The sequence below is a fragment of the Paenibacillus sp. NRS-1781 genome, assembly GCF_050467745.1.
Taxonomy (GTDB): domain Bacteria; phylum Bacillota; class Bacilli; order Paenibacillales; family Paenibacillaceae; genus Paenibacillus; species Paenibacillus terrae_A.
Map to the genome: position 1 here is coordinate 1 of NZ_JBITPI010000061.1, position 57,671 is coordinate 57,671.

A 57,671-nucleotide genomic window follows, 5' to 3' on the forward strand; every position below is an offset into this window, starting at 1 on the left:
GGAGGTCTTGAAGCTACATGAATTTTCCCTACAAACGCTTGAAAAAGCTGTACCAGCTCGTCAGTGGAAACGAACAGGGCTGGTCTTGGACCACCAAAGCGTTGTCTGAGCGGCTGGAGGTCACAGAGCGGACGATCCGCGACGATCTCAAAAAGCTGGGCGGTATTCTGAATGAATATGGAGCACGGCTGGAATCCAAGAGAGGCAGCGGCTATACAATCATGGTCGTTGATCCCGAAAGATACCGTTTTTTCGCTGAGGAAGGTCAGCAAGAAACGGAGGTAAGCGGGCGGCTGCCGGGAGCACCGGAAGAGCGCATACGGTATGAGCTGTTCAAGCTGCTGAATACGGGAGAATACGTGAAGATGGAAGACCTCGCCGACGAGCTGTATATTAGCCGGGCGACCATGAATAATGATTTTAAAATTATTCGGCGGATTCTGGATGATTATGCTCTCACCCTGCGCACCAAGCCGGGATATGGCGTGAAGGTGGTCGGGGAAGAGAAGAGTATCCGTTACTGTCTCGCTGAGTATGCCGATGTACGCGATGAAGAAGGACAACGCAGCGGTATGCCTTTGGAACAGCAACAGCTGTTTCAGGGGCTGGATTTACCGCGAATCCGTGCAATTATTTTGAAGCATCTGCGGCCCAACGGCATCAAGATGGCGGATTTGGCGCTGAAGGACCTGATCACCCATCTGGCGGTTATGGTACTGCGAGTGAAGGAAGGGCATGGATTGGAGCGCTTTGAAAAGGTGGCAGGCGGTCAGCGGGATATTGAGCTGGCTACTACCATTCTGAGTGAGCTGGAAGAGGCTTTTGGCATCACCTGTCCTTTGGGGGAACTGGATTATGTCCTGCTGCACATCGTCAGCAAAAAGATGGCCGAAACCGAGTGGGAGCGTCTCCAGTCTGACCGTCTCTTCCTGGCTGTCCGCGAGATGCTGACATTTGTCTACGAGCGCTTCACCTATGATTTGCGTGAAGATGAACGGCTGTCCCGGGATTTGTTTGTGCATCTGAAACCGATGCTGACCCGGCTGGAGCATGGCATGAACATGCGTAATCCGTTGCTTGGACATATCCGCAAATATTACCCGCTTGCTTATGAAATCACGGTCGGTACGGTAAAAGAACTGCAAAAAGCATTTCCGTATGACATCAACGATAACGAAATCGGTTATTTGGCGCTTCATATCGGAGCCGCCTTGGAACGCAAATACAATATTCCGCATCGGCGTCGTAAAACCGTGTTGCTAGTGTGCGGCTCCGGCTATGGAACCGCCCGGATTTTGGAATCCAGATTGCGTTCGCTGTTCGCCGAGCTGGATGTATCCCGAGTGGTTTCACTTCGGGAATACGAGGAAATGCTTACTGTCGACGAGGATTTGATCGTATCGACCATCCACTTGCAGCAGCGTAAGGATAAGCCGTCGGCGGTGATTAGTCCGATTCCTTCGGAACGGGATATGGAGACGATCACACGGATGGTGCGTGCGAGCGATGAGGAGCAGGAAATTTCACTGCTGCGGTATTTTGACCAAGACTTGTTTATGACCCGATCCGATCGGCCGAAAAAGGATGCTCTGATTGAAGAAATGAGCGGTATTTTGAGGCAAAAGGGAGTTGTGACTGACAAGTTCCTGCCAGCAGTCATGGAGAGGGAGAAGCTGGGATCTACGGCACTGGATCGAGGTATGGCGATTCCCCATCCCTTGGAGCTTAGCTCTAACCGGACGGTCGTAAGCGTGTGTCTGCTGGAAAAGCCGATTCAATGGGATGCCAACCATGAGGTCCATGTTGTATTCCTGCTTTCGATCTGTAAAGAGGATTACGAGCAGGCGATGGGGATTTACGATCTGTTTGTAGAACTGATCCGTCAGGAAGAAACGCTGGAACGATTAAAGCACTGCCATTCCTTTGATGCCTTTATGCTAATAGCCCGTCAGGTGCTTGCGGTAAAGAGCAATGATTTTCATTGAGGGCTGGTCAAACGTCGGGAATCGAACAATCCATAACAGGTGGTCCTATATATAGGGCTGCCTTTTTTCGATATAAATGAACGGTTGTACTCTATTATTAGTCTTAATAGATGAGACCACAACAAGGGAGGTGCGCGTATATGACTGATCGAGAGCTGTTTGAGCTATATAAGGAACAGATATATTATTTTTGTTATTATCTGATGCAAAATCAAGCAGATGCAGAAGATGTTTGCCAGGAAGTGTTTGTCAAAGCACTCTTGGCCGATAGGTCCAAGGTACAAGATCTCAAATCGTGGATTTTACGAATTGCTTCCAATGAGTGCAACAATGTACTTAGAAGGCGGAAAATTGGGCTGATGAAGGAAATACGAACTTTTTTATTGTCACGTCCTCATTCATTTAATCCGGTGGAAGAGAGCTTATATCATCGAGAAACGAAGACAGAGCTACACAAGCTATATAACAAGCTTCCAGATAAAATTCGAATGGTCGTAGTCCTTCGTTATGTAAACGAATTGACTGTGCCGGAGATCTCTAGAGTTATAAATATACCCGAAGGAACAGCTAAATCCAGATTAAATCGGGGGCTTAAACTGCTAAAAAAAATGATGGTATCCCAAGTAAAGGAGATGAGTAGCAGTGAGTCGATATGATGAAAAAGAACAGCACATTCCTCAACCTGACTATGATGCAATGTGGGTAAATATAGAACAGGAAGCAACCAAACGAAAAGCAGCTTTGCAACAGTCACAGGAAGCACCTATGCATCGAGCAAAAATTGTTCCTGCGAGTATCGTATTCTCATGTTTTCTGCTCGTTGCCATCCCTGTATTCGCTGGTGTGGCTATCAATTGGGATAGAATAGGCGGACGTAGTGTAACCATTGCGCTAAATAATGGTATTGGCCAGCGGTATGATCTAAAAGCATCCAGTGCAGGCATTACGATGAATTTGAATGGTGTTGTAACGGATGGCGAAAAAATGAAAATGCTGATCTCTCTGGATCCAGGAACCGATCCAACCAGTTATATTGGGTTTGCTATAGAGAACACGATGGTAACTAGCAATTCTGATACCAAGGAACGAGCACACGGATATTTAAATTACGATCCTCAAAGCCAGAAGCTCCTCGGCATTTATGAAACGGTTGATACTTTAAAGGATCGTAAAAAAGATTACACCTTTGAGGCACGGAATCTAATTTTTTATCGTAACCAGGATATTCTCTTAAAGACGGATCATCAGGCTGGGGATACCCTTGTTACCGGGAGCAAGCAGTATCCTAACATTTATATAGAATCCGTTCGACAAACCAACAGCAAGACTGTTGTCCGTTTTAGAGTTGCTGCGGCACCATCCGATTTAGGACGTGGGAACCCGCATTTGGTAATGAAAGTGGGCGACAAAGAGACAGACGCCATCCCAACCATTCTACCTAGCGACAGCTCAGACTTGCATATTGAGCAGGTATTCAACATGACTGCACAGGATTGGAAAAAGGCAAACCTTCATTTTTGTTACATTGAGGAAGCAAAACGAATTGAAGGTACTTGGAAGTTCGAATTTGAAGCGGATGGAAAAAAAGCAAGTGAAGCGATTTATTCCAAGAAGCTGCATACCAGCGCCGAATTCCAAGAAAATACAGGCACTACCTTAGACCAACTGATTGTTACCCCCTTGGATATTGAAATTCTAGTAACAGAGCGTGATTCACTTAAAAAAGGAAATGTTCATTATAAAACTGCTCAACTGGTTATAGGGGATAAAAAAATTAGCGGAGGATGGAATATTAAAGGAGCTGGTCCTGAAAATTATCAACACTTATATCAATTCGAATCTCCAGAGTGGTATAAGAACTGGTCTGATGTTCCAATGAAACTTATATTGAAAGATGCTGTCATTGAGAAACGTGATACGTCCAAGAATTGGATCACTCTTCATAAACCTAAAGAAGAAAAACAGTTCGCAGAGCTTAATGCGGACGGTTATCAAATTGATTTCACATACTATACAGAGGGAAAAGATTTGATTGTCGAATCGAAATCCGGTTCCCCTGGCTTCAAAGGCGTCAACCAAACAACGATGCGAATTAACGGTAAAGAAGTAGTGCCTGAGATCATTGCGAAGGGGATGATATCCACAGGAGTTAATGTTGACCGTTACAAAGATATTGAATTAGACGGAAAATTGGAACTAAATCCTGGCATCTACAAGTACAGTGATCCTGGACGTGATATTGAAGTTATTTTGAAATAGAAATGGCCCTTCCAGCTTTAGCTTCTCATGAGGAAGCAGTGGAAGGGCTTTTGTTATATTTACTTGTCTATCCGGTGAGCGTGCTTATTTACACCCGTTGTACGGTAAACTCAAACTCCAGCTTCTGATCGGCTGCCATTTGGTATTCCTCGTGTACGGGAGCGCCCCAGCTATCGTCGCCGCCGACACCCATTTGCTTGCCGGCTACAGTAACAACGGTGTAGTAGACGTTGGGCAGCTCATACTGATGGTATGCACTTTCCAGCTCAAATGCTGTGTATGGTGAAATATTGCATTCCACAGGCGCGGTTGCAGGTGCAGTAATGCGAATACCTCGCTGAGAATCGTCGGTCATATCGACACGGCGTACGCCTGTACGGTTACCGGATTCCTGTGGCACGACATAACCGGATACGTTGTCCGCTGCCTCGTTGTGGAATACGCCGAGTCTTGCACCAAAGGCCCGGTCGATATAGTTTTCCTCCGGTCCCATAGCGTACCATTCCAGATGGCGATAGTCTGATGGAACCTTGAAAGAAAGGGCAAAGATCGGCAGATTAGGCAACCCGGATACGCCTTCATAAGTGGATTTCACTTTCAGGCTGCCATCGGCAAAGACGGTATAAGCTACGGTTACCTGTACGTCTGCATGAATGCTTAGTGTATAGCGGAACGTAACGGTTACGTGATCAGTTTGCTCCTCCGTGACTTCAATTCCCACGCATTTGCGTGTTAGACTCGCAGCAAACCAACCGCCCGCTTCAAACCCAAGCGCTACACCTCTGTCATTGTCCGTGGTTGCACGCCAGAACAATGGGGCAGGAGGAATGGCGATCATCTCGCGTCCAGCGTAGCGCAGTGAAGTCAGGCTGCCTGCTCCTTTGGAGAACATGATACTGAAATCTGCACCGTGAACGCCAATGTTTACATCACCATGCACGATGCGAATGCTGCCGGCAGGAACAGTCTGTGGACGGGTATCTTCCACGATGAAAATATGCTGTCCGAAGGCTACTTCATATCCAGCCTCCGCCCAGAGTGTAGCTTCTTTCAAGACCAGAGACGTGTGAATAACATATTCACCGGGCGCATCTACTCCAGCCGTATCTGTCAGCGTCAACGGAATATGAGCTTCTGTCTGTGCGGCTACGCCCACTTGAATCACGTTCCGTGCGATTTCCCGGCCCTCATGCAGCAGGCTGTATACCAGCTCGTAGTCATCCGTTCCCTCGAACAGATTTTCATTGCGAATCGTCACGCCTGTGCGATCCGGGGTCAGCTTCAGATTTTGGTACAGGAATTTGACCTCCTGCATCTTCGGTGAAACCTTCCGATCTGCATAGACGATTCCATCCGTACAGAATCCATAGTCTGTGGCCCGGTCGTCAAAGTCGCCGCCGATTGCGAGGTACTCGCGTCCATAACGATCTTTTTTCATAACCGCCTGATCAATATAATCCCAAATAAAACCGCCCTGATATAGCTCGTATTTATTCTCCAGCTCTGTATATTTGTGCATACCGCCTACGGAATTACCCATCGCATGCATGTACTCACAGCTAATATACGGCTTTTGCGGATTGTCGTTCAAATACTGCTCGATATCTGCGGGCTTGGCGTACATCCGGCTCTCCATATCGCTGGTATCATCGTACGTGCGGTTGTGGAATACGCCTTCGTAGTGCACCAGACGGCTTGGGTCGGTGGCTCGGAAATAATTGGCTACATTCCGCAGCACTTCACCCGCATAGGACTCATTGCCGCAGGACCAGATCAGGATGGACGCATGGTTTTTGTCTCGTTCCAGCATGGAAATGGCGCGGTCCATAACGATATCCTGCCACTCAGGCAGATTGCCGGGAATATTCCACGAAGGCTCGACTGCGCCAAGCTTTTGCCAGGAGCCGTGTGTTTCCAGGTTCATTTCGTCGATCACATACACCCCGTACTCATCACACAGCTCATACCACAGGGTCTGATTCGGATAGTGAGAGGTGCGAACCGCGTTCATATTGTTTTGCTTGAGTGTACGAATATCCCATAGCATATCTTCACGCGAAATCGCACGTCCGGTGCGGGCGTTGAATTCATGACGATTTACGCCCTTGAAGACGATCCGCTTGCCGTTCAGATGCATCACCTTGTTGATCAGTTCAAACTTGCGGAAGCCGATCTTCTGCGGAATGACCTCCACCAGTGTCCCGTCCGGCTCGTGAATTTGGATGAACAAGGTGTACAGGTAAGGCTTTTCGGCGCTCCAGCGCTGGACTTGATCCAGTGTCGCTGACAGCGAAGCCTTGCCATCTGTAAAATCCGCCTTCAAAGAAGCTACAATCTGGCCCGTAGCATCTTTGACATCGACGGCTGCATAGGCTGCTACTTCTTTTTCCAAGGTCAGCTCCAGCTCCAGAAGGCCCTGCGCATACGGGGCGTCCAGATCGGCCTTGGCATGCAGATCACGTACGTGAACAGATGGGATGGTGTACAGATATACCTCTCTGAAAATACCGGAAAAACGCCAGAAATCCTGATCCTCCAGCCATGCTCCTGTACTTCTCTGATATACCTCAACCGCCAGCTTGTTTTCGCCAGCTTGCAGGAACGGTGTCAGTTCAAAATCGGACGGTGTAAAGCTGTCCTCGCTGTACCCGACAAATTGCCCATTCAACCACACATAGAAGGCCGACTCGACGCCCTGAAAGGAAATGAACACAGGCTGACCGTCAGAAGCCATATGCTCCGGCAAAACAAAGCTTTTGATATAGCTTCCGACCGGGTTGTGATCTTCTGGAATATGTGGTGGGCGAACGTCGGACTGTCCGTCCCACGGATACATCGTATTCACGTACTGCATTTGGCCGAAGCCTTGCGTCTGAATATGACCCGGTACCTGGATGTCGCTCCAGCCACCGTATTCAAAATCAGGGGCATGGAACTCAACCGGACGGCTGACCGGGTTCGTAGCATAGTTGAATTTCCAGCTACCGTTCAGGCTATGACGCCAAGCCATATCGGCATGACGCTCCGCTTCCTGAAGTGTAGCGTAATATTTATGATCGGAATAGGCAGGCAGCCGATGTACTGCAAACTTGGTTACGTCGGTTAGCCAATCCAGGCTGGGGGTGTGAATAGTCAAGGCGAACACTCCTTATTTTTAAATTAATATGAAGGGATTTCACAACAGCGAACCCGTTATTTTACCGAGCCTACCATACCCGCTACAAAATGCTTCTGCATCAGGAAAAATACCAGTGCAGTCGGCAAGGTGGACAGGACAATAGCAATCATAATCACACCATAATCTGGTGCATAGCCGGAGCCGAGGTTCGAAATCAACAACGGAATCGTTTGATTTTCCGGCGTTTGCAGCACGATCAGAGGCCAGAGATAGTTATTCCAACTCGACATGAACGTGATGATAGCGGCAGCGGCATAGGTTGTTTTCATCGTAGGCATATACACCCGGAAGAACAGACCCAGCTCGGACAATCCGTCCATGCGACCAGCTTCCAGCAAGTCCTTGGGAAACATCTTGGTGCTTTGACGGAAAAAGAAGATCAGAAACGCCGTAGTCACCGTCGGAATGACGACAGACGAAAGTGTATCAATGCCGATCCAAGGCAGTGTGTTGGAGATACTGCCGAACATCCGATAGAGCGGGATCATGATCGCCGCAAACGGAATCATCATAGACATCAGCAGGATATTGAAGACAATATCCTTGGCTTTACTTCTGTAAATTTCAAAGCCATAGCCTGCCAGGGAGGCAATCAGCATCGCCAGCAGTGTCGTGGAAATCGAGATTTTCGCCGAATTGCTCAGCGCAGTGACGATGTCCACCTTATCCATCAGATGATGGATGTTATCCATCAGGTGGGAGCCGGGCAGAAGCTTACCTTTAGTCACATCGACCGACAGGTTGGTAGAACTGGATAGCATCCACAGGAACGGGAAGATCGAAACGAACGACATAATGATCAGAAAGGCATACGTAAATAATCTTTTCGTTTTCATCATTTTTTCTCACCTGCCACTTTGAACTGGATGATCGACAAGATAATGATCATAATGACGATAGAGTAGGATACGGTCGCCGCATAACCAAAGTCGGATGAATATTTGAAGGACAGGTTGTAGATATATTGCGAAATAGACGATGTAGCGTTCCCCGGCCCACCCTTGGTAATATTCATGATTTCATCAAAGAGCTGGAGTGTACCAATCGTCGATGTAATCGAGGTGAACAGGATAATCGGCTTAAGCAGTGGAACCGTAATGTTGAAAAACTGTCGAATAGGGGAAGCACCGTCAATACGGGCCGCTTCATAGATGGAGCTGTCAATATTCTGGAGACCAGACAAGTAAAAGATCATATTGTAGCCAGTCCAGCGCCATGTGATCGCAATAATAATCGTAACCTTGGCCCAGAAAGGGTCTGTAATCCATTGGATCGGCGTGCCAATCACATGCAGATTCAGCAATAAGGAGTTTACCAGTCCGTCAGCCGAGAACAAATACTTGAACACAACGGAATAGGCTACCAGCGATGTAATACAAGGCAAGAAGATGGCTGTGCGGAAAAAGCCCTTGAATTTAAGATTTTTATCATTGAGCAATACTGAAATGAACAGAGCCAGAATCACCATCAATGGCACCTGGAAAATCAGATAGATAAATGTGTTCTTCACGGCGGTTATAAACATTTTATCTGTGAACAGACGCTTGTAGTTGTCAATGCCGTTGAAGGTCAGATTAGACCCCGTGCCTGTCTTGAAGGACAAGATAAGCGCCTGGATCATCGGGTAGAAATAAAAGGCTGCAATCATGATCACTGCGATGGATATGAACAACCATCCTGTCATACCTGCCTTGAAACGCGATGTCGTCATTTTGGGTGCGGCTGTTTTCATAACCATATCAACTCCCTATGCAGCATTAAAACCTTGAACTCGCAAGCCCAAGGTTTTAAGTGCTTATCGTTTTATTGTTTAGCCTTGGCTAGATGGACTGTCTTATTTAAGCTGTGCTTCTGCTTGTCCTTGAGCATCTTTCAGAACGGTGTCTACATCTTTGCCGTTCAAGTAATTTTGAATTTCAACGGTCATGATGTCCTCAATGGCATAAGTGTGCATGCCATAATTGACTTTTGGAACTTGTTTGGTCCATTCTGCGAATTTCTTGTAGACTTTGTCGCCACCGAAGTACGGATCTGTCTCGTCATAAGCTTTACCGCTGGAAGCTGCGTTTAATGAACCGACAATTCCGATTTTGCTCAGCATATCTTGATATAGATCTTGATCTGAACCGAATGTTTCTTTCAGGAAATCAGCAGCAATATCTTGACCATCTGTATTCAGGACATACCAGGAGCTGCCGCCGAGGCTGGAAGCATTCACGGATTCAGGTACATTTTTCAATTTAGGGAAAGGAACAACGGCCCATTTACCCGATTGCGAAGCTTCTGCTTTGATTGAAGGTGTAATCCAGTTACCTGTTGGTACGGAAGCAACTGCACCGCTATTAAAGGCTGCCAGGAATTGACTCCAGTCGGCATTCATTTTAACAATGTTCGCATCGAACAAGGATTTGTACGTCAAGAGCGCTTCTTTCAGAGCTGTATTACCTGCCAGGTTTGGTGTTTTACCGTCTTCTTTCAGGTACCATGAACCTGCGGATTGGATCATACCACGGATCAGACCGAGGTCGTTTGGATCTTGAGTCAGCATATCTTTACCTGTTTTTTGTTTTACGGCTTTACCGATTTCAATGAATTTGTCCCAATCAATGTTGGTCAGGTCAGCTACTTTGTAGCCAGCTTGTTCCAAATAATCCGTTCTTACATACAGACCCATAACACCGGAGTCGAATGGAACACCGTATTGCTTGCCGTTGTAGCTGGTCGGTCCAATTTTATAATCGGCGAAGTCGGATGCTTTGATCGAGTTGCTCATATCATGGAAGGAATCAGGATAGGCTTGCAGGAAGTTTTGTGCCCGGTAATCCTCAATCAGAACCACGTTAGGCAATCCTTTGTTAGAACCGGAGTTAAGACCGGCATTCATTTTTTGCACGATATCATTTTGAGCATATTCAACAATGTTTACGTTTACATCAGGATGTTTGGCGACGTAGCGATCTTTCGCCAGCTTTAGGGCCGCGATATTGAAGTTCGGGTCCCAAGCCCAGACCGTGATTTCTTTCTTACCGGAATCCGTGGTGGTCGCGGCTTTCTCGGAATTGCTGGAACATGCAGATAGCAAGATCAAGCTTGCGATCAGCAGAAGGAAAGTCATTTTTTTCATTTCGTTCAACCCCTACTCTTTTTTTATAATCATTTAAAATTTATTGAAAGCGGTTACCTTGTTTATGAATCTAGTTTATCATCCTTGCTCTGCGGGCAGTTAGGAATATCTTTATACGGATTTGTCTTATTATTATGATTTATCAAAAAAGGTACCGCTTACATTTGTTCTTTTTTTAGATTTAGGTATTTTTTTTAGATTGAACTAAAGTTGTACACGAAGCGCCACTGCGCGGTCGGATGGTGCTTCCCATCGCTGTTGTATCCAGATTTCTTTATTCAAATTATATAAGGTTGAAATCCGGATACAGCTTATGCTTCCGATGCGAGCTTTCCTATGGAAAGCTTTTAGGCGACCGCTACGCTTGTACAGCACCATTCCGCCCACTCCGTTCTTGTTCCACCTTCTTTGTCTTTAGTTCAGCCTATATTTTTATTAGATAGGAGAGGCGGGTTTTACGATCAATGGCAGTGTCATTTTCACTTTGGTACCCTCGCCTTTTTTGCTGGAGATGGTCACGCCATACTCTTCTCCATAAAGAAGGGTAATGCGGTTGTGTACATTCTGGATGCCGATACCCGTGAACAGTTGGCGCTTGCTTTTAGGATTGGGCAGTCCGTCCTTTGCCGTATGCCCGTCCAAATCCATACCGTCTCCGTCATCGGCCACCTCGCAGATTAATGTATCGTCCGTTTTGGACACCAGTATATAGATGTGACCCGCGGTTTTCTCATTAAATGCATGGAAAAATGAGTTTTCGATAAAAGGCTGAATAATCAGCTTGGGCACATGGTACTCCAGACAATCCGGCGATACAAAATAATTCACCTGTACCCGCTGTCCGTAGCGAACATGGTTAATGAACACATAATTTTGCATGTTGGCCATTTCCTGCTCGATGGTGATCGTTTCGCTCACATTGCTGATTGTATTTTGCAGTAGGGAAATGAGCGCATTGATCGTCTCAGCGGCGGTTTCCTTGTTTCCTTTGAGCACCAGCATTTTGATCGAAGCCAGTGTATTGTACAGAAAATGTGGATTGATCTGCCGTTGCAGTGCAGCCAGCTCTGCATTCCGTTGTCCTTTTTGCGTCTCCAGCAGCTTACGAATATAGTCATTCAGTTCATCCAGCATGTAATTGTAGGCATGACTCAACTGCCTGACCTCATAGCTGCCCGTTACCGGGAGATAGTTATCAAAATTTTTCTCGCGGACAGTCGACATTTGCTTAACCAGCCGAGTCAAAGAACGAATCAAACGCCGGGAAATCAGAAAAACGATCAACAAAGCAATCAACACGATGCCAATGCAGATCAATACAACCGATTTAACGTCAATAATTTGTCCGATTGCGGTTTGTCTATCAATCATGTTAACCAGGTAAAAATCATACGAAGGAATATAGTTGGAAAGGAGGATACTTTCCTTGTTCATCACGTTCGCATTAATGTAATTTAGCCCTTGCTCATTGATTTTTGTCGCATAGCCCAGCAGCTCACGGGAGTGTTGTCCGATCAAGTCCTGACGGTTGCTCGACACAATGAGTCCCGATTTATCCAAAATAAGTACATCATTGCCGTTGCTTGTGAAGTTGTTATAGAAGCGGCGGAATTCGGGCTCGCGAATGGCAATGTAGATCATGCCATACAACGTACCGCTAGTTCGCTCCATGAATGCCCTGGAGGCGATAATATAGGGTGTGGGTTTCTGTCCGGTATTATTCATTTGCTGACGAAGTAAATCAGTATCCAGCTGATACATAAGCCGTGTCGGCTGTGCCGCACTTCGGGCTGTAATCAAATTGTTCCTGAGCTCCTCCGCAGTTACCGGCCAGTAGGACGAGTCGGAATAGAAGCTTCGGCCGTTCATGCCCGTTATGGCGACACTGACATCATAGGCGTCGACATTTGATTTAATTTGCTTCATCTGCTGTGCCATACCGAAGTAGATGCGTGCCGAGTTAATGGAATCGAATTGACCGCCTGTCAGATAGTTTTTGACCGTCCCGTTTTCCGAGGCATGGGTTACGGCATTCACAATCGAGTCATTGAAGGACTCAAAGCTGGACTGAATCTGGCTGAGTACCTTGGCATTCGTAATACTGAATGTCTCGGCAAAGAGTCGTTCAGACATTCGAATCGTCACCAAAGTGGTCAGCAAGGACACCGCGGTGATGCTGACCACCATAACGACAAATATTTTAAAGAACAGACCTTGATATTTGATTTTTTGCATATACCTTTTCATATTCAATCTCTTTTCTGCTGGCAGATATGCGTTTGCTCTCTAATGGAGATACTCCCGGCGGTATTGACTGGGGGAGTAACCCGTCACCTTTTTGAACACTTTGGTAAAATAGCTGGGGTCCGAATAGCCGACGGTGCTGCTAATATCCGAAATGGACATCGTACCCGACCGCAGCAGCTCCGCAGCCTTTTCAACCCGAATTTTGTTCAAATACTCGCTGAAGCCCTCTGTATGATGCGCTGTAAAATAGCTCGACAAATAGGAGGGATTAAAATGAAAATATTGACCGAGTGTCGTCAAATTGAGCGTCTCGGCGTGATGCTCCTCAATATATTCCAGCAGCTTCTTCATGCTCGCACTGCTTCCTTGCTGCGTTTTAGCCAAAATCTGCATATTCGCTTCCTCTAAAAAGGTCTCCAGCAATCGCACAGCTTCATGTACATGAGGTGTATCATTTATGGCTTTGAAATAGGAGTATTTTTCCGCATCCAGCTCTTTCATATCATACCCCTGATTCCCGAGCAAGGTCGTAATGTTAAACACGATGTTTCCGAGAAGAGATTTGAATTCAAAAGCGGTGGAGGTATAGTTGCGGGACATGGCAGCTACATAAGATCTTAAGTCCTGAAAGGCCGTATCAAAATGCTCGCGTTTCATCTCTTCCGTGAACTGCTTTAAGTTAAACGAGCTGTTTACCTGAACAGGCTTGGGAAGCTCGTCTTCCATCAGGAGTGCAGTTCCCGGGAAGTAAAAGCGATAGCTCAGCAGCTTGGGCAGTTCATCCTGATAGACCTCGCTAATCTGATTAAAATCATCAAATAGACGGCTGACCGCCCAGCCCGTCTGTGGTTCGACTTGCTTCGTCTCCTGAGCTACTTCCCTGACTGCAGCCATCCAGGAGTGTAATTCACGTGGATCAAGATTGGCTAAAAAAACAGCCGCATTTGCATCAGACGGCAGTCGCCGCAACACGATTTGTTCACAGGCAGATGTCACTCGATCAGTGAGCCTGGAAAATAGGTCCGAGGCAGGGTGGGACTGGCCTTTCCCCTGTGGTTCCGCCTGTTCCACGCCTATGAGTGCAAAACGGGCATACGGAAATTCCTGTTTCAGCAGCTCCATATCGTATTCAATGCTATAGCCGGAAATGAGCTTTTCTATCACATGATCCATCGTAATTCGATTATCCCCGGCATCTGCTTGATAATGAAAAGACGGTATTTTGCGGGCCGTTCTCTGGAGCACTTGCAGCAGCTCATCCGTATCCAGCTTGGGCTTCAAAATATAGTCAGCAACACCTTGCTGGAAGGTGGATCGCACGTAATTAAACTCACCGTAGCTACTGAGCACAATGACCTCAATATCAGGATAGTTCTGTCTGACAATGCGCGTCAGCTCCTCGCCATCCATGATAGGCATCACGATATCCGTAATGACAATATGCGGGCGCAAAGTTTCAATCAGCCCTAACGCTTCTTTTCCATTAGAAGCCTCGCCTACAATACGAAATCCATACTTCTCCCACGATAAATGATGCTTGATCCCTTGCCGTACCAATATCTCATCATCTACAATCAAAATATTGCATAGCTCTTTCATGGCAGCACTCTCCGTAATTATACCTATTCAAAAAAAGACCTCCATTAAAGCGGACGTCACATCATTTGAGGCACATAATTGATAACGCTTCCAAGTCGACTCGAATATAAAGTATCTAATCTTTACATGCTAACATAAACGACAGGTGTACTCCAAAGATATCTCAAATTAAGCCTTTCTTTTCATATCGGTTGCTGGGCCATTGAATGTTATATGGAGAATAAGCTGTATATATGAAAAAAAGAAACGGAAAAGCAGGTCTGCTTTTCCGTTTCCTTCTATATTTTTAAATCAAACTTCAAACTTAACGATCTTCGATATGGTTTCATGATACCCTTCTAATACATCATGTATGATATCCTTTACACTCTTAATCTCAGTTATTAGTGGCACTATTTGTCCCACCATCACAGCGCCCAACTCATCAACGTCGCCTTCTAGCATTGCTTTTTTTAAAGAGCTTTCAGCAACTTCTTTTAGCTTTACTGCTGCCTCTTTTTTACTGTAATTGTTCTCAATTTCAATTATTTCATCTGAAAGCTTGTTCTTCAATTGTCTACATGGCTCATCTGTAGAATATCCTGTTACCACAGTTTCCATATCACCAGCTTTTAACATGATGTCTTTTACATTTGGATGTACTACCGTTTCTTCTGCACACATAAAAATGGTTCCCATTTCAATACCGTCAGCACCGAGAGCAATAGCTGCTGCCATTCCTCTGCCATCAGCAATACCACCAGAGGCTACTAGAGGTATGGATAAGCAGTCCGCTGCTTGCGGAACAAGAACCGTTGTTGCTTCATAAGTAGTATGTCCGCCACCTTCCCAGCCTTTTACAATAACTGCATCTGCACCAGCTTTCTCCGCAGTAATTGCATCTTGAATGGTGCTGGCTTTTACAATGACTTTTATTCCTAATTCATGCCATATAGAAAAGTATTTTTTGGATAGCTCTAAATCAAGCCCTATTAGCGTATCAGCATAAATAACGGGTGGTTTTTCCTCTGAAGCCACTTTTGTTACATGATCTAATAATTCAGGAGCCATAATTACATTAATTGCAAATGGTTTACTCGTCATATTTCTTGTAGCAATAATCTGGTCTCTTATAAAATCTAAAGGAGCAAAGCCCACTCCTAATACACCAAGACCTCCACTTTCAGAAACGGCTGCAACTAATGGTGCTGTTGAAACCCAAGCCATGGGTCCTTGAATAATTGGTTTTTCAATTCCTAAAGCTTTACATAAAGAATGGTTAGACATAAAATATTCTCCTTTTCATCATTATCATTTTTGGAGTCAGAGTAATCAACGTGCAGACCCACCGAGAAACCTGTTTCCTATAATATTCACAAAATCATCATGAAATTTGACACGCTGATTGTTTTTGATACAAACAGATAGCGTTTTATAATAATATTATAGAAAAGAAAAAGAATAAAAAATATCATCAAGGTTTATATAGAATGTTGTTTAAACAACATTTACGGTGGATTTTGTTGTTTTAATCAGAGCAAAATGGATGAATTGAGGTGTAGCGAATATTGAACAACATAAAAATAAATGACTTGCGTGTTATAAAAACACTTGAAAATATAAAATATGGCTTCTCTTTATGTGTAAGTCAAAAACCCTTTTCATCTGTTTCTGTAAAAGATATCATTACTGCAGCAAGGATTAATCGCTCTACATTCTACAAGTATTATGAGGATAAATACCGATTAAGAGAATCGTTGGTAAAATCGACATTGGAGGAACTTTCGAGCAATGTTGACTTAGCATCTTTTAATCTGGAAAATAATAAAATCAATGAAGCCTTGAATGCTTTAAAAAAACAACTTCAATTTATGTATGATCATAAAGACTGGTATCTTTTATTATGGAATGAGAACCTTGAGTTATATGTCTATGAAGATATGGAACGATTATTTGAAAAAAGAGCCAGGGAATGTTTTCACATAAATAGCATTGAAAAAGAATCTACGAACAAGGAACTTGTAGAAAAGCAAGAATTATTAACTCGTTTGTTTGCATCGTCTGCAATGACAACGGTCAAATGGTGGTATGAACATTCACCAAACATGGCCCCAAAGGAAGTGGCAGATATTATCTTGAATTATATTAAATATGGATCGCAGCGCACCTTTCTGACAGCCCCTTGAACTGTGCGTAGAAAGAGACACAGTTTTGTCAGGGCAATAAAAAATACCATGCATAATGCTGAACGTAGGAGCTGCTTTTAATCTACGGGTTTAAAATAAAACAGCACGTTCACCGTATCTAGGCGGCAAGACGTGCTGGTAAGTCGTTTGTATTAAAGATCCCATTCATCGTTTGGAAGTGATAGTAAACTTCCTCCAAAGAGCGCTTTCTCCCTTTTATACAGTTCCCCACGTCCGATCTCCTGCTAAATATTTTTCAGTCAAAACAGACAGCAGCTGAATGCCAACCTCATTGTGGCCTCCCTCAGGAAGGATCAGGTCCGCGTATTTCTTGGAGGGCTCAATAAATGCTTCATGCATAGGCTTGACCGTGCTCAAATAGTGATCGTGGATCGACTGAATGGTGCGGCCGCGCTCCTCAATATCCCGAAGTACCCGGCGAAGTATACGAACATCCGGGTCGGTGTCGACAAATACCTTGATGTCGAGCAGTTGACGAAGCTTTTCGTCAGATAGTACGTGCAGTCCTTCCAGCATGACAATATGATTCGGCAGAAGCTCTACCGTCTCGTCTGTAGAACGCGCATGGACCGTGAAGTCATACACTGGCGCGTGGGTCGCTTGTCCTTCCTTCAGACAATGAAGATGCTCAATAAGCAATTCGTTGTCAAAGGCAAACGGATGATCATAATTGACCAAAGCACGTTCATCATAACTCAGATGTGAATGGTCTTTATAGTAGTTATCCTGAGATATGAAAGTCACTTTGTTTGATCCCAGACGTTCAACGACAGCGCGTGCTACCGTTGATTTACCGGAACCCGTACCGCCGGCAATACCAATAATAAGCATGGCGTTTCACTTACCCTTCCCTGAATATATCCCGATACAACTCAAGTATTGTAGCACAACATGCACTTTTTTTCATCCATGCAGAGCATTGTATTTCTCCCATTTTCGTATCTTGGCTCTGAATGTTTTAAACGGTGCCACTGAGTTGATGTGAATCCATCTAGCCATGGGCCAGTTCGGATTACTGCCTGTCCACTTGTGAACGCCCTGCGTAAAGAGTTCTTCATGACTTAGCGTGTCAATCCAATCCAGCCACTCTTGCTCTGTCAGCTTGAATAGTTGGCGTAATTCAAGTAAAGAGTGGTGGGTGTAGGTTTTGTAAAAGGATTGGTAAAGCTCGCCTAGCCTATTCCATTTATAATTTGGTGCAGGCATGATGACGGGTTTTCCTTCCTTTTCGCCCTTGTCCCATGACATGACAAGATGAAGCCATCCAAGCTGGTAGGCAATGATTTCTGCGGGGGTTTTGTCTACTTCGGAGATACGGATATCCTTTTGCTTCTCGTCAACCTCCTTGTATTCACTATCTAACAGTAAGTAGGAGGCATGAATCGCCTCTTTTAACTCGGTTTTGGAAGCGTAGTGGTAGCTGGGCATCTAATCACTCCTATAGATTCTATTCTTTCTATTCATTATATCCGTCTCTTTATATGTACCACATTAAACATGACAACCTTATGTCTTATTCAAAAAAATACTTTTTGTGGTTTTATGAAAGGCTATTTGGTATATTCGCGAAAAGGGATGCAAAATTAATAGAGAATTTAAACCAAAAGATAAGTAATTCGACATATTTTAATGTTATTTTATAAGTCTATAATTATTAGTGTATTGCGCTAATGTATATGGTTTGGAAAGGCCTTGTAGCACAAACAGCTGTACAGTTATGTCGGTGGGTTTTTATCAATTTATCTAAAAAAGGAGACTGTTACATGAAGTCGAGTTTGTTGAAAAAATGTGCAAGTGTAATGTTGAGCAGCACGATGGTTCTGTCTTTATCGTTACCGTTACTAGGTCATGCGTATGCGGATGGGAATTTACAGGTAAGTGATGATTTTGAACAAGGGGAAGCTCAAGGCTGGACAGCAGGTTCAGGGAACTGGTCTGTTGTCGCGGACGGGAATGGCTCTACATACCAGCAATCTAGTCGAAGCGAAAGCCATTCTGTTAAAGGTAATGCATCATGGACGAACTATAGCGTACAAGCAGATGTATATGTAGATGATTTTAATGGCTCCAATCGGGTATATGTTGCAGGCAGATACACAGATTCCAACAACTTTTATGCTGCATCTTTGTACAACAAGAAGGGTGGAGCACTTGAAATTCGCAAAAAGGTAAACGGTTCTATGAAGACACTGGCTACCAATAACAAATACAAACTGGATACCAATACCTGGTACAAAGTGAAGCTGGAGCTGTCCGGTTCGGACATTAAGATGTATGTCAATGATCAGCTGGAGCTGACCGCAACAGATTCCAGCCTTGCTTCCGGAGCCATTGGTTTGGTAACCTCCAAGGCGGTTGCCCAGTTCGATAATGTTATCGTATCCGGCGCTTCAACTGAAGCAGATCCAGGTACAACACCTGGGAATCCAACACCAGGTACAGATAAACCAACTCCTGGGGTAGATAAAAACGCAACCTCAAATATTAACTATAATCTGGCCGGTTTCTCCTATGGTAATACAGGTGGCGGGGAAATTAAGGAAACCGATGCCAACTACAAAAAGGTTTACAACGCTGTAGATCTCAACGAGGCACTTAAAAAAGGTACTAAAGTCAAAGTTATTGAGATCATGAATGATCTTGATTTGGGATGGAACGAAATGCCTAATGCTGCCAAGGTCATGCCTTTTAGTGCCAACAACCCTGTGCTGACAAATCCTGTTCTGAAGAAAACAGGTGTGAGCAAAATCTATATAGAAAACTTGAATGGAATCACGATTTTCTCGGCAAATGGCGCTAAAATTAAACATGCTGGCATTGTTATCAAAAGAAGCTCTAATTTGATTTTCCGTAACCTCGAATTTGACGAGCTTTGGGAGTGGGACGAAGCAACCAAAGGGAATTATGACAAGAATGACTGGGATTATATCACGGTTGAAGGCCAAAGCTCCAAAGTATGGATTGACCATTGTACATTCAACAAAGCATATGATGGCTTGGTAGATGTGAAAAAAGGCAGTAACGGAGTTACCATTTCCTGGTCCTTGTTCAAAGGAGATGACCGCAGCTCCAACAGCTGGGTGACCCAACAGGTTAACGCTATGGAAGCAGACAAAGCTTCCTACCCGATGTACGCTTACTTGAGAAGCAGTGCAGTTGGCATGAGTAAAGAAGATATCATTGATATCGCAGCAGGACAAAAGAAAGCGCATCTGGTCGGTGCTACTGAGATGGCCGCTGATAATGCAGATTTGGCAGTAACATTGCACCATAACTACTACAAGGATATTCAAGACCGTATGCCTCGTTTGCGTGCTGGTAATGCCCATGCCTATAACATTGTTATGGACGATGCCGGATTGGTTGGAGCCAAGAAGAGAATTACTTCTGACATGGCTAAAGCAATCGCTGCTAAAGGATACCATTTTGACGTCGTGGGTAATGGCGCGATTTCAACTGAAAATGGCGCGGTATTGCTTGAAAAATCATATTTAATTGATGTATTTTCTCCAGTTCGTAATAATCAAAAGGACCCTAAAAAAGATAACTACACAGGTAAAATCAAAGCAGAAGACGTTATCTTCTCTGACAACGGTAAAGTATTCAGAGGGGGCAGCGAAGATGCGAATAGTCCGTTAGCTCCTTATCCTGTAAAAGGCAAGAGCTTCTCATGGAATGGATTCACAACGTTGCCATACAGCTACACAGCCCAAGATCCTGCAAACCTGGTTGCACAATTGACAGCCAAGGACGGGGCAGGTGCAGGCAAGCTGAACTGGTCGAGTGAAAACTGGCTTAAAACAGCATACAAGGCAGTCGCTTCGAAGGCTACACAAACGGTGGAAGATTCCGAATAAGCATATTGGAAAAATAGCATTGGAATAAGAAGCAGCCAGGACAGAAATACTCTGTTCCTGGCTGCTTCTTTTCGTATACATTTTCACGATGCGTTCGGCAAATACTTAACCAATAACGACATACGAGGACACACCAGCAGGTACCGATCTGACCCGGAACAGCGTTCCGTCGTCTCTAAAGGTACGCAGAATATAAGGATGGTTCGTAGGTGTACGCACTTTGTCGAATCGGACTGTGCCGAAACTGTCGAAATTGGCAGCTTGCACAAAGCTTTCATCTGTACGGCGGAGGACTGCAAAAAATCCCGTTGTAATAAAAGGTACTCCATCATTACGAGCCCAGATGACCGTAAACCGGCTAAAGGTTTGCGTAGGACTCACATTACGATATCTCGTAGCAGGAACTTTTCTGCCCGTAGACTTCAAGGTTTGAGGAGGACGAATGGCCACTACCTATCAACTCCTTTGTTGTGATGTGATAGTAGATGCACACAAAGGAGTTTCGGACCGTGCTATAATCTACTTCTCCAAAAATAGGTTTATAGACCTCATCACGCCCAGTCGCGACGTAGTGTAAAGAGTTCTTTTAACGCATCTGTCGACAGCTCGGTGATCCAGCCCTCGGTGCTGGAAATGATTTGATCACTAAGCTGCTGCTTGCTCTCCAGCATTTCATCAATGCGTTCCTCCAGAGTTCCAAGGGAGATGAACTTGTGCACCTGTACGTCCTTCGTTTGTCCCATCCGGTAGGCGCGGTCTGTGGCCTGATTTTCAACAGCCGGATTCCACCAGCGGTCAAAGTGAAAGACGTGGTTGGCAGCTGTCAGATTTAGGCCCACGCCCCCGGCCTTGAGCGACAAAATAAATACGGACGGCTGCTCGTCTGGTGGTAGTGTGTGAGACTGGAACTGATCAATCATCCGGTCACGGGCGGTTTTGGACGTGCTACCGTTGAGGTAGAGCACCGGCTCTTGCAGCTCTTGAGCGAGCACCTGCTGGAGCATACGTCCCATGCCAATATACTGCGTAAAAATAAGGCAGCGCTCGCCTTCCTCCCGCAGCTCCTTGACCATGGCCAAAATACGCTCCAGCTTGGATGAACGGCTGATCACTGCTTCGAAATCGGGCTGACTATAGCCGGAAGCCGTGGCATCCGGGGCCGCCACCTTGGTTAAGAGCGCAGGATGGTCACAAAGCTGCTTCAACTGGGTAAGGGTAGATAATATAGCACCTTTTCGCTCAATCCCCTCCAGCTTCTGCATCCGTTCCATCAGTTCTTTAACAATTTGGTCATAGAGCGCTCCCTGCTCGGAGGTGAGGTGAATATACGTTTTCATCTCATTTTTCTCGGGCAAATCAAGCTGTATGGCCGGGTCTTTCTTCTTGCGTCGCAGCATGAAGGGCTGAACCAGCTTTTGCAGGTCTATCGTTCGTTGTTCGTTATGTTCCTTCTCGATAGCATTGATGAACCGATTGCTGAAGGAGCGTGCGCTGCCCAGATAACCGGGATTGATAAAATCATAAATCGACCATAGCTCGGATAGCCGATTTTCAATAGGCGTCCCGGTCAGTGCTATTCGATGCCGGGCAGGGAAGCTGCGAACGGCAGTAGATTGCTTGGTTTGCGCATTTTTAATGTTTTGCGCTTCATCCAGGCAAACCGAGTCCCAGGTTATGCTTTGCAGCAGCTCTTGATCCAGAGTTGCTGTTGCAAAGGAGGTCAGGATGACATCGGCATGCTCGACTTCTTCGCGGAACAAGTCTCCCTGATCCCGCTTGCTTCCATAGTGGAGCATGACCTTCAATGAAGGGGCGAATCGGCTAAGTTCCTTCTGCCAGTTGCCCAGTACCGAAGTCGGACAGATCAGCAGCGAGCTGGAGCGGACGCTCGTCTCTGCGGCGATATCCTGTAGATGCAGCAGATAGGCAATAAACTGCACCGTTTTGCCAAGCCCCATATCGTCGGCAAGGCAGGCGCCCAGTCCAAAGCGCCGTAAAAAGGCAAGCCACGCGTATCCGTCCTGCTGATACGTCCGCAGCTCGGCTTGAAGTCTGTCCGACACCTCCAGTGCGGGCCATTCCGACTGCCGCCCAAGCTGACTGATCAGCTTCAGCAGGTGCCCGTTCAGCTCGACCTCCAGCCGGAAGCGTGCCGCATCCTCCGGCTGTTCTCCCGTAGCGTCGCTTTCAGTCTCATCAGCGTTGCCGAGCAGGTGTAGCTGTAGGATGTCCTGAAAGGACAATCCCTGAGTGCTGTCGATCCCGGCCATGGCCCGGCGGATTTGCGCCAGCAGCGCGGGATCGAGCGCGATCCATTGCCCGCGGAAGCGCACCAGCCGCTCGTTGCGGGCCACCAACTCGGCGAACTCGGACTCGCTCAGATCGGCATCGCCAATGGCAACACGCCAGTCGAACTGGACAATCGAGTCCAGTCCGAACAGCGAGCTGCCCTTCGTGCGCTCGCCCCCGCCTTCGCCGGGGCGAACCTTGGCCCGCAGCTTCGGCTTCTTGCGGGTGGCTGCTTCCCACCAAGCGGGCAGCAGCACCTGCCAACCGCCTTCCAGCAAGCGATGGCTGTCGGTCGTCAGGAATTGCCACGCCGCCTCGTCGGAGAGCGGGCGATCCAGCACGTCATCGCGGCTGCCTGTGCGCTGCCCGGCGGGCAAAATCGCGGTCAAGCGCTCCAGCCACCCGGCTGAGCGCTCACGCACATGGGCCGTCCACGCATCAGGCCACGGGCCGGACGCATGCCCATCATCGGCGAGCTGTGCAGGCACCAGCAGCGCCGGGTCCTGCTTGTCCTGCAACACAAGCTTGAGCCGCCACGACGACTCGTCGTTCTCTGGCTCTGGCTCCAGCAGTTGCAGGAGCGGGCGGAAGGGCGCGGTATCGGCCTTCCAGCCGATAGCGATAAGCCATGCCCGCGCATCCAGACCTGCCGCGGCCGGGCGGTTGTGTGCGAAGAGAATTGGATATTCTCTTCGCACATCGGCGGCTTCCGCCTCGGTGCCGTACCAGCGTTGAAACACGGCGGCCGAGAACGCCGCTTCCAGCCCTTCGCGCTCGTTCTTTTCCAGGCTGTCAAGGAGAGCAAGCTCTGCCAGCTTGGTGCTTTCCAGCGTTTCCCCCGATTCTAACGCCTCGCGCGCCTCCGCCGCCTCCAGTACTTCCGCATCCCAAATCCATTGCAGCTTCCCTGTCTGAAATGCTGTGAGGCTGGGCGCGTAGGCTTTCGCTTCAATGCAATGGGCAAGTAGAGGGATCAGCCGAAGCCACGGGGCATTGTCCTCGTCCCAGATCCATTCGATATGCTCCAGCAATTTGCGCTCCGTCAGAAAGGGAATCACCTGCTCCGAGGGGAGGAGGATAATATCCGTGCCCTGAATGTGTTGAATCTCCAGATCGGTGCCATAAAAAGAAGCCTCATGCCAAGCAAATAAACGCTGCTTCAGGATTTGGCCGGAAATGCTGTAGTTCATAGACGAATCGCCATAAATAAGCGCGTCTCCATAGGTGGTTAACTGGATGTGTATCGTAATCGTCTCTGTATATTGGCTCATGATAACAATTTCCCTTTCCGCAATTCCTCCTGTAGCGCCCTCAGGCGGCTATGGCGGCTGGTGAAGGTCGTGAAGAACAGCTCCCAGCGCGGCTCTTGCTTCATTTTTTTGTATAGCTTGAACAGCCGCTTCAACAGCTTGACCGCTGCTTTATAGCTGGATCTGTTTTTTTCCAGCACATATCGTTCCACCGCCTGATGGTAGAAGGGCAGCAGCAGCTCCGGTGCGTTCTTTTCAATGGGCTGCAATACACTCACCCGAAAACTCAAAGGCTCGCTGCGTATACTTAACTGGTAGTCGATCCATTGCCGCCATTTGTCGTGGGCAAGCAGTGCTTCTTCATACATTCCCCCGGCAAAAGGAAGCATTCCGACCAGTGTATCCCACATTTCCTGCTCTGCTTCTGGAAGATGCTGCAAAACCGTATCCCAATCGTTCATATAATCGTGCAAATGATCGTCCCGATGGCTGTGGAGTAAGGGGCCGATATGCTGTAGTCCGTCCTTGAGGCGCGACCATTCCTCGGCTTCACGTAAGGCATGTAAGAACAAAAGCAGTTGGCTGGAAGAGATTTTTAGCGGAAAAGCCTTTTCGGCCTCCTCAAGCAGTGACCAGGCTTGATCATCCTGCGACTGGTAAAAATACATCCAGCTTTGGGCCAGCATCCAGGGAAGCCGGGCCAAAGCTGTGCCAAGCTCATCCTCAGCCGCCTGTAAATGCTGTAATTCCTCCGCATATATGCTGGAAGTGGAATCTTTCTGCTGGGGACGCATCCAATTTAGCCAAAATCGGTAGTACGCGTCTGAAAAATAAGTGCCGTTACGCGATTCTGTCAGCATTTTTCGGCGTAAATAGGCCAAGGTCTCTGCGATGCGTGCTTCTTGCATCGGTTCATTGGTTAGGACAGGTGTTAGGACAAGCTGGCTCTCAAAATCACGCTCGATCGCTTCTTTAAGCTCATCGGCGGCGATTTGCGTGTAATATCCCATATAGGAATGGGTGGGATAGCCTGACATAGGTGACTGAGGCACCAGCTTTTCCAGCACACGCAGATGAGCGTGCAATTCATACAACTGTTCCATGCCGGGTGAAAGCGGCGGCTTCAAGGCATATATTGAGGCCAGCGCGCTTTGGGCATATTGGGAGTTTTGCGTATTCATGTGGATAAGGGCGATGCACTGATCGAACAGGTCATGCCATTCCGAGATAGGCATATCCGCTATGCGGCTTGCTGTTTTACTGATCGTGTTCCTGGCAGCCTGCTTGCGATCCGGTGAAGGAGTGGACCGGGAAGCAGGCGCGGTGGTACGCACGTCAGATTTGGTAGCCAACCGGGTGAAGCTCGCTGAATGGGCGTTCACCAACGCATGTACGGAACGCTCCTGCACATTCGCATAATTCAGCAGTGTGGCGATCATGTGCTTGCAGTTCTTATGAACCGGACATGTACATCGGCTGGCAGCAAAAGCGCTCAAGTGCAGATCCACCTCGTAAAGATCGCTTCCATCTACGACAGCCGCGATATGGTCGGCGTCAGGGATTGTAAATTCTTTTACCTTTCCTTGCTTGAAATATTGAAAGCCGCGTTTAATCGTCACGTCATTAAAATGGTCAGCTACGTTTTGGATAAGCTGCTGCCACTGTATATCATCCATAAGATAGGTTGGTTTCATATGCATTAGTCTCCTAAGAGAGAATAGTCAATCTGATGACAGCTTAACTCTTCCATTATATCAGTTTAGGAACGAGTATTTGCATTAATCCAGAGGGCAGTTTTTATTCGGTAATATAATAGATCGGAATGATTCTGTCCGTATATATATTGTACCTGAGAGCGAATGGAAACGAATAATGCAAAATGCTGGGAGGGTAAACGACAACAAACGTGACGCGCTCCAGTGGCTGCGTGAGGAAGCGGGAATCTCGTATGGATGGCAGAAAAATAAATTCGAGATGGTGTATAATAATGTCGAGTAACATTATAAAATATCGAGTTATATATATGATGTTCTTCTCAAAATAGGGGAGGCGTAGATTATGTCTACACTAGATTTATGCTATTCTTGCTCAAATCAGATATACAAGACATACTCAACAGGTGATTACTTTGAAATTGTTAACCTTAAATGTACATGCTTGGATGGAAGAAAATCAGCTTGAAAAGCTAAAACAACTGGCTGCTTTTATTCATGAGCAGCAGTTCGACGTCATTGCTTTGCAGGAAGTGAATCAGTCCATGGACGAGGCTCCTTTATCGCCGGACGATTTGGATACTTATTATAGCGCTGATCCTGAGGTAATCATTAAGCGTGATCATTACGCTTATGTTCTGAACGGGTTATTATCCGATACCTATTATTGGACGTGGGCCCCCGCACATATTGGCTTTGCCAAATACGATGAGGGCTTGGCGATTTTGTCCAAAACACCGATTACAGACACGGTGAACGAATATGTTTCCTCGCTACGGGACTATGACAACTACCGATCCCGCAAAATTGTGGGCGTGCAAGCAGTGGTAGATGGAGTATCGGCATGGTTTGTGAGCGGGCACTACAACTGGTGGAACGATGAGGAATCCTTCCGTGGACTATGGGACCGTACAACAGAGGTATTGAACCCTTTTGCAGCGGCACCTGTTTTTATGATGGGTGATTTCAACAATGCGGCTGAAGTGCGCGGGGAAGGGTATGACTATGTGCTGCAATCCGGCTGGTCGGACACTTATTCAAATGCAGCGGTACGTGATGAAGGCCACACGGTCATCAAAGCCATCGCAGGCTGGGAAAGTAATGCCAAACCGCTGCGGATTGACTATGTTTTTTCCAACAAACTCGTACAGGTTCAGTCTTCAACCGTCGTGCTGAACGGAACAATGGGATCAGTCGTATCCGATCATTTCGGGGTTGCCGTTGAATTGGAGCTGTAATTATAGGTCAAGGAACAGGCTGCCTGCTTATGCAAGTGGCCTTTTTCTTGAGGATTTCGACTTTAACCGAATGAAGTATTGGATAACAATAGCCATAAGCACCAAAAGCATATTGTAATAAAAAGGGGCATTTATGTTAAAACGTTCAATGAGTACGCCTGCGATGATTGGAGATACAATGGCCCCTAATTCCGAAAATGATACGACGTTGCCGATAAATGAACTTCTATTTTCCTCAGGAATGACATCCCCCAGTTGGGAGTAAAAAGAATCCAGATAGCTGGCTCCGCCAATGCCTCCGATGAACATCCCCAAGTATACAATCCATGGTTCCTTGAACCACAGAAACAAGGCTATTTCCACCATGATCAGCAACAGGCCGATAATACTGAGGATTAAGCGATCTTTGAGCAGATCGGAAACTTTGCCAATAAAGGGTGCTGATACAAACGTCGATACCCCGATGATGGTAAAAGCCAGGCTGATTTCTACAGGGCTCCAATGGAGCTTGTAGGTTGCATACACAGAGAAGTACGTTAAAAATATGGCGAATGCACTCATTTCAAGGAAGTGAACGGTGGAATAGAGCAGTAGCTGTTTCGTTAGCGTGGTTTTTCTTTTCGAATCATGAAGGGGTTCTTGCTGCTGCTGAGGCAGAGAAGAGAGATGGGGGAATGTCATTCTGGAGACGGCGACGAAGGATATACAGGAAAAAATAGCGACGAAATAGAACGGGACAGCTAAAGTAAAATAGGAAACAATGATTCCACTCATGATAGGTCCCAAAATCGTACCTGCACCTTCGCTGCTACTGATATATCCATTGAGGATGCCTCTATTCTCCGTGGTACTGATCTGGTTGATGGTGACTCTTACAAAGACGGTTAATCCTATCGCCACCAAGCCTTGAAGGAGTCTAAGGATGGATAGAATGATGAAGCTTTCTGCAATCGGGAACAAGAGCATACAAATAATCTCAGCGAAGAGTAAGCTCAGCCCCAAGCGCTTTGCGCCAACCTTTTCATAAATTCGCCCTGCCAAGCCTCCACCCAGAAATCTTCCCACATAAAATAGAGAAAATAAAATACTCATGCTGAGTGCGGATATGCCGAACTGTTCTACATAAATAGCAAAGAGCGGGAGGATCATACTCCCGCTCATGTTAGCAATAAGACTAATGATAAGCATATAGACGATATTACGGTTTAAATATAGACGCCTCTTCATATCCTCGAAACCTCTCTTTGCTTATACATAATGGGGAACATTTGTTCTGATTGCTCCTGATTATGCATAGAGGGCTTCAACAAGGGGAGCGATTCTCCCTAGGATACGCAGGTGTACTCCTCGTTGTGCCTACATTTAAGCGGGAAAGCCCCCTCCAGGCGGCGGCCAAGCTCCATAAATACGGCGCAGCAGCACGATTTCGCCCAAATGATATGAGTTGTGGGAAGCGATATTCCGCAGCAATCCCGCTTTCGTTTCATCTGGGAAATGGGCCAGCGAATCATCCAGCTGCGCGGTTTCGGCAATCTTTACAGCCTGATCTAAGCCCTGCAAAAATTTCTTAATAACTGCCTGCCATGCTTCTTCACTTTGTGGTCCGTTTTCTTCGGGCCAGCTGTCCATCACATTGCCCGGAAGTTGGGGCTTCCGGCCCTCCAAATGCTCCAGCATAAATTGCTGCCAGTAGCTCATATGCTTCAACAGTTGATAAATGCTATAGGGCATTTCTGCATTTTTTTTACCTGCCAGTTCAGCGCCGATATCCGGCAAAGCCCGAGCCACTCGAATATGTCCACGTTCACCGACCAGCGATTTAACCAGTGCTTGACCGAATAATTGGTTTGCATCCGACATGTAAGATCATCCCTTCTTTTTTAATGTAGCAGCCTTTTGGCCTCCATATAGAACACCTGTACAAATTTTTTTGTATTGATCCGGGCTTGAGACAGCGAGGGCTCCACATTGTTTTGCAGCTCCAGCATTTTCTTGCGGATTTCTGTAAAATCAAAAAATTTAGACGCATAATTTTCAAATTTAGGGTGGGTATAATCCGTCAATCCGAGCGACACGATATGGCTCAGTGTCTGGAAAATAGCGCGACGGACGCGCTGCTCAGAGGCCTTGATTTCCTTGCTCAGCTCTGCCGCAGAAGCTGAGCTTCCCAGCCGTTTCAAGGCTACATTCGCGAAGATATCCTTCAGCGGCGGGAACAGATAGGGGGACAGGTTACCCGTTTCTTCCTCATACTGGTCCAGATATTCCAGCATGTCCAGCAAATCCATACTGCCCGCTTCGCCGATCATTCCCATTTCGGAGAGCAGAAACTGCCCGGAAGTTGTGATGCTTTTGGTCGGTTCTACTGTTGTCGATGGTCCTCTCGATGTGAACATCGATAGCCCCTGTAGCGTGCGCTGGATATCCGTGATCGATTGCTGCATACGCAAACGTTCGGACACCTTATGAATCACCGCAATAATCTCCAGCCGATTCAAGGGCTTGGCAATGTAGTATTCAATACCGAGAGAGTATGCCTCGCCGATCATGTTTTTGGATTCAATACGGGAAATCATAATGATTTTGCCGCTGAATTGATCACTGAGAGCACGCACCGTCTGAATGCCATCACGAATCGGCATCAGCAGATCAATGAGCAATACATCAATCCGGTTAAGCTCCAATAGATCGCTGTTCACATAGGAACCGTCCTCCGCTTCCCCGATAACCTCACCGAGACCTTCATCTTCAATAATGTCTGCCAGCATAGAGCGAATTCCCTGATCGTCATCTACAATATAAAAACGCATCCGGGCTATCTTCCTTTCTCCGTCAGTTTCCGTAAAGGCAATGTGACTGTAAAAGTGGTCCGTACCCTGTCAGTGTGTTCTTCTTCCTGTTGCAGCACAATCGTTCCTTCGAGGCTCTCCGCGACCTCGCGCACATAAAACAATCCCATGCCAGTCGAAGGCTGTCCTTCATCATCATACTTGGTTGTATACCCCGGTGTGAAGACCATTTCCCGTTTACGCGGAGGAATCCCCGGGCCGTTGTCCGTGACACTAAAGGTCACCGTGTCCATTTTTCCCGGTAGAAACCGAATGGAAACGTCAATTCTTCCGCTGTCCTTCATCGCTTCAACCGCATTAGCTGTGAGGTTATTAATGAGTGTCAAAACCGTATAAACATGCAATTTGGGCAGCAAAGGGTCAACATTCAAGGTGAAATGAATAGACTTGTCCAGCGCTTGTGCATATTTGTGGTTCGTTCGGACGATCAGCTCCCCAAGCTCCCGAGAAGGCATGTAATGCACTCCGCTTTCCGCATCAATCAGCTTGGACAACCCGGCATAAATCCGCTGACTGTCTTTTTTGATCTCATGAACCTGTCCGGAAATACGAAGCGCCTGTCTGGCGTAGCGGTCCCTGTCTTCCAAGGATTCAGCCTGCTGCAACTCCCGATACAGCTCGTAGCTTTCACGGGTGATTTGCTCTGTGTGCGACAGGGTTTTGCCAAGCTGCACAGACTCCTCATACAGATCCGATACCAGGAGTAGAATCCGCTCAGTCTGCTGTCTTTGGGCCTCTTCATGCTGAACGGACTGCTTCAGGCGAATGATATTATAGAACCCGAGCACGAAGAAGCTGCGGATCATGGCGATGAGCACCACCTTGCTCATCGCCATGATGTCCCAGAATTCCCCATCAATGCTCCGCCGGACGCTAAGTTCCGCCACGCTTGCCGCAACCTCTATACCCACGGAGAGGATGCCTACCCGGAGAGCGCGGTAAGGCTCGGCATTAATGTTAAGGACCTGAAAGAGCAGGCCGTAGACCATGTAATAGAAAAAGGTAGGCCCATGCAGGGTTACCAGCTCTTCGAAGGAAGGACCGAGAAGTGCGAAATAACTGAGTGATATGCGAAAGGCCACCACAGCTAAGCCAGTAAGCAGTCCCGATACAGCGGGCGGAATATGACGAATAGATAGCAGAAAGAAAAAAAATACGGGTGTGCCGAAGCTGAGACGAAATGTATTAGAGAACGGGTGAATATTTAGCTCGCCCGCCAACGGTACGAACACAAGCATAAGCAGGAAAAGGAGGATATTCAGCTTCATAATTATTCGCCTCCTGTGTATTCGATCAAAAAGGAAATGTGAGATAAATTCACAATCCAACAATAAAGTGGTGAATTTATTAAAAAAAACAAATGAAGGTGTAGATAATTGTCGGTTTTTATAGATCAGATTGTAGTATAAATAACACCATTTGAATATTAAGAACAGCATACTGAAAAAATATACAAATCGGCCAGGGGGGACACGAAGTGAAAAAGATTAATTTGACGATGCAAATCTTTATCGGACTGGCTTTAGGTATTATGATTGGTGCCTTATTTTACGGCAATTCAGGGGTGGAAGTCTACTTAAAGCCGATCGGCGATATTTTTATCCGGTTGATTAAGATGATTGTCGTGCCTATTGTGATCTCAACTCTCATTATCGGCGTAGCCGGCGTCGGAGATATGAAAAAATTGGGTAAACTCGGTGGAAAGTCTATTCTTTACTTTGAAATCGTAACCACGATTGCCATCCTTTTCGGGCTGCTCGTTGCCAATCTGGTTCGGCCCGGAGACGGCGTGGATATGTCTCATCTGACCAAGAGCGATATTCATAGCTATGTGGAGACAGCAGAAAAGACTGGTCACAGCTTTATGGATACGATTGTGCATATTGTGCCTACTAATATTATTCAATCGTTGGGCGAAGGGGATATGCTGGCCATTATCTTCTTCTCCGTATTGTTCGGACTAGGGGTGGCAGCGATTGGTGACAAGGGCAAGCCTGTATTGGGTTTCTTCGAAGGTGTAGCCGACGCCATGTTCTGGGTAACCAATCAGGTGATGCGCCTGGCTCCTTTTGGTGTATTCGCACTGATCGGAACAACAGTGGCCAAGTTTGGCCTGGCTTCATTGTGGCCGTTATTGAAACTTGTTTTGTCTATATACGGCTCCATGTTCCTATTCATTGTGATTGTTTTTGGAATTATCGCCAAGCTTTGCGGTACCCGTCTTTGGACCATGGTTAAAATTTTGAAAAGCGAGCTGCTGCTGTCGTACTCGACTGCCAGTTCGGAAAGTGTCCTCCCCAAGATCATGGAGAAGATGGAGAAGTTCGGTTGTCCTAAAGGGATTACTTCCTTCGTCATTCCGATTGGATATTCCTTTAATCTGGACGGTTCTACCTTGTATCAGGCACTGGCTGCGATTTTCATCGCCCAAATGTACGGCATTGACCTGCCAATCACTACACAAATCACGTTGGTACTGGTTCTGATTATTTCTTCCAAGGGCATTGCAGGCGTGCCGGGCGCTTCCTTTGTGGTTTTGCTCGCTACGCTGGGAGCAGTTAACCTTCCACTGGAAGGCTTGGCCTTTATCGCTGGTATTGACCGTATTCTGGATATGGCCCGTACAGTAGTAAATGTATTGGGCAACTCGCTTGCCGCCGTGGTCATGTCCAAATGGGAAGGCGAATACGATAAGGAAAAAGGCGAGGAATACGCAGCTTCTTTGAAATAAAATCGAATAAACCGAATATTTGCCGGAAAGAACACTTTTGCAGAGTAAGTGCGAGGGTGTTCTTTTCATTTCCACAACTGCTATACTTCTCCATTATTCGACATGTTTCGATATTTAATTTATGGAAATTTGGGCATAAGGTCTTAAAAAATGGTTCTTTTTACCTGATAAATTCAAATTTTATTTATAATGATTATTGATAATATTCCGATATAAAATATACTGTTTCAAACATTGGTTCAGAAGGGAAGATCATATCATGTTTTTCAAAAAAAACGAGGCTCATTCACTTACACCTTTAGTAGAAGAGAGCCGCAAATTGTCGCAAAAAATACAGCAGAAGGATTATTCTGCCGCAATGCAACTACCCTCTGCATCTTCTGAGGTTCAAGAAATCGCAAACAATGTCAACCAAGCGCTTGAATCCATCAAAAATGAGGCTCGACACACCGACATTCGTCTGAAGCTCGTCACCAAGGCGATTGAGGTCGGCTTATGGGATATGGAGGTCATTGCAGGTGATCCTGTGAATCCAAACAATACGTTCACATGGACAGATGAATTCCGCTCCATGTTGGGGTATCAGAGCGAAAAGGATTTCCCAAATGTATTGGATAGCTGGGCATCCCGGTTACATCCGGAGGATTATAACTGGGTATTGGCAGCGTTGGCTGATCATTTGCTGGATCATACAGGTAAGACTCCTTATGATATTCAGTATCGCTTAAAGCTGAAGCACGGTGAGTATCGTTGGTTCCGTGCCACGGGAACAACCATTCGTGATGAGCAGGGTATGCCGCTTCGTATTGCGGGGGCTTTATTGGATGTGCACAATCAGAAGATTAAGTCCGAGGAACTGGAAGCAATGGTTACAAGATATGATCTCATCAATCGTGTGTTGTTTGAGGCTCCATACGACATCATCCTGGTTGGCGGAGATGTAGAGAATCCAAATAGTGAATTTTGGTGGTCGCCACAATTTCGCAAAACGCTGGGTTTTAATGATGAAAAAGACTTTCCGAGTACGCTTAGCAGTTGGAGCTCACGTTTGCATCCAGATGACGTTGAAATAGCGTTTAAAGCGTTGAACGACCATTTGAGTGATTTTTCAGATCGCACTCCCTATGAAGTAACTTGCCGCTTGCAGAATAAAAATGGCGAATACCGCTGGTATTATAATAGTGGGGGAAGCATACGTGACAGTAAGGGAGTGCCCATTCGTATGGCAGGTACGATCCGTGATGTAACGTTGGAAAAACAAAAGCAATCCGTTGCGGACGAGCTTACGCTCAAAATAAAGTATCTTTCGGATTCCATCGCGGAAATGGTGAATGGTGTCAACTCGGTTAGTAATCAGGCGCAGGAGCTGGCTACGGCTCAAGAGCAATCGACTGAGGCCGCTAATCAGGCCAAAGTCAGCGCGGAAGAGACACAAAACATTTCTAACTTCATTAAAGAGATTGCCAATCAAACGAATCTGCTTGGGCTGAATGCGGCGATCGAGGCATCTCGTGCGGGTGAGCAGGGACGCGGCTTTGCCGTAGTTGCGGATGAAGTAAGGAAGCTTGCCATTCACAGTGCCGATGCGACCGGAAATATTGAGACCAGTCTGGACGAAATGAAGACGCTCATCGAGCGGATTTTGCATAACATCGGCAACATGTCTACGTTGACGCAGACACAGGCCGCGCTCACCCAGCAGGTGAATGCATCTACGGACGAGATTAACAGCATGTCCAAAGCATTGCTGGATTTTGCGAGAACCATGTAACTTACATTCTTCTAAGCGCTATGCAAGAATTAGACCGGGCTTAGTCTCGGTCTATTTACTTATTTTGGAAAATGGATTATAATCCTCAAGAGTGAATCCGAAAGTTACAACTTACAACGATTTGCGTGGAAAAGAGGAATACGCTTGAGCTTGATAAGTTCAATATTGGTGGGAATTGTTGCTCTGGAGCATGTGTATATTTTAATATTGGAAATGTTTTTGTGGACGACTCCACGGGCGATGCGCACGTTCGGCATTTCCGAGGAGCTGGCGGAAGTAACCAAGTCTATGGCGGCAAATCAGGGATTGTATAACGGCTTTTTGGCAGCTGGATTGGTGTGGGGCTTGTGCTACCCGGACGCTGTGATAGGCTGGAAAATTCAGCTGTTCTTTGTCATTTGCGTGGTAGTGGCTGCGGTGTATGGTGCATTGACGTCCAATAAGTCTATTTTATTGAAACAAGGATTACCCGCCATCCTGGCATTAACCAGCTTGCTGATCTTCTGAATGACACCCTAAACGGGTGTTTTTTTGCAAAATTCGATCACATAATGTCTGAATTTCTAATGACAAGGGGAATAGGTAGTTTTTGATTGATTGTAAATCCGATTATTCCGATTTATAATACTTTTATTACACACTTAGAGAACTCGGAGGCTAGAGACATGCGTCGTAATTGGACTGGAGTATTTGTATTGATCATATTAATGTTGGTGGTAAGTGCCTGCTCTGGCGGGAATTCCGGTTCTTCGTCTTCGACAAACGAAGGTGCAGCGAATACGAATGCTACAACAGCGGATAACGGGCAGCCCAAGGATGGCGGCAGTCTGATCATCGGTGTACAAGCCGATCCGGTGGTGCTGAACCCGAACTATGCAGGTGACCGAGTGAGTCTGACGATAGATCAGGCGATATTCGCACCTTTGTTTCAGGTGAACAATGGCAAGAAGACATTCTATCTGGCAGATAGCCTGACTCCCTCGGCAGACAAACTGACGTACACGCTGAAGCTGAAAAAGAATCTGACCTGGCATGATGGTCAAAAGCTGACGGCTGACGATGTGGTTTTCACGATTAATAAAATTTTGGATGAGAAGCAGCACAGCTTTTTGAGAAGTAATTTTATGATCAACGGCAAGCCGGTTCAGGTGAGCAAGGTTGATGATACAACGGTGGATTTCAAGCTTCCGCAGGCAGCTCCTGCTTTTGAAGCGGCGCTGGTACAGGTATCCCCGATTCCAAAGCATATTTTCGAGAACGAAGCAGATATTGAGAAAAGCACAAAAAACAACACTCCAGTCGGTTCCGGCCCGTTCAAGTTTAAAGAATACAAAACCGGCGAGTACGTGACACTGGAACGGTTCGATAACTATGTTGGTGGCAAGCCGCATCTGGACTCTGTGACGTACCGAATTGTGAAGGATTCGAATGCTGCGAGCTTGGCGCTCCAGAATGGCGAGATTAACGTCAACTATGTAGATCCGCAAAATGTGGATACAATGAAAGCCACCGGGAAGTTCGACATTTTCCCATACAGCGAAGGTCGCTTGGCTTACCTGATGTTTAATGAAAACAGCGACACCAAGCAGTTGAACAAAAAAGAAGTGCGCCAAGCGCTTTCATATGCGCTGAATCAGGATGAGCTGATTCAGGTATCTTATGGCTCCAAGGATTATGCGGATACTGCCAAATCTGTACTGACACAGGACGTGCTGTATCACACGAACGATGTTCCATTTTTCAATAATGATGTGAACAAGGCGAAAGAACTGCTGAAATCGGCTGGAGCTGAAGGACTGAAGCTGCGCATTATTATTCCGGGCGGTAATAAGGTGCAAGAGGCACAAGCGCTGTACATTCAGCAGAAGTTGAAGGATATCGGCGTTCAGTTGGATGTAAACAGCATGGATTCCTCGGCTTGGTCGCAAAAATTCGTCGATACGAATGCCAAGGACTTCGATCTGGCGATCAGCGGCTATATCATGGGTTATGACCCGGATGCGTACCGTATCTTGTACAGCACCGGATCTTCCTCCAACTATTCGCATTATTCCAACAAAGAAGTGGATAAACTGATGGAAGAAGGCGCAGCGGAGTCGGATACGACCAAACGTGGAGAAATCTACAAAAAGGTACAAGAGATTTTGGCTAATGATGCAGTTATCTACCCGATTGCTTATACCAAAACGATTGTAGCATTCGACAAGCAGTATGGCGGTATTGATCAGGCTGTGCTGAAACCGGTCGTGATTTTCGAAGATTTGTCCAAAATTTATCACAAATAAGACAGGGTTTTCAAAAAATAAGCTGGGAGAACCAGCTTATTTTTTTCGAGAACAGCAAGGGGAAGAGAAACGTATGAGACAACTCATCGCCAGAAGATTGCTGCAAGTTATACCGATGCTATTTTTTGTATCCATCGTCTGCTTCGGCTTGATCAAGCTGGCTCCAGGTGATCCGGTTCTCTCTTTTGTTACACCGAATATGCATCTGGAAGATATCGAACGTATGAGGCACAGCCTGGGGCTGGATCAGCCTGCTTATGTGCAGTACATGCTATGGCTCAAAAAATGCCTGACGGGTGATTTGGGATTTTCGCTCATAAATCACCAGCCTGTGCTGGATCAAATTCTGGATCGTCTCCCGGCTACCGCCGGATTAATGGGTGCATCCATTGTATTAGCTGTCCTGATTGCGATTCCACTCGGCTTGACGGCTGCGGCCAACCGGAACCGCTGGATCGACAAGCTGATTAACCTGATGTCGTACATCGGGATTTCTGTACCGCTGTTTTGGCTTGGTATTTTACTTATTTATCTGTTTGCTATTTATCTGCATTGGCTTCCAAGCACGGGAATGCGGACCATTGGAACAGACTCGGCGCTTGATGTGATCAAGCATGGGATTTTACCGTGTTTTGTACTGGCCTTCGGGTTTTTATCTGTGTATGTGAGGTATATCCGCTCCAGTACAATAACGCAGCTCAAGGAAGAATACGTGCAGATTCAATATGCATTCGGGTCTGGAAAACGACTGGTATTATTTCGGCATGTGCTCAAGCATGTGCTGTTGCCCATCATTACGCTGCTCGGTATGTCGGTTGCAGATCTGGTAGCCGGAGCCATCGTGACCGAGACGGTATTTTCTTGGCCGGGTATTGGCTCGCTGGGTATGACGGCGGTAAAAGGGATGGATTATCCCGTTATCATGGGCATTACACTGTTTTCCGCCCTGCTGCTGATCCTGGGCAATCTGCTAGCGGATATTTTATACAGCATCGCGGACCCGAGAATTAAATCAACGAGGTGAACTCATGAATCGGAGCAAATGGCGCAACATCGGGATCGAGCTGATGACGAGCAAAATGGGCGCCGCCGCCCTCATACTATTGATCGTATTCTCTCTGGGGGCAATCTTCGCCTTTTTGTCGCCGCAGGACCCGAACAAGCTGAACGTGCTGGAGCGACTCCAATCGCCGGGAGCGGCACACTGGTTTGGAACGGATGACTACGGCCGAGACTATTTTGCAAGGGCGCTGTACGGTGGTCGTGTATCTTTGCTGGTGGGCTTTGCGTCCATGATTATTGCAACCAGTATTGGCGTGATAGTAGGCATTGTGAGCGGCTATTTTGGCGGATGGATCGATAATTTGCTCATGCGGATTTTGGAGCTGATCATGTCGATTCCGTCTTTTTTGGTTATTTTGCTGTTGAGTGTGTTTTTGAAGCCGGGTGTTGGCAATATTATTGTCATTATCGCCCTGCTGATGTGGATGAATATTGCCCGGGTGGTTCGGGCAGAGACGATGACGCTGCGGGAACGGGAATATGTGCTGTATGCCAAAGCTTCGGGACAAAGCACATTCGGGATTATCCTGAAGCATATCGTTCCGAACCTGATTCCGGTGATTATCGTGGGGGCGACGAACAATATCGCCTCGGCGATTATGATGGAATCGTCACTGAGCTTCCTCGGCTTTGGTGTGCAACTGCCGAATGCTACGTGGGGAAGTATGCTGAATAATGCCCAAGGGTATATTGCACAGGCTCCATATATGGCCTTATTCCCTGGGCTGCTTATTTTACTGACCGTGCTGAGCTTTAATGTTTTGGGGGATGTGCTGCGTGTAGGCTTTGAACCCAAGCTGGTGAAACGATGATTCGCAACCAGCTACAAGAACCATTACCAATGGCTCCAGAAGCGACAGAAAGGAGCGACAATGCAATGACTGAACATCTGCTGTCTGTCGAACAGCTGGAGGTTTCCTTTTTCACTCGTGAGGGGGAGAATCAGGCGGTTCGAGGGGTTAGCTTTCATATTGATGCTGGAGAAACGGTAGGAATCGTAGGAGAATCCGGGAGCGGCAAAAGTGTTACAGCCAAAGCGATCATGTCCATGATTGCCCCGCCGGGCAAGCGGCTGAATGGTGATATTCGTTACCGGGGAGAAAGTCTGACGGCTCTGACGGAAAAGCAATGGCGCAAAATACGCGGGAACCAGATTGCGATGGTTTTTCAGGACCCGATGACCTCGCTGAACCCGGTCAAGAAGGTCGGTTATCATCTGGTGGAGGTGATACGCAGACACCGGGGACTGAGCAAGGAGGCGGCTACGAAAGCCGCAGTGGAGCTGCTGCGACAGGTGGGGATTACCGAGCCGGAGCGCCGGATGAATCAATACCCGCATCAATTCAGCGGGGGGATGCGTCAGCGGGTAATGATCGCGATGGCGCTCTCGTGCAGCCCGGAGCTGTTGATTGCTGACGAGCCGACCACAGCGCTGGATGTGACGATCCAGGCGCAAATTCTGGAGCTGCTCAAGACGTTGAAGCAGCAATCCGACATGGCGATAGCCCTGATCACCCATGATCTGGGTGTCGTCGCCCAGGTGTGCAGCCGTGTCATCGTGATGTACGGCGGCATGGTGATGGAGGAGGGGCGCGTGGACGATATTTTTTATCGTCCGACCCATCCGTATACGCAGGGCCTGCTGCGCTCTGTGCCGCAGCGCACGAACGGCTTCCGCGAGCGGCTGGTGCCGATCGAGGGCACGCCGCCGGACCTGCTGAACCCGCCGTCTGGCTGTCCGTTCATGGAACGGTGCCCGCACGCGTTTGCCCGCTGTACAGAGCGGCCACCGATGGTGGAGCTTCGCCCGGATCAGCGGGCGGCCTGCTGGCTGAACGAGCCGGACGCTGTACCTGCCGGAGTCAACGAGACGCCCGAAGCGGGCCATGCGGAAGGGAGGGTTTAACGTGAGTGAAGTGAGCAATGCAAGGGGCGAAAGTCAGCCCTTGGTGGAGGTACATCAGCTTAAGCAGCATTTTGTAACAGCCAGGGATCTGTTGGGGCGCAGCTCGGAGGTACTCAAGGCGGTGGACGGCGTGAGCTTCCAGATCAAGCGTGGTGAGACGTTCGGACTGGTCGGCGAGTCGGGCAGCGGTAAATCGACGGTTGGACGCTGCCTGACGCGGTTATACGATTATACGGAAGGCACGGTGCGCTTTGACGGTCAGGATATTTCCAAACTGAACGATAAGCAGCTCAAGCCGCTGCGTCGGCGCATTCAGAGCATTTTTCAGGACCCGTATTCCTCGCTTAACCCGGGCATGAACGTGCTTGACCTGATTGGCGAGCCGATGGACATTCACAGATTGCATCAGGGCAGTGAGCGTAAGGATGCCGTTGTGGCTTTACTTGAAAAGGTCGGACTGAAGCGTGAGCACTTGTACCGGTACTCGCATGAGTTCAGTGGCGGACAACGCCAGCGGATTTCTATCGCGCGTGCTTTGTCCGTGAATCCGGAGTTCATTGTCTGCGACGAGCCAATTTCGGCGCTGGACGTGTCTATTCAGGCACAGGTCATTAACACGCTGGAGGATCTCCAGCAGGAATTCGGGCTGACGTATCTGTTCATCGCCCATGATTTGTCGATGGTGCGGCATATTTCAGACCGGATTGGTGTGATGTACCATGGACGATTAGTGGAGGTAGCCGATGCAGATGAGCTGTATGAGCAGCCAGCCCATCCGTATACACAGGCGCTACTGTCCTCTATCCCGGTGCCTGATCCGAGAGCAGCCGGAGAGCGGGACGGTTTTGGGGCGGGATTTGCCCAACCAGACGGTTCTTTGGCATGGGATAAGGACGGCGAGAGTGCCACTGAGCTGCGGGAAATCAGCCCTGGCCATTATGTAGCGTACTCGGTTAACCGTTAGGTTAAGACTGGTGTACGATGTGCGTGATCAACAAGGAGGCGAGAAACAATGACTGAATCGACGAAAAGAGTACGTATTTCCCAATGGGACGCGCTCATGCTGGAATCTTTACGCGCATTAGGCTGGTCGGATGAGGAGCTAATCCGTCGGGTGCAGCTCAACGAACTGCCGTCGGACGGACAGTCCGATTTTGATTATGCAGAGCTTGCCACCGGGCTGGCGTCCAAAGAGCCGGAGATTTTTGCAAGCGCGGTAACGGACGGATATCAGATCAAATACAACACGATACGGGGTATTCGTTCTTGGATTGCCGCTGCGTTTGGGCGTGAGCCTGACCTGTCACTGGTGGAAGGAAGCGAAGCCGTTACATCCGAGCTGACGAAGGCCGAGTATGCTCGGCTGGAGCAGGTGCTGTCGTTTGGTTGGGGTATACAGGAAGTACAGCCTGCCACTGGAGATACTGCGGGATTGTACCGAATTGTGCCTGCTGTCCAGACGGTATAAATTATGGGCTCGTTCTGCAAAATTAAGAGAAGTGAAAGGCCGTAATTTAAATGTTACCATAGGGTATATAATTGGGCCGATACGAGAGTGTCTAAGCCGATTTAGGTGTCACGGTTTAGGCACTCTCGCGCTTAACCCACCTACGGAGCGAAGATTAAAAGCTGAGGACCAGATTTAGAAGGTATAATACGATATTCATAATGTCTATGTGCGATAATCTAGAAAGGCATAGCTAAACGCCAATTGGAGCGCGAAATCCAGACCAACTTGGCCTATCGCTGGTTTCTGGGACTGGGATTGACCGACAAAGTTCCAGACCACACCACGATTAGCTGGAATCGGCGAACCCGATTTAAAGATACGAATATCTTTCAGGATATTTTCGATGAGATTGTTCTCCAAGCGATTTCACACCGAATGGTAGGTGGGCGTGTTCTGATGACTGACTCCACCCACGTGAAAGCCAATGCAAATAAACACCAGTACACCAAACAGCAAGTCCTGCAAAATATCAAGGATTACGTGGACGAGCTCAACACCGCCGTAGCCGAAGACCGGAAAGAGCATGGAAAAAAGCCCTGAAACCCAGAGAGGAAGTGAACGAGGAGAAAGAAATAAAAGTGAGCAAGACCGATCCAGACAGCGGATATATGATTCGGGATGGCAAACCGGAGGGCTTCTTTTATCTGGATCACCGCACGGTGGATACCAAATACAATCTCATTACCGATGTGCATGTCACGCCCGGAAATGTCCATGATTCCGTGCCTTATTTGTCGCGTTTGGACCGTCAGCAAGAACGTTTTAAATTTAAGGTCGAAGCCGTAGCCTTAGATTCGGGTTATTTAACTACACCGATTTGCCGAGGACTACAAAGCCGAAAGATTTTTGCCGTCATTGCTCACCGCAGGTTTCATCCCAAGCAAGGATTGTTTCCAAAGTGGAAGTTTACCTTTGATGCTGAGCGTAATCTCTATATTTGTCCGGCGAGTCACGAATTAAATTACCGGACGACAGACCGCAAGGGATACCGGCAATACGCTTCCAATTCAGAGCAGTGCAAGACCTGTCCTTTGCTAGGTCAATGCACGCAATCCCAAAACCACCGAAAGGTGGTGACCCGACATGTTTGGGAGGACAGCAAGGAATGGGTGCGGAACAACCGACTCAGTAAATCTGGCAAGCAGTTGTATCGCAAACGAAAAGAGACGATAGAGCGAAGCTTCGCGGATGCTAAACAGCTCCATGGATTTCGCTATTGCCGTTTGCGCGGACTCCCAAACGTTAGGGAGCAAGCACTGATGACGGCGGCTGTCCAGAACATGAAGAAGATGGCGATCCATCTGGATCGCCTGGAAAAGCAGGGGTAACCCCCTCGGTTTCCCGATTTCGCATAGGCTAGAACATACAAAGAAACCCAAGGTCTTAAAATGACCTGGGTTTCTCGACAATCTGAGGGCGGAATTAATCCGCCCTTTTTTTTATGCTTACTACTTAGGCTACATCATAGGAAACTGTCGTATAGTAAGTGTAGTACCCCATTGTCGGGCCTTCATGACACTCCATCCAGATTGTCGATACTACTTTGAATCGGGTGAACTGTCTAGGATTATCGACAAGATTTTGCAACAAGCCTACAAAATTCTGTCTTTCAGTATAGGTCCACATGTTTGCACTTCATGACAGCTACGTTGTTCAATACAAAAAAGAAAGCCTCGAACCGGAAAAGATTGGATCATATGTTTATTGATGCATGAAAAATTTGTATTGGTATAGTATAGTTGAACAAATGGAAAAAGAAGGTGATACCAATGACTTTTGCTCTTGTATTATTTATTGCTGCTGTGATTCAATTTGCTCTGGATAAAATTATCAGCAAAACAGATGAGAAGATATCAGACACGGATGGTTTTATCCCATACAGGTGGTTCGTTGTGATTGGGGGTATTGTGGTAATTTTGTCAGTTCTTTTTGTTAAAGATCCTTATAAATATGTTTGGATTGGCGTATTACTTATTCTAGTGTTCGGTGTTCGATCTATCCTCCAATGGAAATATATTCGAAGTTCACAAAAACATATTATTTCACTATTGATGATGGCCATATCTGTAGTTGGTACAATTGTTTACGTTTTAATTTAACAAAAAAACCGCACAATTAGTGCGGTTTTTTTGTTGTACTACTATTGATGATTAAGAAGCGTAAATCCAAGTTCCATCGAGCCGTTGCATGCGGTAAATAGAACCAGCTTGAGTGATGTAACGTGTTGTACCTCCAGCGTTGGAGTACTCTACAAAAGCAGCTTCAAATTCAATACGTTTGTATTTGTTGGTGTTCACATTAAACCAGCTAGCGTGTCGCGAAGTCCCGTTCAGACCAGCGGTGATAGAGTTGAGGAAATAGTTAGTTGCTAGTGAGCCAGCAATAAGAGAACCCAATCCCAATGCTACACCAGCAGCAGTTCTTGTAGCAAAGGCAAGAGCAAATATGGTACTCGCTTCACCAGCGATGGTACTGAGTTGTTTTCTAATCCAGCTTTCGCTTTCTTTCCGTTTAACGGCATCCACGGTAATTTGTTGTGCTCGAACCATTAGGTTAAGTTCAGAGGCACTAACACTAATTCTTTCAGTATATTCACGAACATCAGCCATGATAAAATTCCTCCAATTTTAATAGATTTAATTAAGAGATAGGGTAGGAATCAAACTAAGCTGTACCCCGCAGCCTAGTTGATTGAATTAGGTGTGTTGAGAATGAACTTGAATTGATGGAGTCGCTGACATCCAAATGGCTCCACATTCTTTTGATATCAGTCTTCAATTCTCCTTCACTTATGTAGGTGATTTAAGGCTGTGAATTACAACCAAATCGTGAAAATTGCGAATACATAAATTTCCTCTAATTCATGTACTTTGCTCGATTATCCCCTACACTTATATAGGAGTTGGGGGCTGTAACTACACAACCTGAACACGAATTTTTTTCTGGATCAAGAAAATTCCCCTCCATGCGAGAAGAGTTGAGGAGTATATTCCAACCTCGACCCTAGCAAAATCTAAATAAGCTGCCCCGGTAGGTAACCGGAAGCAGCTTATCGCTAAGGACTTTTTATTTCTTCATGATAAACTCAAGAAGTTCGGTTTTCATACTCTGGATGGCATCCTCTTTTGGCATACGGATAAATTTACTTAATCTCTTAATATCTGGATCGAAATATTGAAAAATTGCATTCATGGCCTCTACATCGGATTTGGTTTGGGCAAGTGCTACTAATTTCATAAACTCATCATCTGACATAAATCGTGAAGCGCCTTCTTTTTCCATTTGTTCACCGCCTGTTGTGTAATATGGAGTTCCTTGGCAACTTGGACTTCGGTTTTATCGTTTATGTAAATTTCATGGATGACCTTTTTGCCTACCTCAGACCTTAATCTATTAATATATGATTGCATCGTTATTTTGTTATCAGACTCTTCGGAAAAAGAGGATTGAAAGAGATTAGGCTTGGATTCTAAAGAAATTTCACGTTTCCGATTGCGTTTTGTACGATACTGCATTCGCCAAGCAATTCTGTAAAGCTCACGTCGATAATCTTCAATAGCACCCATCGGAAATTTCCTCCCTTATGTTGTTCATATACGCATATATAAGGTAGGGAGTTATCAAAATCTATATAACAACCAAATTATAGAATCAATGTTCTTTTATTAGCGAAAATAATATAATTTTGATTTTTTTTGGAACTATTTGAAATTGACTTGAAGAAGCCACTGAAAATTCGTGAAGGATATAGGCGATATGGGGAAGCTGCTGGAGGATCTTTTCCCTAGTATGCTGGCATGGGCAGCCGAAAAAAGGAACGGAAAAAGAACCGTGTCCGCCAAGCGTAAGGGATCGCTGTTGCTAAAAAAGAATGGGTGAAGTTTGGAAGGTCTAAGAGACAGATAATTGGGGCCGGGATTTATGTGAGCGTACGATAAGTGGAAATCCAGAGAGATTACCGTAGCCGAAGTTATACGTGAACTAGGTATGGGCAAAACGAGTCTTTATGATATAGTTTTCATACATACTGATATAAGAGAGTTGGGGTGCAGCATGACAACACTACAAATTGTCGATCCATTCGTGAATCCGGAAATACGCGCGTTTCAGGCAGGCGCTGAGGATCAGGCTGAGGTGCAGGAGTTAATTTTACAGACTGCCAGATGGCTGCACAGCAAGGGCTCGACTCAATGGGGCAAGTTGTTAAAAGGGAAGGATGATCATAATCTGGAAGGCGCCATTTCGCGCGGAGAAGTGATCATTTTTCGAACATCAGAGGGGCACCTCTTGACAGGCTCCATGATTCTGCAACAGCAACCCAGTGCATGGGATCATAAGCTGTGGGGGCTAGATGCTGCTGATTCCGACGGAGGAACCTCAGTATATTTGCATCGCCTGGTTGTGGATCGGGATAGAACCGGGAAGGGACTAGGTCGTGAACTGGTGCAATGGATTGAAAAAGGAATTCATTTCACAGGCAAGGATCGAATCCGATTAGACTGTATTGCGGGGAATGACAAGCTTAGTCAGTTTTACAGACAATGCGGCTATACCTATATAGGTGAAACGGGCGGCTATAATATTTTTGAAAAGATGCTATCGAATTGAGCTGTAAGAAAAGAAAACTGAAGTGAGCAAAAGGGACGTCTGGACAAACAGACGTTTTTTTGTTTTTTGGAACCCGTCCTGACCATTTACTTTGTGTTACCACTTTAAGTAAACGTAAAATTTTTATTTATACATGAAAAAGGGGGATATCGCGTCTCCCTCTTTTACATATGATGATAAGAGAATTTTTGTAAGCGCTTCATGTCAGTATGTCATACAACTATGCGAAGCTACAGGAGGCGGTTAAGATGGACAATTACATGAGCTGGATAAAAATTGGTTTTTTTCTCATCGTTCTGTTGTTACTTGCAGCGGCATGCACTACCTCTCCCAAGCTGGAAAACACGGATGGGAGAAAATTCCCGATGATCATGCAAGTCTGGGGGAATCCTGCGGAGGTGAAGGTGTACCAGCGTGCACTGGATTTATTCGAAAAGGAAAACCCGAATATTGAGGTTAAGCTGGTGCCTGTACCGGGCGACCAATATGAGCAAAAGCTGCTGACACAGCTTCAGGGAAGTCGCGGGCCGGATGTATTTTATTCGTATGAGCCGACGATTGCACGTTTAATTGGAGCGAAGCAGGTGCAGCCGTTGGGTGAATTTTTAAAAAGTGATGCCAGTAATGTAAAAGCCGAGGATTTCCCGGAAGGCTTGTGGGGTCCGGCGAAGCGTGATGGGGAAATCTACGGGGTCACTCCTGACTCCAATCCGATGGTGATGTATTACAACAAAAAGGTCTTTAAGGATGCCGGTATGAAGACACCGCAGGAATATTATGACGAGGGCAAGTGGAACTGGGACGCTTTTGAGGAAGTCACATCGAAGCTGAAATCTGCCGGAAAGCAGGGCTATATTGCAGAAAACGGGTGGGCTCACTGGTATTCATGGGTGTGGTCGAATGGCGGTCGGATTTTTGATGAACAAGGCAAGTATGTACTGGATCACAATGAAAAGGGCAAGGAAGCCTTCCGCTTCATGTACGATATGGTGAACAAGGGAAATGCGGTATATCTCGGCTCGCTTCCCAAGGGGCAGGGGGCTGACGCCATGTTCATGTCCAACCAGGTCGGTATGCTGGCGGCGGGAAGATGGCTGGAGCCTCTGTTCAGTCCAAATAAAAGCCTCGACTTTGATTATATTTACTGGCCCTCCAACACAGGCAAAAATGAACCTGTCGCCATTCCGGTTGCTTACGTAGCCGTAAACAAAAACAGCCCGCATCTGCAAGAGGCCATGAAGCTGGCTGCATTCTACGTCTCCGTGAAGGGGCAGGTGGCGCGACTGGTTGAAGGTGGGAATGCCATGGGTACGCTTGCCGCCGCAGATGAGAGCATTATGAAAACGGCGACGATTGAGCATTCCAGCTATTTGACCGAAGGACGTGACAAAGGGCATGCGCATGGCTCTGCACTGGCCTACGACGCACAGATACCGGGATTAAACTCAGATATCACGAAAACGATTGACCTGATGTTCTTGGGCAAGCAGGATGCGGCGGCAACGATTGAGAAGCTGAATCAGATCATATCCAAGGCGGTCAAGTAGGCACGGAATAAGGCCGTGACCGGGGAGGAAGGTGACAAGATGCAGAACAAGTATCAAGCGCTGTGGGGCTACCTATTTATTAGCCCCCAGTCTCTGGGTCTGTATGTTTTTCGCTGTTGCCATTGCTATATGTGTTTGCCAGGTTCTGATTAATTACCCCTTAAAAAGTCATAATTTCGCCTTGAAAATAAGCAAGGAATTCGGGTCGTCCAAGTAGAAGTTGTTGTTGTCGAGGTGACAAAAGCTTCATCGAGGCGCTCTGAATTCCTTAAATCACTTGTATCTTAACTGTGCAAATGAAGGAGTGGTATGCCGTGAAAGTCGTAATTTGTGAAGACGAATGTTGTTGGGGCGATGCGTTAAAAGCGTCTATATCTCGGTGGGCTCTAAATAAAAATATAGAGTTGCAATGTACTGATTTTTATTCGTCCCAGAAATTAGTTCAATATCTTAATGCTCACATAGATATAGACGTAGTTTTGCTCGATATTTCGCTAAGTAGTGAAGAAGATATTGATGGGTTGGCTACAGCAAAGCATATTCGGAAAATGGGGAATCGGGTACCTATCATTTTTGTTACAGTTGATTCTGCTCGTGCTATTGACGGATATTTAGTTGAAGCCATGGGCTTCTTGAAAAAACCTATTGACGAGAAGCGACTTTCGCTATTTCTGGATAGGGTAGTGAAGCGAAAAAAACCGGAACGAGTATTTACTATTATTGCAGAGTCCACGATAAATATGGTTCGTCAAAGTGATATAGCTTTTGTAGAAGTGAATAATCATACAATAATCTATCATACAACAAAAGAGGAAATCTATCTTAGAGGAACATTAAATAAAGTGATGCAGTTATTAGGCTGTGAGAATTTCATCCAGATACATAGGTCATATGTGATTGCAAAATCTAAAATCTACAGAGTAAAAATAACTTATCCATATTCCGTGGATATTCTCAATGGTCATGAGATTACCCATCTTCCCGTGAGCAGAAATTATATTAATAACCTGCTTGAGGTGTACTCAGATGATGTATTGCAGTGAATATTATGAATACAGTATGCCTTCTTGTAAAACGGAAATTTATTCGTATTTCATGCTGTTTACGTCATCAACATACTATCTACGCCAGCCCCTTGAAAATTCTTCTGTACTGTTTGATAATCTGGACATAACAGAAGAAACGATTGACTCATATTCAAAACTACGAAAGGAGTACAATATGAAATTTGTCAAAAAAAGCGTTAGTTATATTTTGGCCATACTGCTCATGTACGGTGTTTTAGCAGTTCCCTCTTTCGCGGCCAATGAAACAACACCGCAAGTGGCTAAGGAAGAGGCGAAAAATGCAGAAATTCAATCCATGCCCGCTATATCGTATTCTGCCATGGATACTCAAAAATTTGACAATCTAGATGAAATATCTCCGAACGAAGCAAAAAAGATTTCCACAGATTCTACCCAGAGCAGAACCGTTAAACCGCAAAGCGCATGGGGTATCTCCGAACCTGTATTTGTAGGAGATGGCACTCTTAGTGAATCATTTGATAGTTATGTGGTTTCTCTCACTGCAAAGCAGCTTTCATTTCTAAAGCTGGATTCCAGCAATACAAATTTGTTGGCTATTCTGTACAATGTCAATGCCAACGGCTCGTTAGGCAGTTCTACTGGATGGGGTGTTAAAGCAAACGGAGGTCACTCATACGTTAATATCCCGGCAGGGAAATATGCGATTGTAATTGGTTCTGCAACAGGTGAAGAAAGAGGTAACTATAAATTGATGTGGAATGCTTCAAATCCATCAGGTGCTTCTTCCATTATCAATTGTACAGCCGACCTTTCCAGAGTCGTCTTGTATTATAATCTTTCAACAATCCGCAGTAACGGAGATAATATCTTGGCAGAACTCAAATGGGAAAATCACGAAACATGGTATACCCCAAATGGGTATTCAGCTAGAGATATGAGCATGTCAGTAGCTGAAGTAAAGGGTGTATATTTGGGGTCATTCTCCAGTAGTTTACCCTATTTCGCTCCAAATGCCTTACTGATTGATATCAGTAAGGGATCATGGCTCTATATGAACAGCTATTATCGTAATGTAGAGGGAGATGTAACGCACATTATGGATTACTTCGATCTTTCTGGTCTTAAAACTCCGAGAACCTTTGGAACAGAGCATACCGATTTTTCGTATGGTCCTAATTACATCGTTATTAATTTGGACACATTCCAAGTTTGTGAGTTCTTAAGTCCATTTAATTATCATTATACTTCAGACGGTGGCCGCACTTATTCGCTTACCAAGCTACAAAAAATTTCTTAAAGCGAAAATAACCTCCTGCTTATCTATCTCAATACACCAGAGAAATTCACGGTTCCGGTGCTGCTCGTCTATATGATTGCTCAAAAACAAATTATCGAAGGTATTACCTTGACGGGTATCAAGGGGTAGGGGCGTCTCCCTGCTCCTTTTTCTGTTCTTTTCGATACTGTAACGGGGTATGTCCAGTTAATTGCTTGAACACACGGCCAAAGTGAGCGATGCTGTCAAAGCCCGTTTTTTCAGCAATGGCGGTCACTTTCCAGCTCGTTTCTCTCAGATACGCTCGTGCTTGCTGAACCCGGACATCCTGAAGATACTCTACTAGGGTAAAGCCTGTGGTCTGCTTGAAAATCCGGCACAAATACGTACTGCTGATATAAAAATGCCGTGCCAGTTGATCCAGGGTCAGCCTCTCCGCATAATGGGCATGCAGGTATTCGATGACCGCATACACTCGCTGCTGCTTCTCGCTGCGTTCCGGCGCAATGGTGTCGGGGGTGGAGGATTGTATGCGGCCAATTCGGATAAGCAGCTGGAGCAGCAAGCTTTGGAGATACATATGGCGGTATGCATGGTCTTGATGGTACTCATCCAGCATTTGCTGGAACAGATGCTCCAGATCGCGCTGTTCCTCCGCCGAAGGGCGAAGCAGAAAGCTTTTCTCCGGCAGGAGGGGCTGCTTCTGATCGCTGGACGGGGTGTCAGGCATCGACATGGCAACAAACGCTTCATCAAAATTGATCAGAATTCGCTCATGGCTACCGTTGCCCTTGTTACTCGTGCGATGAAAATCGTGTTTGCTGATCCAGATCAGATCGCCCTTCTGTAGAGCGTATACCCGCTGATTAATGTAATAGTAGCGCTCTCCTGCCAGCAGATAATAGATTTCATGTGCTTGGTGAACATGGTCAGCGGACATGCTGAACGGCTCTGTCCGTAGCGCTTGCTCGATGGAAAAACGGGGTGTGGCGATCACATCAACGGTCCCCTTTACGAGAAAATTAAAATGGATAATATATGTATACTTTAAGGACAAATTCACAATAAATGCGAAGAATTCGCTCTTTCTTATACTATAAAATAAAAGTAATTCATGCAAAGGGTGTGAGCCAATTGGCTAAAATCAAATATGCACTTGTAGGTACTGGAGGAAGAGCCGAATTTTTTTACGGTGAAGTTGTTACCGTTTTCAAGGATACCTCGGAGCTGATCGCGTTCTGTGACGTCAATCAGACGAGAATGGACTATGCCAACCGGCTGTTGCAGGAGAAATACGATCATGAGCCGATTCAGACCTATAAAGCCCATGAATTTGAACGAATGATTGCAGAAACGAAGCCGGATATCGTCATCGTCACGACCATTGACCGTGTGCATCATCAGTATATTATCCGGGCGATGGAGCTGGGCTGTGATGTTATTTCCGAGAAGCCGATGACGGTGGATGAGGATAAATGCCAGGATATTTTGGACGCCATAGATCGCACGGGACGCAAGCTACGCGTCACCTTTAACTACCGCTATGCGCCGCATAATACGAAAATCCGCGAGATTATTATGGACGGGACGCTTGGTAATATCTTGTCGGTCAATTTCGAATGGCTGCTGAACACACAGCACGGTGCGGATTATTTCCGACGCTGGCACCGGGATAAGCGCAATAGTGGCGGTCTGTTGGTGCATAAATCGACGCATCATTTTGATCTGATGAACTTTTGGCTCGGCTCGAAGCCGGAGACGGTATATGCGATGGGCGATCTGAAATTTTATGGCCGGGAAAATGCGGAACAGCGTGGTGTGACTGAGTTCTATCAACGGGCTTACGGCAGCAAGGCAGCGGAAAATGACCCGTTTGCGTTGCATCTGGACCGTAACGAGCACCTGAAAAGCATGTATCTGGATGCCGAGCATGAGGATGGCTATGTGCGGGATCAAAGCGTATTTGGCGACAATATTAGCATTGAGGACACGCTGAGTGTCATGGTGAAGTACAAGAACAAGACAGTCATGAACTACTCGCTGAATGCTTACATGCCTTGGGAGGGCTTTATCATCGTGTTCAACGGCACCAAGGGTCGGATGGAGGTACGGGTATCCGAGCAATCCTACGTTAATTCCGGGGGCAGTAAGGCAGACGAGGGGGCGTTAAAAGAAAAAACCATCACGATCTATCCCCACTTTGCAGCACCTTATGAGGTAGAGGTAGAGGAAGGCGTGGGTGGTCATGGCGGTGGTGATCCAGTCATGCTGCGGGATATTTTTGATCAGCCGGCAGATGATCGGTTCCATCGCGCAGCCTCACATATAGATGGAGCTTGGTCTATTTTAACGGGCATTGCCGCCAATCGCTCCATCCGTACGGGCCAGCCAGTAAAGGTGGAGGAACTGGTTCATTTGTAAAGAAGGGCAACCACTAAAATAACCAAGAAGCTCCCTGTTTATCTTATGGACAGAGGGGCTTCTTGGTTATTTTACTATCAGCGGCGGCAGAGTTTCTGTTAGCTGTCGTGGGGTACTTATTTCATTATTTATCGGTAGTCAGTTCACGTGCTCCCAGTTGTTGTACAGGGCGATGGTTATCGGGAAAAAGGGCAGCGAACCGGCTGATTTGGTCTGCTGACATCTCGATAGGCTGTTCCAGCACGGTCCAGTTCACATGCTCTGTGCAAGGTGGAGTGGTCAGAGAACCGTTATAGCGAATCGAGTGCAGGTCCTTCGGCAGAAGAATAGCGAGATTCAGTTCTCCCTCCAGAGCCTCTTCCTGAGAAACATCTTTTGGCAGTTTGGACCAAATACGGCTGAAAGCCTTATTCTCCTTGCCGCCTTGAATGAGTACTCCTAAGACGGCGGTGCTGCCGTTGTCACCCTGATGAACAAAATGAAGCTCCATATCGGCATTTTTACCATCTATTTGGTGTTCACTGGGATGATGGAAGTGAAACTGCTTTAAAGTGAATTTAGTACCGTCCAGTACAATATTATTACCGGGGCTGGCTGCATTGATTTGAACGGTGTGTCCATTATTCAGGATGGATACTTTCGTATTGGTGTAGTGAACCTGTATCGGCTGCTGCGTTTGCCAGGCTTCCATTCGAGAATGTTCTATGTTGACAGGGGATTGTTCGTGGCCGTTACCACAAGCGGCAAAATCCTTTTCCAGCTCTCCCCAATGCTCCGGTCCCTGATCTCCTTCATAAGACCAGTGTGGACTTTTCTGAACAACCGCATGGGCGGCGCTACCAGTCGGTGAAGACAAAGTATTCGTAGATTTGGAAGTGGCGGGCTGAGCATTACATCCGGTTGCCGACACAACCAGGAAAATAGCAAACATGCTGGACAAGCAAACTCTCCAGTTTTTTTTCATTGTGCATGATCCTTCTTCCCAAAGTAGAGTATGTGAAACTTTTTACATTGTAAATTATTGTACAAAGTTCCATCAAGGGTACAAGGACTTAGGAAGAAGGAAGGGGTGTAATCTTTTTTACAGCTGGTTCAGAATGTTATCCTCTAATACAACGGATTTATCCCCGTACTCCTTAATAATATGCTTTTCTCCCCAAGCACACAGAGAATCCAAAATGCTCTTCAGACTACATCCATATTCACTAAGCTCGTACTCTACTTTGGGAGGCACCTGATTGTAGCTAATTCGATTGACGATGCCGTCCTCCTCTAATTCCCGAAGCTGCTGCGTCAGCATTTTTTGTGTAATCGAAGGCATGATGCGTTTCAATTCGCTTGTCCGCATTTTCCCATGTGTCAAATGACACAGGATCACACACTTCCACTTCCCACCGATAACCTCTAAAGTCGCCTCAACCGAGATGTTGTATTTTTTCTGACCCAATGTCGATCCCTCCGTGTGTTTCACCTTGTTTAGGGTACTTTTTGGTACCTATATCACTAAAAAGTACGTACTGTTCATACTTGCTTGAATAACTCATAATAACATCTGCTGGTCGAAGATTTCTATAGATTAGGAGTGAAACACATGTCGTCAGACTCAAAAAGAAGCATTTGGCCATTACTGGCTTTAGCCGTAAGCGCCTTTGCCATTGGGACAACAGAGTTCATCAGCGTGGGACTGCTTCCCCTGATCGCTGAGGACTTGCACATATCTGTAACCATGTCCGCCTTAACCGTCACGTTGTATGCCTTAGGAGTAACCATCGGGGCTCCCGTTTTGACCTCGTTAACATCCAGTGTTCCCCGTAAAACGCTGCTGCTGTGGATCATGATTGTATTTATTGCAGGCAACAGCCTCGCAGCGTATTCCGGTGGAATTGTTATGCTGCTGATTGCACGTGTGATCTCGGCATTCTCCCATGGGGTGTTCATGTCCATTGGCTCCACCATCGCAGCCGATCTTGTACCCAATGACCGCCGAGCCAGTGCCATTTCCATTATGTTCTCCGGGCTGACCGTAGCCACGGTCACGGGTGTACCCTTGGGAACCTTTATCGGGCAGCAATGGGGCTGGCGAGCGGCCTTCATGGCGATTGTGATCGTCGGTGTGGTGGCACTCATTGCGAATCTGATTTTGCTGCCATCTACGCTGCGCAAAGGGAACAGAACCCCTTTCCGCGAGCAAGTCACACTGGTTACCAATGGCCGCTTGCTGCTTGCATTTATCATTACAGCCTTGGGGTATGGAGGCACGTTTGTGGTGTTTACTTATTTATCTCCATTGCTTCACGACATAACCGGATTTAAGCAGAGTACGGTAACGTTCATTCTTTTGCTGTATGGAATCGCGATTGCTATTGGGAATGTTGTGGGTGGAAAAGCTGCGAACCGCAAGCCGCTTTCGGCTTTATTTTACATGTTCCTAATTCAAGCAATTGTCCTGCTCGTTCTGTTGTTCACGGCTCCTTTTAAAACCGCCGGACTGATTACGATCTTTTTTATGGGATTGCTTGCATTTATGAACGTGCCTGGTCTACAGGTATATGTGGTGATGTTGGCCGAACGCTTTGCCCCCAAAGCCGTAGATGTCGCTTCCGCCGTCAATATTGCAGCCTTCAACGCCGGGATAGCCATTGGAGCATACGTGGGTGGAAGGGTGACTGATTCCTGGGGTCTTATTCATACGACCTGGATCGGGGCGATGATGGTTTTCGCTGCGGTTCTACTTACAGGCTGGAGTCGCACGCTAGAAAAAAGGGATACGGCTACTGCTTAAATGGAATATTTATGAAAAGATTTTGTCCCCGGATTTCTACCTTAAACCTAGGCTTTATTTAAGAAATCCGGGGGCGGTGGCGATGGGAAGCACCATCCGACTGCGTAGTAGCACGATAAGAAACTTTTAGTTCAGCTTATATAGTAGATAATTTAGGAAGGAAGATAAACAATGACTCAAAACCTACAAAGCACAACAACATTGCACAACGGAGTTCACATGCCTTGGTTCGGAATCGGGGTATTTAAGGTGGAGGAAGGCTCAGAGCTGGTCGATGCCATCAAGGCGGCTGTGAAGCATGGTTATCGCAGTATAGATACAGCCGCAGCCTACGCTAACGAAAATAGTGTAGGACAAGCCATCCGGGAAGCTCTTCAGGAAAATAATCTGTCCAGAGAAGACCTATTCGTAACGTCCAAAGTGTGGAATGCCGATCTGGGGTATGAAGAGACACGGGCAGCCTATCAAGTAAGCCTGGACAAGCTGGGTCTGGACTATCTGGATCTGTATCTGATTCATTGGCCGGTTCAAGGCAAGTATAAAGAAGCCTGGAGAGCTTTGGAGTCCTTATATAAAGAAGGGCGGATCAAGGCTATCGGAGTCAGCAACTTCCAGATTCATCATTTGGAAGACCTTATGAAGGATGCAGAGATCACACCAATGGTGAATCAGGTAGAGTTTCATCCACAATTAACACAAGCCGAGCTGCTGCAATTCTGTCAAAAGCACAACATTCAAATGGAAGCTTGGTCCCCGTTAATGCAAGGCCAATTGCTTGATCATGCGGTACTGCAAGACATAGCGACCAAGTATGGCAAATCGGTGGCGCAAGTGATTTTGCGCTGGGATGTGCAGCAGGGAGTTGTCACCATTCCCAAGTCTACCAAGGCGCATCGGATTGTCGAAAATGCCGACATTTTTGATTTTGAATTGACGCAAGAGGATATGGATCGAATTCAGGCGTTAAATGCGAATTATCGGGTAGGTCCCGATCCGGATAACTTTGATTTTTAAACTCTATTTCCAAGATACGCCGTTCCTTTCTTCCATGAAAGGAGCGGTGTTTTTTGTCCTTGATGGGTCTGGAGCCACAGCATTCCAACCCCGCCATATGGTATTATAGGGTATGATAAAAGAGACGTTTTGGAAGCTTGTGAAAATGAAGACAATCCGGGGGACCTCATGAATAAGACGATTGCAGATATAGCCCAAATGGCTGGCGTGGCCAAGAGCACGGTATCCCGTTTTTTGAACGGCGGGGCTGTCAGCGTGGATACGAGACGTAAAATTGAAAAGGTGGTCAAGGCCACGGGTTATGTGCCTAATACCTTTGCCCAGAGCCTGAAAGCAAAGCGAACTAACATTATCGGAACCGTTGTGCCGCGTCTGGATTCCTTTGCCACATCCCATACGCTGATGGGTATAGATGAAGAGCTGCGGGCCCAGCATTATCAGATGCTGATCTCGAATACGAGTCAGGATGTGAAGCGTGAAATCGAAGCCATTTACGAGCTGGGTCGGCAAAAGATTTCCGGTATTATTTTACTGGCTGCTGAAATTACCGATGAGCATCTGACCGCGATCCGCGACATTGCGATTCCGGTTTTGCTGGTAGGGCAGCAGCACACGCAGCTTCACAGCCTTATCCATGATGACTACCGGGCGGGATATGATATCGGCGCATATGTTCTATCACAGGGCCACCGTGAAATTGCCTACGTCGGCGTTACGGAAAAGGATGTTGCTGTCGGTGTGCGGCGCAAGGAGGGCTTTAAGCAGGCTGTTCGGGATGCATTGCCCGATCAAGCTCATAGGGACGATGTGAAGCAACTGGAGCGATCCGCCGGGTACGATATCAGATACTATGAAACCGGTTTTAAAATGTCCGATGCACGAGTGGCTGCGTCTGCGATTTTAGATGGATTTAAGCCGTCGTTAATGGTGTGTGCTACGGATAATATTGCGCTTGGCGTGATCAACGCGGCGTATTCCAGAGGAATTGCCATTCCGTCGGAATTGTCAGTGACTGGCTTCGGGGGATACGATATTACGGAGGTGGTTCATCCTGCGCTAACAACCGTGCAATATCCTTACATGGAAGCAGGACGCGTAGCGGCGCAAAATATTGTAAGGCTGGTAGAACACAAGCCAGTAGAGAAAGTGACTGTTATGAATTATTCTCTTAGAGAGAGAGAAAGCGTTGACAAACGCTGAACAGGTGGATTATAATTTCTACGAAACCGGTTCCATAGTGCTGTGCACAAGTGGAATCGGTTGCAATCCCATGGATGAATATATTTTTTTAATTGTACGGGAACCGGTTCCTGTATATTATTTTTTGATTCAATTGGAACCGGTTCCTGAGGTAAAAGTTTTAATAAGAATGAGGTACACCTATGAAAATGACAAAAGAACAAAAGTATCGACTGATTGAGCAGGCAGAGCCGGGTGAAATAGCCAGCTTGGAGAAACAGGTGGAGCAATGTCATTGGCGGCAGGAGTTTCATATTCAGCCATCGACAGGCTTGCTCAATGATCCGAATGGCTTTTCGTATTATCAGGGTGAATACCATTTGTTCTTTCAGTGGTTCCCATTTGGAACCGATCATGGAATGAAATACTGGTATCATTTGAAGTCCAGAGATTTGGTCACATGGGACGACGCAGGCATCGGAATCGCACCGGGCGATTACTTTGATTCACATGGTGCTTATTCAGGCAGCGCGATGGAGCATGAGGGCAAGCTGTATATGCTATATACGGGAAATACACGTGACGGGGACTGGATCAGACATCCTTATCAATGTATGGCCGTTATGGATGAGAGCGGTCTCATTACAAAATGGGAGCATCCCGTTATTCCAAACGTGCCGGAAGGCTATACGGATCATTTTCGTGATCCCAAGCTGTGGAAGGACGGGGACAGCTTTTACTGTGTGATTGGTGCCCAAAGAGCGAATGCAACAGGCTG

The 57,671-nt window shown here is 46.6% G+C and carries 49 protein-coding genes and 2 pseudogenes (1 of these 51 running past the window's edge); 29 read left to right on the forward strand and 22 right to left on the reverse strand.

Going from position 1 to position 57,671, the window contains the following annotated elements; translation table 11 throughout:
• The first annotated feature begins 17 nt into the window (after positions 1 to 17).
• The 3 genes from ACIFO6_RS20895 (at position 18) to ACIFO6_RS20905 (ending at position 4,244) form a co-directional block, all read left to right on the forward strand.
• Positions 18 to 1,985, forward strand: coding sequence for a BglG family transcription antiterminator (locus ACIFO6_RS20895; RefSeq protein ID WP_430043499.1), 1,968 nt, complete (start codon positions 18 to 20; stop codon positions 1,983 to 1,985).
• 140 nt (positions 1,986 to 2,125) lie between these two features.
• Complete coding sequence (locus tag ACIFO6_RS20900; protein WP_430043501.1) at positions 2,126 to 2,641, forward strand: RNA polymerase sigma factor; 516 nt, start codon at positions 2,126 to 2,128, stop codon at positions 2,639 to 2,641.
• Positions 2,628 to 4,244 carry a DUF4179 domain-containing protein gene (locus ACIFO6_RS20905; protein ID WP_430043503.1) on the forward strand — a complete coding sequence of 539 codons (1,617 nt, stop codon included), beginning with the start codon at positions 2,628 to 2,630 and terminating at the stop codon, positions 4,242 to 4,244. The genes ACIFO6_RS20900 and ACIFO6_RS20905 overlap by 14 nt, the downstream gene beginning before the upstream one ends.
• An 88-nt stretch (positions 4,245 to 4,332) precedes the next feature.
• On the opposite strand, the gene ACIFO6_RS20910 is transcribed toward ACIFO6_RS20905, so the two are convergent.
• From ACIFO6_RS20910 to ACIFO6_RS20940, 7 genes are all read right to left on the reverse strand, one after another.
• Positions 4,333 to 7,380: a glycoside hydrolase family 2 TIM barrel-domain containing protein gene (locus ACIFO6_RS20910; protein ID WP_430043505.1), complete on the reverse strand. Its 3,048-nt coding sequence runs from the start codon at positions 7,378 to 7,380 to the stop codon at positions 4,333 to 4,335.
• A 56-nt stretch (positions 7,381 to 7,436) separates the two neighbouring features.
• On the reverse strand, positions 7,437 to 8,261 hold the full coding sequence (locus ACIFO6_RS20915) for a carbohydrate ABC transporter permease (protein WP_430043506.1): 825 nt from the start codon (positions 8,259 to 8,261) through the stop codon (positions 7,437 to 7,439).
• Positions 8,258 to 9,154: a carbohydrate ABC transporter permease gene (locus ACIFO6_RS20920; RefSeq protein ID WP_430043508.1), complete on the reverse strand. Its 897-nt coding sequence runs from the start codon at positions 9,152 to 9,154 to the stop codon at positions 8,258 to 8,260. The genes ACIFO6_RS20915 and ACIFO6_RS20920 overlap by 4 nt, the downstream gene beginning before the upstream one ends.
• 102 nt (positions 9,155 to 9,256) lie before the next feature.
• Positions 9,257 to 10,546, reverse strand: coding sequence for an ABC transporter substrate-binding protein (locus ACIFO6_RS20925; protein WP_430043511.1), 1,290 nt, complete (start codon positions 10,544 to 10,546; stop codon positions 9,257 to 9,259).
• 435 nt (positions 10,547 to 10,981) lie between these two features.
• Positions 10,982 to 12,793, reverse strand: coding sequence for a cache domain-containing sensor histidine kinase (locus tag ACIFO6_RS20930; RefSeq protein WP_430043513.1), 1,812 nt, complete (start codon positions 12,791 to 12,793; stop codon positions 10,982 to 10,984).
• 39 nt (positions 12,794 to 12,832) lie between these two features.
• Positions 12,833 to 14,392: a response regulator transcription factor gene (locus ACIFO6_RS20935; RefSeq protein ID WP_430043515.1), complete on the reverse strand. Its 1,560-nt coding sequence runs from the start codon at positions 14,390 to 14,392 to the stop codon at positions 12,833 to 12,835.
• 291 nt (positions 14,393 to 14,683) lie between these two features.
• Positions 14,684 to 15,658, reverse strand: a complete 975-nt coding sequence (locus ACIFO6_RS20940; RefSeq protein WP_430043517.1) for an NAD(P)H-dependent flavin oxidoreductase — start codon at positions 15,656 to 15,658, stop codon at positions 14,684 to 14,686.
• A gap of 281 nt (positions 15,659 to 15,939) precedes the next feature.
• Here ACIFO6_RS20940 and ACIFO6_RS20945 point away from each other — a divergent pair, with 281 nt between their 5' ends.
• A complete protein-coding gene (locus ACIFO6_RS20945) occupies positions 15,940 to 16,557 on the forward strand; it encodes a TetR/AcrR family transcriptional regulator (protein WP_430043519.1) in 618 nt (205 codons plus the stop codon).
• 216 nt (positions 16,558 to 16,773) lie between these two features.
• Here ACIFO6_RS20945 and udk read toward each other — a convergent pair whose 3' ends face one another.
• Complete coding sequence (gene udk / locus ACIFO6_RS20950; RefSeq protein ID WP_430043521.1) at positions 16,774 to 17,409, reverse strand: uridine kinase; 636 nt, start codon at positions 17,407 to 17,409, stop codon at positions 16,774 to 16,776.
• Positions 17,410 to 17,481: 72 nt separating this feature from the next.
• Positions 17,482 to 18,006 (reverse strand): ClbS/DfsB family four-helix bundle protein, encoded by a 525-nt coding sequence (locus ACIFO6_RS20955; protein ID WP_430043522.1) that lies wholly within the window; start codon positions 18,004 to 18,006, stop codon positions 17,482 to 17,484.
• A 335-nt stretch (positions 18,007 to 18,341) separates the two neighbouring features.
• On the opposite strand from ACIFO6_RS20955, the gene ACIFO6_RS20960 reads away from it, so the two are divergent.
• Positions 18,342 to 20,435 carry a family 16 glycoside hydrolase gene (locus tag ACIFO6_RS20960; RefSeq protein WP_430043524.1) on the forward strand — a complete coding sequence of 698 codons (2,094 nt, stop codon included), beginning with the start codon at positions 18,342 to 18,344 and terminating at the stop codon, positions 20,433 to 20,435.
• A 105-nt stretch (positions 20,436 to 20,540) separates the two neighbouring features.
• On the opposite strand, the gene ACIFO6_RS20965 is transcribed toward ACIFO6_RS20960, so the two are convergent.
• From ACIFO6_RS20965 to ACIFO6_RS20975, 3 genes are all read right to left on the reverse strand, one after another.
• Positions 20,541 to 20,885 (reverse strand): hypothetical protein, encoded by a 345-nt coding sequence (locus tag ACIFO6_RS20965; protein ID WP_430043527.1) that lies wholly within the window; start codon positions 20,883 to 20,885, stop codon positions 20,541 to 20,543.
• Between the two features lie 101 nt (positions 20,886 to 20,986).
• Positions 20,987 to 23,995 (reverse strand): DEAD/DEAH box helicase, encoded by a 3,009-nt coding sequence (locus ACIFO6_RS20970; RefSeq protein ID WP_430043528.1) that lies wholly within the window; start codon positions 23,993 to 23,995, stop codon positions 20,987 to 20,989.
• Positions 23,992 to 25,668 carry an SWIM zinc finger family protein gene (locus ACIFO6_RS20975; RefSeq protein ID WP_430043530.1) on the reverse strand — a complete coding sequence of 559 codons (1,677 nt, stop codon included), beginning with the start codon at positions 25,666 to 25,668 and terminating at the stop codon, positions 23,992 to 23,994. The genes ACIFO6_RS20970 and ACIFO6_RS20975 overlap by 4 nt, the downstream gene beginning before the upstream one ends.
• 178 nt (positions 25,669 to 25,846) lie before the next feature.
• Here ACIFO6_RS20975 and ACIFO6_RS20980 point away from each other — a divergent pair, with 178 nt between their 5' ends.
• Positions 25,847 to 25,972 carry a hypothetical protein gene (locus ACIFO6_RS20980; protein ID WP_430043533.1) on the forward strand — a complete coding sequence of 42 codons (126 nt, stop codon included), beginning with the start codon at positions 25,847 to 25,849 and terminating at the stop codon, positions 25,970 to 25,972.
• A gap of 130 nt (positions 25,973 to 26,102) precedes the next feature.
• On the forward strand, positions 26,103 to 26,924 hold the full coding sequence (locus ACIFO6_RS20985; protein WP_430043534.1) for an endonuclease/exonuclease/phosphatase family protein: 822 nt from the start codon (positions 26,103 to 26,105) through the stop codon (positions 26,922 to 26,924).
• A 27-nt stretch (positions 26,925 to 26,951) separates the two neighbouring features.
• On the opposite strand, the gene ACIFO6_RS20990 is transcribed toward ACIFO6_RS20985, so the two are convergent.
• The 4 genes from ACIFO6_RS20990 to ACIFO6_RS21005 form a co-directional block, all read right to left on the reverse strand.
• A complete protein-coding gene (locus tag ACIFO6_RS20990; protein WP_430043536.1) occupies positions 26,952 to 28,151 on the reverse strand; it encodes an MFS transporter in 1,200 nt (399 codons plus the stop codon).
• A 135-nt stretch (positions 28,152 to 28,286) separates the two neighbouring features.
• Complete coding sequence (locus tag ACIFO6_RS20995) at positions 28,287 to 28,784, reverse strand: DinB family protein (protein ID WP_430043538.1); 498 nt, start codon at positions 28,782 to 28,784, stop codon at positions 28,287 to 28,289.
• A 20-nt stretch (positions 28,785 to 28,804) separates the two neighbouring features.
• Positions 28,805 to 29,734 carry a response regulator gene (locus ACIFO6_RS21000; RefSeq protein ID WP_430043539.1) on the reverse strand — a complete coding sequence of 310 codons (930 nt, stop codon included), beginning with the start codon at positions 29,732 to 29,734 and terminating at the stop codon, positions 28,805 to 28,807.
• A gap of 5 nt (positions 29,735 to 29,739) precedes the next feature.
• Positions 29,740 to 31,041, reverse strand: coding sequence for a sensor histidine kinase (locus ACIFO6_RS21005; protein ID WP_430043541.1), 1,302 nt, complete (start codon positions 31,039 to 31,041; stop codon positions 29,740 to 29,742).
• Positions 31,042 to 31,250: 209 nt separating this feature from the next.
• On the opposite strand from ACIFO6_RS21005, the gene ACIFO6_RS21010 reads away from it, so the two are divergent.
• From ACIFO6_RS21010 to ACIFO6_RS21060, 11 genes and pseudogenes are all read left to right on the forward strand, one after another.
• Positions 31,251 to 32,504 carry a cation:dicarboxylate symporter family transporter gene (locus ACIFO6_RS21010; RefSeq protein ID WP_430043542.1) on the forward strand — a complete coding sequence of 418 codons (1,254 nt, stop codon included), beginning with the start codon at positions 31,251 to 31,253 and terminating at the stop codon, positions 32,502 to 32,504.
• A 259-nt stretch (positions 32,505 to 32,763) separates the two neighbouring features.
• The gene (locus ACIFO6_RS21015) at positions 32,764 to 34,275 is read left to right on the forward strand and encodes a methyl-accepting chemotaxis protein (protein WP_430043545.1); all 1,512 of its coding nucleotides are present in this window, start codon (positions 32,764 to 32,766) and stop codon (positions 34,273 to 34,275) included.
• 144 nt (positions 34,276 to 34,419) lie between these two features.
• Positions 34,420 to 34,782: a DUF1304 domain-containing protein gene (locus tag ACIFO6_RS21020; protein WP_430043546.1), complete on the forward strand. Its 363-nt coding sequence runs from the start codon at positions 34,420 to 34,422 to the stop codon at positions 34,780 to 34,782.
• A 158-nt stretch (positions 34,783 to 34,940) separates the two neighbouring features.
• Positions 34,941 to 36,560: an ABC transporter substrate-binding protein gene (locus ACIFO6_RS21025; RefSeq protein WP_430043548.1), complete on the forward strand. Its 1,620-nt coding sequence runs from the start codon at positions 34,941 to 34,943 to the stop codon at positions 36,558 to 36,560.
• A gap of 73 nt (positions 36,561 to 36,633) precedes the next feature.
• Positions 36,634 to 37,584, forward strand: coding sequence for an ABC transporter permease (locus ACIFO6_RS21030; RefSeq protein WP_430043550.1), 951 nt, complete (start codon positions 36,634 to 36,636; stop codon positions 37,582 to 37,584).
• A 4-nt stretch (positions 37,585 to 37,588) separates the two neighbouring features.
• A complete protein-coding gene (locus ACIFO6_RS21035; RefSeq protein ID WP_430043552.1) occupies positions 37,589 to 38,434 on the forward strand; it encodes an ABC transporter permease in 846 nt (281 codons plus the stop codon).
• Positions 38,435 to 38,499: 65 nt separating this feature from the next.
• Positions 38,500 to 39,528, forward strand: a complete 1,029-nt coding sequence (locus ACIFO6_RS21040; RefSeq protein ID WP_430043554.1) for an ABC transporter ATP-binding protein — start codon at positions 38,500 to 38,502, stop codon at positions 39,526 to 39,528.
• The gene (locus ACIFO6_RS21045; RefSeq protein WP_430043556.1) at positions 39,509 to 40,492 is read left to right on the forward strand and encodes an ABC transporter ATP-binding protein; all 984 of its coding nucleotides are present in this window, start codon (positions 39,509 to 39,511) and stop codon (positions 40,490 to 40,492) included. Before ACIFO6_RS21040 ends, ACIFO6_RS21045 begins: the two co-directional genes overlap by 20 nt.
• Before the next feature lie 48 nt (positions 40,493 to 40,540).
• Positions 40,541 to 40,996: a hypothetical protein gene (locus ACIFO6_RS21050; RefSeq protein ID WP_430043557.1), complete on the forward strand. Its 456-nt coding sequence runs from the start codon at positions 40,541 to 40,543 to the stop codon at positions 40,994 to 40,996.
• 231 nt (positions 40,997 to 41,227) lie between these two features.
• Positions 41,228 to 42,366, forward strand: a pseudogene (locus ACIFO6_RS21055) (IS1182 family transposase); the annotation flags it as partial.
• A gap of 411 nt (positions 42,367 to 42,777) precedes the next feature.
• Positions 42,778 to 43,137: a DUF4181 domain-containing protein gene (locus ACIFO6_RS21060; protein WP_430043559.1), complete on the forward strand. Its 360-nt coding sequence runs from the start codon at positions 42,778 to 42,780 to the stop codon at positions 43,135 to 43,137.
• Positions 43,138 to 43,188: 51 nt separating this feature from the next.
• On the opposite strand, the gene ACIFO6_RS21065 is transcribed toward ACIFO6_RS21060, so the two are convergent.
• The 3 genes from ACIFO6_RS21065 to ACIFO6_RS21075 form a co-directional block, all read right to left on the reverse strand.
• Positions 43,189 to 43,647 (reverse strand): hypothetical protein, encoded by a 459-nt coding sequence (locus tag ACIFO6_RS21065; RefSeq protein ID WP_430043561.1) that lies wholly within the window; start codon positions 43,645 to 43,647, stop codon positions 43,189 to 43,191.
• 457 nt (positions 43,648 to 44,104) lie between these two features.
• The gene (locus tag ACIFO6_RS21070) at positions 44,105 to 44,275 is read right to left on the reverse strand and encodes a helix-turn-helix domain-containing protein (protein WP_430043562.1); all 171 of its coding nucleotides are present in this window, start codon (positions 44,273 to 44,275) and stop codon (positions 44,105 to 44,107) included.
• Positions 44,272 to 44,604, reverse strand: coding sequence for a sigma-70 family RNA polymerase sigma factor (locus ACIFO6_RS21075; RefSeq protein WP_430043564.1), 333 nt, complete (start codon positions 44,602 to 44,604; stop codon positions 44,272 to 44,274). The genes ACIFO6_RS21070 and ACIFO6_RS21075 overlap by 4 nt, the downstream gene beginning before the upstream one ends.
• 172 nt (positions 44,605 to 44,776) lie before the next feature.
• Between ACIFO6_RS21075 and ACIFO6_RS21080 the strand changes: the two genes are divergently transcribed.
• The 6 genes and pseudogenes from ACIFO6_RS21080 to ACIFO6_RS21105 form a co-directional block, all read left to right on the forward strand.
• Entirely contained in the window at positions 44,777 to 44,917 is a 141-nt protein-coding gene (locus ACIFO6_RS21080) for a hypothetical protein (protein WP_430043565.1), read from the forward strand.
• Positions 44,918 to 45,091: 174 nt separating this feature from the next.
• Entirely contained in the window at positions 45,092 to 45,646 is a 555-nt protein-coding gene (locus ACIFO6_RS21085; protein WP_430043567.1) for a GNAT family N-acetyltransferase, read from the forward strand.
• A 248-nt stretch (positions 45,647 to 45,894) separates the two neighbouring features.
• The gene (locus ACIFO6_RS21090; protein WP_430043570.1) at positions 45,895 to 47,193 is read left to right on the forward strand and encodes an ABC transporter substrate-binding protein; all 1,299 of its coding nucleotides are present in this window, start codon (positions 45,895 to 45,897) and stop codon (positions 47,191 to 47,193) included.
• Positions 47,194 to 47,507: 314 nt separating this feature from the next.
• The gene (locus ACIFO6_RS21095; RefSeq protein ID WP_430043572.1) at positions 47,508 to 48,236 is read left to right on the forward strand and encodes a LytR/AlgR family response regulator transcription factor; all 729 of its coding nucleotides are present in this window, start codon (positions 47,508 to 47,510) and stop codon (positions 48,234 to 48,236) included.
• A 178-nt stretch (positions 48,237 to 48,414) separates the two neighbouring features.
• Entirely contained in the window at positions 48,415 to 49,518 is a 1,104-nt protein-coding gene (locus ACIFO6_RS21100; RefSeq protein ID WP_430043574.1) for a hypothetical protein, read from the forward strand.
• Between the two features lie 18 nt (positions 49,519 to 49,536).
• Positions 49,537 to 49,647 (forward strand): annotated as a pseudogene (locus ACIFO6_RS21105) (carbohydrate ABC transporter permease); the annotation flags it as partial.
• Here the strand turns inward: ACIFO6_RS21105 and ACIFO6_RS21110 are convergent.
• Entirely contained in the window at positions 49,637 to 50,494 is an 858-nt protein-coding gene (locus tag ACIFO6_RS21110; RefSeq protein WP_430043576.1) for an AraC family transcriptional regulator, read from the reverse strand. The pseudogene ACIFO6_RS21105 and the gene ACIFO6_RS21110 sit on opposite strands and share 11 nt — an antisense overlap.
• A 137-nt stretch (positions 50,495 to 50,631) precedes the next feature.
• Between ACIFO6_RS21110 and ACIFO6_RS21115 the strand changes: the two genes are divergently transcribed.
• Entirely contained in the window at positions 50,632 to 51,918 is a 1,287-nt protein-coding gene (locus ACIFO6_RS21115) for a Gfo/Idh/MocA family protein (protein WP_430043579.1), read from the forward strand.
• 124 nt (positions 51,919 to 52,042) lie between these two features.
• Here the strand turns inward: ACIFO6_RS21115 and ACIFO6_RS21120 are convergent, their stop codons facing one another.
• Both ACIFO6_RS21120 and ACIFO6_RS21125 read right to left on the reverse strand, forming a co-directional pair.
• Complete coding sequence (locus tag ACIFO6_RS21120) at positions 52,043 to 52,882, reverse strand: carbonic anhydrase (RefSeq protein ID WP_430043581.1); 840 nt, start codon at positions 52,880 to 52,882, stop codon at positions 52,043 to 52,045.
• Positions 52,883 to 52,999: 117 nt separating this feature from the next.
• Positions 53,000 to 53,365, reverse strand: a complete 366-nt coding sequence (locus tag ACIFO6_RS21125) for a winged helix-turn-helix transcriptional regulator (RefSeq protein ID WP_430043582.1) — start codon at positions 53,363 to 53,365, stop codon at positions 53,000 to 53,002.
• A gap of 144 nt (positions 53,366 to 53,509) precedes the next feature.
• Between ACIFO6_RS21125 and ACIFO6_RS21130 the strand changes: the two genes are divergently transcribed.
• The 4 genes from ACIFO6_RS21130 to ACIFO6_RS21145 form a co-directional block, all read left to right on the forward strand.
• Positions 53,510 to 54,700, forward strand: coding sequence for an MFS transporter (locus tag ACIFO6_RS21130; RefSeq protein WP_430043584.1), 1,191 nt, complete (start codon positions 53,510 to 53,512; stop codon positions 54,698 to 54,700).
• A gap of 171 nt (positions 54,701 to 54,871) precedes the next feature.
• Positions 54,872 to 55,714, forward strand: a complete 843-nt coding sequence (locus tag ACIFO6_RS21135) for an aldo/keto reductase (protein ID WP_430043586.1) — start codon at positions 54,872 to 54,874, stop codon at positions 55,712 to 55,714.
• A 168-nt stretch (positions 55,715 to 55,882) separates the two neighbouring features.
• A complete protein-coding gene (locus ACIFO6_RS21140; RefSeq protein ID WP_430043588.1) occupies positions 55,883 to 56,914 on the forward strand; it encodes a LacI family DNA-binding transcriptional regulator in 1,032 nt (343 codons plus the stop codon).
• A gap of 182 nt (positions 56,915 to 57,096) precedes the next feature.
• Positions 57,097 to 57,671: the 5' end (the start) of a glycoside hydrolase family 32 protein gene (locus ACIFO6_RS21145; RefSeq protein ID WP_430043590.1), read on the forward strand. Its footprint extends 901 nt past the window's final position; only the first 575 of its 1,476 coding nucleotides appear in the window; it begins with the start codon at positions 57,097 to 57,099; its stop codon lies beyond the right edge, outside the window.

What these genes read in the sequence shown, in the direction of transcription:
- ACIFO6_RS20940 (WP_430043517.1), bottom strand. Translation starts at nt 15,658, where the DNA reads ATGTCTAACCATTCTTTATGTAAAGCTTTAGGAATTGAAAAACCAATT.
- ACIFO6_RS20935 (WP_430043515.1), bottom strand. Translation starts at nt 14,392, where the DNA reads ATGAAAGAGCTATGCAATATTTTGATTGTAGATGATGAGATATTGGTA.
- ACIFO6_RS21085 (WP_430043567.1), top strand. Translation starts at nt 45,092, where the DNA reads ATGACAACACTACAAATTGTCGATCCATTCGTGAATCCGGAAATACGC.
- udk (WP_430043521.1), bottom strand. Translation starts at nt 17,409, where the DNA reads ATGCTTATTATTGGTATTGCCGGCGGTACGGGTTCCGGTAAATCAACG.
- ACIFO6_RS20915 (WP_430043506.1), bottom strand. Translation starts at nt 8,261, where the DNA reads ATGATGAAAACGAAAAGATTATTTACGTATGCCTTTCTGATCATTATG.
- ACIFO6_RS21070 (WP_430043562.1), bottom strand. Translation starts at nt 44,275, where the DNA reads ATGAAATTAGTAGCACTTGCCCAAACCAAATCCGATGTAGAGGCCATG.
- ACIFO6_RS21000 (WP_430043539.1), bottom strand. Translation starts at nt 29,734, where the DNA reads ATGCGTTTTTATATTGTAGATGACGATCAGGGAATTCGCTCTATGCTG.
- ACIFO6_RS20975 (WP_430043530.1), bottom strand. Translation starts at nt 25,668, where the DNA reads ATGAAACCAACCTATCTTATGGATGATATACAGTGGCAGCAGCTTATC.
- ACIFO6_RS21050 (WP_430043557.1), top strand. Translation starts at nt 40,541, where the DNA reads ATGACTGAATCGACGAAAAGAGTACGTATTTCCCAATGGGACGCGCTC.
- ACIFO6_RS21045 (WP_430043556.1), top strand. Translation starts at nt 39,509, where the DNA reads ATGCGGAAGGGAGGGTTTAACGTGAGTGAAGTGAGCAATGCAAGGGGC.
- ACIFO6_RS20960 (WP_430043524.1), top strand. Translation starts at nt 18,342, where the DNA reads ATGAAGTCGAGTTTGTTGAAAAAATGTGCAAGTGTAATGTTGAGCAGC.
- ACIFO6_RS21090 (WP_430043570.1), top strand. Translation starts at nt 45,895, where the DNA reads ATGGACAATTACATGAGCTGGATAAAAATTGGTTTTTTTCTCATCGTT.
- ACIFO6_RS20895 (WP_430043499.1), top strand. Translation starts at nt 18, where the DNA reads ATGAATTTTCCCTACAAACGCTTGAAAAAGCTGTACCAGCTCGTCAGT.
- ACIFO6_RS21035 (WP_430043552.1), top strand. Translation starts at nt 37,589, where the DNA reads ATGAATCGGAGCAAATGGCGCAACATCGGGATCGAGCTGATGACGAGC.
- ACIFO6_RS21030 (WP_430043550.1), top strand. Translation starts at nt 36,634, where the DNA reads ATGAGACAACTCATCGCCAGAAGATTGCTGCAAGTTATACCGATGCTA.
- ACIFO6_RS20920 (WP_430043508.1), bottom strand. Translation starts at nt 9,154, where the DNA reads ATGAAAACAGCCGCACCCAAAATGACGACATCGCGTTTCAAGGCAGGT.
- ACIFO6_RS20970 (WP_430043528.1), bottom strand. Translation starts at nt 23,995, where the DNA reads ATGAGCCAATATACAGAGACGATTACGATACACATCCAGTTAACCACC.
- ACIFO6_RS21140 (WP_430043588.1), top strand. Translation starts at nt 55,883, where the DNA reads ATGAATAAGACGATTGCAGATATAGCCCAAATGGCTGGCGTGGCCAAG.
- ACIFO6_RS20980 (WP_430043533.1), top strand. Translation starts at nt 25,847, where the DNA reads ATGCAAAATGCTGGGAGGGTAAACGACAACAAACGTGACGCGCTCCAG.
- ACIFO6_RS21120 (WP_430043581.1), bottom strand. Translation starts at nt 52,882, where the DNA reads ATGAAAAAAAACTGGAGAGTTTGCTTGTCCAGCATGTTTGCTATTTTC.
- ACIFO6_RS21015 (WP_430043545.1), top strand. Translation starts at nt 32,764, where the DNA reads ATGTTTTTCAAAAAAAACGAGGCTCATTCACTTACACCTTTAGTAGAA.
- ACIFO6_RS21100 (WP_430043574.1), top strand. Translation starts at nt 48,415, where the DNA reads ATGAAATTTGTCAAAAAAAGCGTTAGTTATATTTTGGCCATACTGCTC.
- ACIFO6_RS20925 (WP_430043511.1), bottom strand. Translation starts at nt 10,546, where the DNA reads ATGAAAAAAATGACTTTCCTTCTGCTGATCGCAAGCTTGATCTTGCTA.
- ACIFO6_RS21075 (WP_430043564.1), bottom strand. Translation starts at nt 44,604, where the DNA reads ATGGGTGCTATTGAAGATTATCGACGTGAGCTTTACAGAATTGCTTGG.
- ACIFO6_RS21040 (WP_430043554.1), top strand. Translation starts at nt 38,500, where the DNA reads ATGACTGAACATCTGCTGTCTGTCGAACAGCTGGAGGTTTCCTTTTTC.
- ACIFO6_RS21065 (WP_430043561.1), bottom strand. Translation starts at nt 43,647, where the DNA reads ATGGCTGATGTTCGTGAATATACTGAAAGAATTAGTGTTAGTGCCTCT.
- ACIFO6_RS21025 (WP_430043548.1), top strand. Translation starts at nt 34,941, where the DNA reads ATGCGTCGTAATTGGACTGGAGTATTTGTATTGATCATATTAATGTTG.
- ACIFO6_RS21135 (WP_430043586.1), top strand. Translation starts at nt 54,872, where the DNA reads ATGACTCAAAACCTACAAAGCACAACAACATTGCACAACGGAGTTCAC.
- ACIFO6_RS21005 (WP_430043541.1), bottom strand. Translation starts at nt 31,041, where the DNA reads ATGAAGCTGAATATCCTCCTTTTCCTGCTTATGCTTGTGTTCGTACCG.
- ACIFO6_RS20900 (WP_430043501.1), top strand. Translation starts at nt 2,126, where the DNA reads ATGACTGATCGAGAGCTGTTTGAGCTATATAAGGAACAGATATATTAT.
- ACIFO6_RS20995 (WP_430043538.1), bottom strand. Translation starts at nt 28,784, where the DNA reads ATGTCGGATGCAAACCAATTATTCGGTCAAGCACTGGTTAAATCGCTG.
- ACIFO6_RS20955 (WP_430043522.1), bottom strand. Translation starts at nt 18,006, where the DNA reads ATGCCCAGCTACCACTACGCTTCCAAAACCGAGTTAAAAGAGGCGATT.
- ACIFO6_RS21130 (WP_430043584.1), top strand. Translation starts at nt 53,510, where the DNA reads ATGTCGTCAGACTCAAAAAGAAGCATTTGGCCATTACTGGCTTTAGCC.
- ACIFO6_RS20990 (WP_430043536.1), bottom strand. Translation starts at nt 28,151, where the DNA reads ATGAAGAGGCGTCTATATTTAAACCGTAATATCGTCTATATGCTTATC.
- ACIFO6_RS20930 (WP_430043513.1), bottom strand. Translation starts at nt 12,793, where the DNA reads ATGAAAAGGTATATGCAAAAAATCAAATATCAAGGTCTGTTCTTTAAA.